This window comes from Leifsonia sp. NPDC058194 (genome assembly GCF_042883605.1).
In the GTDB taxonomy this organism is placed as follows: Bacteria; Actinomycetota; Actinomycetes; order Actinomycetales; family Microbacteriaceae; genus Leifsonia.
Map to the genome: position 1 here is coordinate 142,722 of NZ_JBHVVL010000001.1, position 55,749 is coordinate 198,470.

52 protein-coding genes are annotated in these 55,749 nt (G+C 70.9%); 22 read left to right on the forward strand and 30 right to left on the reverse strand.

Annotated elements, in window-relative coordinates:
- Window positions 1–138 precede the first annotated feature (138 nt).
- Genes ACFVU2_RS00625 through ACFVU2_RS00650 form a run of 6 tightly spaced genes read left to right on the forward strand, consistent with a single transcriptional unit; the run spans window position 139 to window position 6,783 of the window.
- Entirely contained in the window at window positions 139–1,122 is a 984-nt protein-coding gene (locus ACFVU2_RS00625) for an ABC transporter permease (protein WP_387869838.1), read from the forward strand.
- Between the two features lie 9 nt (window positions 1,123–1,131).
- The gene (locus ACFVU2_RS00630; protein WP_387869839.1) at window positions 1,132–2,112 is read left to right on the forward strand and encodes an ABC transporter permease; all 981 of its coding nucleotides are present in this window, start codon (window positions 1,132–1,134) and stop codon (window positions 2,110–2,112) included.
- Window positions 2,109–3,002 (forward strand): ABC transporter ATP-binding protein, encoded by an 894-nt coding sequence (locus tag ACFVU2_RS00635; protein WP_387869841.1) that lies wholly within the window; start codon window positions 2,109–2,111, stop codon window positions 3,000–3,002. The genes ACFVU2_RS00630 and ACFVU2_RS00635 overlap by 4 nt, the downstream gene beginning before the upstream one ends.
- Window positions 2,999–3,931, forward strand: coding sequence for an ABC transporter ATP-binding protein (locus ACFVU2_RS00640; protein ID WP_387869842.1), 933 nt, complete (start codon window positions 2,999–3,001; stop codon window positions 3,929–3,931). The genes ACFVU2_RS00635 and ACFVU2_RS00640 overlap by 4 nt, the downstream gene beginning before the upstream one ends.
- Before the next feature lie 60 nt (window positions 3,932–3,991).
- The gene (locus ACFVU2_RS00645) at window positions 3,992–5,416 is read left to right on the forward strand and encodes an anaerobic C4-dicarboxylate transporter family protein (protein WP_387869844.1); all 1,425 of its coding nucleotides are present in this window, start codon (window positions 3,992–3,994) and stop codon (window positions 5,414–5,416) included.
- A 38-nt stretch (window positions 5,417–5,454) separates the two neighbouring features.
- Window positions 5,455–6,783, forward strand: a complete 1,329-nt coding sequence (locus ACFVU2_RS00650) for a M20/M25/M40 family metallo-hydrolase (RefSeq protein WP_387869846.1) — start codon at window positions 5,455–5,457, stop codon at window positions 6,781–6,783.
- An 81-nt stretch (window positions 6,784–6,864) separates the two neighbouring features.
- Here the strand turns inward: ACFVU2_RS00650 and ACFVU2_RS00655 are convergent, their stop codons facing one another.
- The 10 genes from ACFVU2_RS00655 to ACFVU2_RS00700 form a co-directional block, all read right to left on the reverse strand.
- Complete coding sequence (locus ACFVU2_RS00655; RefSeq protein ID WP_387869848.1) at window positions 6,865–7,638, reverse strand: GntR family transcriptional regulator; 774 nt, start codon at window positions 7,636–7,638, stop codon at window positions 6,865–6,867.
- A 36-nt stretch (window positions 7,639–7,674) separates the two neighbouring features.
- Entirely contained in the window at window positions 7,675–8,673 is a 999-nt protein-coding gene (locus tag ACFVU2_RS00660) for an NAD-dependent epimerase/dehydratase family protein (RefSeq protein ID WP_387869849.1), read from the reverse strand.
- Window positions 8,670–9,458: a sugar phosphate isomerase/epimerase family protein gene (locus tag ACFVU2_RS00665; protein ID WP_387869851.1), complete on the reverse strand. Its 789-nt coding sequence runs from the start codon at window positions 9,456–9,458 to the stop codon at window positions 8,670–8,672. The genes ACFVU2_RS00660 and ACFVU2_RS00665 overlap by 4 nt, the downstream gene beginning before the upstream one ends.
- Window positions 9,455–10,123 carry a ThuA domain-containing protein gene (locus ACFVU2_RS00670; protein WP_387869852.1) on the reverse strand — a complete coding sequence of 223 codons (669 nt, stop codon included), beginning with the start codon at window positions 10,121–10,123 and terminating at the stop codon, window positions 9,455–9,457. Before ACFVU2_RS00670 ends, ACFVU2_RS00665 begins: the two co-directional genes overlap by 4 nt.
- Window positions 10,124–10,206: 83 nt before the next feature.
- Complete coding sequence (locus tag ACFVU2_RS00675) at window positions 10,207–11,865, reverse strand: ABC transporter substrate-binding protein (RefSeq protein WP_387869854.1); 1,659 nt, start codon at window positions 11,863–11,865, stop codon at window positions 10,207–10,209.
- Window positions 11,862–13,031: an ABC transporter ATP-binding protein gene (locus ACFVU2_RS00680; RefSeq protein WP_387869856.1), complete on the reverse strand. Its 1,170-nt coding sequence runs from the start codon at window positions 13,029–13,031 to the stop codon at window positions 11,862–11,864. The genes ACFVU2_RS00675 and ACFVU2_RS00680 overlap by 4 nt, the downstream gene beginning before the upstream one ends.
- Window positions 13,028–15,133: a dipeptide/oligopeptide/nickel ABC transporter permease/ATP-binding protein gene (locus ACFVU2_RS00685; protein WP_387869858.1), complete on the reverse strand. Its 2,106-nt coding sequence runs from the start codon at window positions 15,131–15,133 to the stop codon at window positions 13,028–13,030. Before ACFVU2_RS00685 ends, ACFVU2_RS00680 begins: the two co-directional genes overlap by 4 nt.
- Before the next feature lie 11 nt (window positions 15,134–15,144).
- On the reverse strand, window positions 15,145–16,119 hold the full coding sequence (locus ACFVU2_RS00690; protein ID WP_387869860.1) for an ABC transporter permease: 975 nt from the start codon (window positions 16,117–16,119) through the stop codon (window positions 15,145–15,147).
- Window positions 16,116–16,844 (reverse strand): ThuA domain-containing protein, encoded by a 729-nt coding sequence (locus ACFVU2_RS00695; protein ID WP_387869861.1) that lies wholly within the window; start codon window positions 16,842–16,844, stop codon window positions 16,116–16,118. The genes ACFVU2_RS00690 and ACFVU2_RS00695 overlap by 4 nt, the downstream gene beginning before the upstream one ends.
- Entirely contained in the window at window positions 16,841–17,920 is a 1,080-nt protein-coding gene (locus ACFVU2_RS00700) for a Gfo/Idh/MocA family protein (RefSeq protein ID WP_387869863.1), read from the reverse strand. Before ACFVU2_RS00700 ends, ACFVU2_RS00695 begins: the two co-directional genes overlap by 4 nt.
- Window positions 17,921–18,184: 264 nt before the next feature.
- Between ACFVU2_RS00700 and ACFVU2_RS00705 the strand changes: the two genes are divergently transcribed.
- Both ACFVU2_RS00705 and ACFVU2_RS00710 read left to right on the forward strand, forming a co-directional pair.
- Entirely contained in the window at window positions 18,185–19,174 is a 990-nt protein-coding gene (locus tag ACFVU2_RS00705; protein WP_387869865.1) for a zinc-binding dehydrogenase, read from the forward strand.
- Between the two features lie 202 nt (window positions 19,175–19,376).
- Entirely contained in the window at window positions 19,377–20,804 is a 1,428-nt protein-coding gene (locus tag ACFVU2_RS00710; RefSeq protein WP_387869866.1) for an APC family permease, read from the forward strand.
- Here the strand turns inward: ACFVU2_RS00710 and ACFVU2_RS00715 are convergent.
- Both ACFVU2_RS00715 and ACFVU2_RS00720 read right to left on the reverse strand, forming a co-directional pair.
- Window positions 20,801–22,429 carry an amidohydrolase gene (locus tag ACFVU2_RS00715; RefSeq protein WP_387869867.1) on the reverse strand — a complete coding sequence of 543 codons (1,629 nt, stop codon included), beginning with the start codon at window positions 22,427–22,429 and terminating at the stop codon, window positions 20,801–20,803. The two genes, ACFVU2_RS00710 and ACFVU2_RS00715, sit on opposite strands and share 4 nt — an antisense overlap.
- Window positions 22,426–23,856 (reverse strand): purine-cytosine permease family protein, encoded by a 1,431-nt coding sequence (locus ACFVU2_RS00720; RefSeq protein ID WP_387869869.1) that lies wholly within the window; start codon window positions 23,854–23,856, stop codon window positions 22,426–22,428. The genes ACFVU2_RS00715 and ACFVU2_RS00720 overlap by 4 nt, the downstream gene beginning before the upstream one ends.
- 84 nt (window positions 23,857–23,940) lie before the next feature.
- On the opposite strand from ACFVU2_RS00720, the gene ACFVU2_RS00725 reads away from it, so the two are divergent.
- Window positions 23,941–24,570 carry a TetR/AcrR family transcriptional regulator gene (locus ACFVU2_RS00725; protein WP_387869871.1) on the forward strand — a complete coding sequence of 210 codons (630 nt, stop codon included), beginning with the start codon at window positions 23,941–23,943 and terminating at the stop codon, window positions 24,568–24,570.
- Window positions 24,571–24,598: 28 nt separating this feature from the next.
- On the opposite strand, the gene ACFVU2_RS00730 is transcribed toward ACFVU2_RS00725, so the two are convergent.
- Window positions 24,599–26,344 carry a glycoside hydrolase family 9 protein gene (locus ACFVU2_RS00730; RefSeq protein WP_387869872.1) on the reverse strand — a complete coding sequence of 582 codons (1,746 nt, stop codon included), beginning with the start codon at window positions 26,342–26,344 and terminating at the stop codon, window positions 24,599–24,601.
- A 62-nt stretch (window positions 26,345–26,406) separates the two neighbouring features.
- On the reverse strand, window positions 26,407–27,849 hold the full coding sequence (locus ACFVU2_RS00735; protein ID WP_387869874.1) for an MFS transporter: 1,443 nt from the start codon (window positions 27,847–27,849) through the stop codon (window positions 26,407–26,409).
- Here ACFVU2_RS00735 and soxR point away from each other — a divergent pair.
- Entirely contained in the window at window positions 27,848–28,342 is a 495-nt protein-coding gene (soxR, locus tag ACFVU2_RS00740; RefSeq protein ID WP_387869876.1) for a redox-sensitive transcriptional activator SoxR, read from the forward strand. The two genes, ACFVU2_RS00735 and soxR, sit on opposite strands and share 2 nt — an antisense overlap.
- A gap of 34 nt (window positions 28,343–28,376) precedes the next feature.
- On the opposite strand, the gene ACFVU2_RS00745 is transcribed toward soxR, so the two are convergent.
- The 5 genes from ACFVU2_RS00745 to ACFVU2_RS00765 form a co-directional block, all read right to left on the reverse strand.
- Entirely contained in the window at window positions 28,377–29,360 is a 984-nt protein-coding gene (locus tag ACFVU2_RS00745) for a LacI family DNA-binding transcriptional regulator (RefSeq protein WP_387872371.1), read from the reverse strand.
- A 149-nt stretch (window positions 29,361–29,509) separates the two neighbouring features.
- Window positions 29,510–30,829 carry an APC family permease gene (locus ACFVU2_RS00750; RefSeq protein ID WP_387869878.1) on the reverse strand — a complete coding sequence of 440 codons (1,320 nt, stop codon included), beginning with the start codon at window positions 30,827–30,829 and terminating at the stop codon, window positions 29,510–29,512.
- Between the two features lie 40 nt (window positions 30,830–30,869).
- A complete protein-coding gene (locus ACFVU2_RS00755; protein ID WP_387869880.1) occupies window positions 30,870–32,981 on the reverse strand; it encodes an ArnT family glycosyltransferase in 2,112 nt (703 codons plus the stop codon).
- Between the two features lie 4 nt (window positions 32,982–32,985).
- A complete protein-coding gene (locus tag ACFVU2_RS00760) occupies window positions 32,986–34,236 on the reverse strand; it encodes a glycosyltransferase (protein WP_387869881.1) in 1,251 nt (416 codons plus the stop codon).
- A gap of 112 nt (window positions 34,237–34,348) precedes the next feature.
- Window positions 34,349–34,552 carry a cold-shock protein gene (locus ACFVU2_RS00765; protein ID WP_387869883.1) on the reverse strand — a complete coding sequence of 68 codons (204 nt, stop codon included), beginning with the start codon at window positions 34,550–34,552 and terminating at the stop codon, window positions 34,349–34,351.
- Window positions 34,553–34,644: 92 nt separating this feature from the next.
- Between ACFVU2_RS00765 and ACFVU2_RS00770 the strand changes: the two genes are divergently transcribed.
- The 3 genes from ACFVU2_RS00770 (at window position 34,645) to ACFVU2_RS00780 (ending at window position 35,664) form a co-directional block, all read left to right on the forward strand.
- Window positions 34,645–35,049, forward strand: coding sequence for an arsenate reductase ArsC (locus tag ACFVU2_RS00770; protein WP_387869884.1), 405 nt, complete (start codon window positions 34,645–34,647; stop codon window positions 35,047–35,049).
- A 101-nt stretch (window positions 35,050–35,150) separates the two neighbouring features.
- Entirely contained in the window at window positions 35,151–35,372 is a 222-nt protein-coding gene (locus tag ACFVU2_RS00775) for a hypothetical protein (RefSeq protein WP_387869886.1), read from the forward strand.
- An 85-nt stretch (window positions 35,373–35,457) separates the two neighbouring features.
- On the forward strand, window positions 35,458–35,664 hold the full coding sequence (locus tag ACFVU2_RS00780) for a hypothetical protein (RefSeq protein WP_021764467.1): 207 nt from the start codon (window positions 35,458–35,460) through the stop codon (window positions 35,662–35,664).
- Window positions 35,665–35,703: 39 nt separating this feature from the next.
- On the opposite strand, the gene ACFVU2_RS00785 is transcribed toward ACFVU2_RS00780, so the two are convergent.
- Both ACFVU2_RS00785 and ACFVU2_RS00790 read right to left on the reverse strand, forming a co-directional pair.
- Window positions 35,704–35,973 (reverse strand): hypothetical protein, encoded by a 270-nt coding sequence (locus tag ACFVU2_RS00785; protein WP_387869889.1) that lies wholly within the window; start codon window positions 35,971–35,973, stop codon window positions 35,704–35,706.
- 61 nt (window positions 35,974–36,034) lie between these two features.
- A complete protein-coding gene (locus ACFVU2_RS00790; RefSeq protein WP_387869891.1) occupies window positions 36,035–37,156 on the reverse strand; it encodes a glutamate--cysteine ligase in 1,122 nt (373 codons plus the stop codon).
- Window positions 37,157–37,277: 121 nt separating this feature from the next.
- Between ACFVU2_RS00790 and ACFVU2_RS00795 the strand changes: the two genes are divergently transcribed.
- Window positions 37,278–38,111, forward strand: a complete 834-nt coding sequence (locus ACFVU2_RS00795; RefSeq protein ID WP_387869892.1) for a hypothetical protein — start codon at window positions 37,278–37,280, stop codon at window positions 38,109–38,111.
- A gap of 7 nt (window positions 38,112–38,118) precedes the next feature.
- On the opposite strand, the gene ACFVU2_RS00800 is transcribed toward ACFVU2_RS00795, so the two are convergent.
- Window positions 38,119–39,210, reverse strand: a complete 1,092-nt coding sequence (locus ACFVU2_RS00800) for a DUF5937 family protein (protein ID WP_387869894.1) — start codon at window positions 39,208–39,210, stop codon at window positions 38,119–38,121.
- Window positions 39,211–39,310: 100 nt separating this feature from the next.
- On the opposite strand from ACFVU2_RS00800, the gene ACFVU2_RS00805 reads away from it, so the two are divergent.
- Window positions 39,311–39,523, forward strand: coding sequence for a hypothetical protein (locus ACFVU2_RS00805; RefSeq protein WP_387869895.1), 213 nt, complete (start codon window positions 39,311–39,313; stop codon window positions 39,521–39,523).
- Here ACFVU2_RS00805 and ACFVU2_RS00810 read toward each other — a convergent pair.
- The 3 genes from ACFVU2_RS00810 to ACFVU2_RS00820 all read right to left on the reverse strand — a co-directional run bounded on the left by ACFVU2_RS00810 (window position 39,513) and on the right by ACFVU2_RS00820 (window position 42,566).
- Window positions 39,513–39,929 (reverse strand): VOC family protein, encoded by a 417-nt coding sequence (locus ACFVU2_RS00810; protein WP_387869897.1) that lies wholly within the window; start codon window positions 39,927–39,929, stop codon window positions 39,513–39,515. The genes ACFVU2_RS00805 and ACFVU2_RS00810 overlap by 11 nt on opposite strands.
- Before the next feature lie 41 nt (window positions 39,930–39,970).
- Window positions 39,971–41,134, reverse strand: coding sequence for a cystathionine gamma-synthase (locus ACFVU2_RS00815; RefSeq protein ID WP_387869899.1), 1,164 nt, complete (start codon window positions 41,132–41,134; stop codon window positions 39,971–39,973).
- Window positions 41,135–41,201: 67 nt separating this feature from the next.
- Window positions 41,202–42,566 carry a cystathionine beta-synthase gene (locus ACFVU2_RS00820; protein WP_387869900.1) on the reverse strand — a complete coding sequence of 455 codons (1,365 nt, stop codon included), beginning with the start codon at window positions 42,564–42,566 and terminating at the stop codon, window positions 41,202–41,204.
- Between the two features lie 64 nt (window positions 42,567–42,630).
- Between ACFVU2_RS00820 and ACFVU2_RS00825 the strand changes: the two genes are divergently transcribed.
- Window positions 42,631–43,299: a metal-dependent transcriptional regulator gene (locus ACFVU2_RS00825; protein WP_387869902.1), complete on the forward strand. Its 669-nt coding sequence runs from the start codon at window positions 42,631–42,633 to the stop codon at window positions 43,297–43,299.
- 140 nt (window positions 43,300–43,439) lie between these two features.
- On the opposite strand, the gene ACFVU2_RS00830 is transcribed toward ACFVU2_RS00825, so the two are convergent.
- Window positions 43,440–44,681: an Nramp family divalent metal transporter gene (locus tag ACFVU2_RS00830; protein ID WP_387869904.1), complete on the reverse strand. Its 1,242-nt coding sequence runs from the start codon at window positions 44,679–44,681 to the stop codon at window positions 43,440–43,442.
- 179 nt (window positions 44,682–44,860) lie between these two features.
- Window positions 44,861–46,744, reverse strand: a complete 1,884-nt coding sequence (locus ACFVU2_RS00835; RefSeq protein WP_387872373.1) for an ABC transporter ATP-binding protein — start codon at window positions 46,742–46,744, stop codon at window positions 44,861–44,863.
- Window positions 46,745–46,961: 217 nt separating this feature from the next.
- On the opposite strand from ACFVU2_RS00835, the gene ACFVU2_RS00840 reads away from it, so the two are divergent.
- From ACFVU2_RS00840 to ACFVU2_RS00860, 5 genes are all read left to right on the forward strand, one after another.
- A complete protein-coding gene (locus ACFVU2_RS00840) occupies window positions 46,962–48,245 on the forward strand; it encodes an ABC transporter substrate-binding protein (RefSeq protein WP_387869906.1) in 1,284 nt (427 codons plus the stop codon).
- Window positions 48,246–48,330: 85 nt separating this feature from the next.
- The gene (locus ACFVU2_RS00845; RefSeq protein WP_387869908.1) at window positions 48,331–49,362 is read left to right on the forward strand and encodes a carbohydrate ABC transporter permease; all 1,032 of its coding nucleotides are present in this window, start codon (window positions 48,331–48,333) and stop codon (window positions 49,360–49,362) included.
- A complete protein-coding gene (locus ACFVU2_RS00850; protein WP_387869910.1) occupies window positions 49,362–50,276 on the forward strand; it encodes a carbohydrate ABC transporter permease in 915 nt (304 codons plus the stop codon). The genes ACFVU2_RS00845 and ACFVU2_RS00850 overlap by 1 nt, the downstream gene beginning before the upstream one ends.
- 4 nt (window positions 50,277–50,280) lie before the next feature.
- Window positions 50,281–50,520, forward strand: a complete 240-nt coding sequence (locus tag ACFVU2_RS00855) for a hypothetical protein (protein ID WP_387869911.1) — start codon at window positions 50,281–50,283, stop codon at window positions 50,518–50,520.
- 16 nt (window positions 50,521–50,536) lie between these two features.
- A complete protein-coding gene (locus tag ACFVU2_RS00860; protein WP_387869913.1) occupies window positions 50,537–51,571 on the forward strand; it encodes a LacI family DNA-binding transcriptional regulator in 1,035 nt (344 codons plus the stop codon).
- A gap of 150 nt (window positions 51,572–51,721) precedes the next feature.
- Here ACFVU2_RS00860 and ACFVU2_RS00865 read toward each other — a convergent pair whose 3' ends face one another.
- A complete protein-coding gene (locus ACFVU2_RS00865) occupies window positions 51,722–52,960 on the reverse strand; it encodes an MFS transporter (protein ID WP_387869914.1) in 1,239 nt (412 codons plus the stop codon).
- 64 nt (window positions 52,961–53,024) lie between these two features.
- Window positions 53,025–53,495 (reverse strand): MarR family winged helix-turn-helix transcriptional regulator, encoded by a 471-nt coding sequence (locus tag ACFVU2_RS00870; protein ID WP_387869916.1) that lies wholly within the window; start codon window positions 53,493–53,495, stop codon window positions 53,025–53,027.
- Window positions 53,496–53,589: 94 nt separating this feature from the next.
- Between ACFVU2_RS00870 and ACFVU2_RS00875 the strand changes: the two genes are divergently transcribed.
- A complete protein-coding gene (locus ACFVU2_RS00875; RefSeq protein WP_387869918.1) occupies window positions 53,590–55,044 on the forward strand; it encodes an amino acid permease in 1,455 nt (484 codons plus the stop codon).
- On the opposite strand, the gene ACFVU2_RS00880 is transcribed toward ACFVU2_RS00875, so the two are convergent.
- The gene (locus tag ACFVU2_RS00880; protein ID WP_387869920.1) at window positions 55,005–55,688 is read right to left on the reverse strand and encodes a class I SAM-dependent DNA methyltransferase; all 684 of its coding nucleotides are present in this window, start codon (window positions 55,686–55,688) and stop codon (window positions 55,005–55,007) included. The two genes, ACFVU2_RS00875 and ACFVU2_RS00880, sit on opposite strands and share 40 nt — an antisense overlap.
- Window positions 55,689–55,749 lie beyond the last annotated feature (61 nt).

The window sequence follows — 55,749 nt, forward strand, 5'->3', positions numbered from 1 at the left end:
GGGGCCCCCGCCTCCCCCGCCGAGGAAATCGCGCCTGTGCGGGGCTACCCGCATGGCCCCGGCGACCCCGGGCCGGCCGGGGGGGGGGGGCCCCCCGCCCCCGGCCGCCGCGCGCCCCGACCCGCCGGGACGCGAACAATGCGCTACTACGTCAACAAGATCGGCTTCTACCTGATCGCAGGCTGGATCGCGATCACCCTCAACTTCCTGCTGCCCCGGCTCGTCAAGGGCAGCCCGGTGGACGTCATCCTCGCCAAGACCCAGGGCGTCGCTCCGATGCCGCCCGAGGCGCGGCACGCCCTCGAGCTGCAGTTCGGCGTCTCGCACGACCCCTTGATCGTGCAGTACGGCCAGTACCTCCACAACATCTTCACCGGCAACTTCGGGCTCTCGGTGAGCTACTACCCCACCCCGGCGATCGACGTGGTCATGCAGGCCCTGCCGTGGACCGTCGGCCTGGTGGGCCTCGCCACCGTGATCAGCTACCTGATCGGCATCGTGTTCGGCTCCTGGCTCGGCTGGCGCCGGGGCACCTGGACCGACGGCCTCCTGCCGGCGTCGACCTTCTTCTCCGCGATCCCCTACTTCTGGCTCGCCCTCGTGCTGGTGTACGTCTTCGGCTCGATCCTGCACTGGTTCCCGGTCAGCGGAGGCTACGACCTCAACATCCCGCCCGGCTTCACCCCCGAGTTCATCGGCTCGGTGATCGTCTACGGGCTGCTCCCGGCCATCACGATCATCCTCGCCTCCGTCTCCGGCCAGCTGCTCGGCACCCGCAACATGATGGTGTCGACGATGGCGGAGGACTATGTGGTCACCGCCCGCGCCAAAGGGCTGCGCCCCACGCGCGTCTTCGGGTCGTACGCCATGCGCAACGCCCTGCTGCCCTCGGTGGCCGGCTTCGCGATGTCGCTCGGCTTCATCGTCAACGGCTCGGTCGTCACCGAGAGCGTCTTCGGGTACCCCGGTGTCGGGTTCACCCTGCTGACGGCCGTGCAGAACAACGACTACCCGCTGATGCAGGCGCTGTTCCTCATCATCACCCTCGCCGTGCTCGGCGCGAACCTCGTCGTGGACCTCGTCTACGGCTTCATCGACCCGCGCACCCGGCTGGCGAATTAGGAGAGCATCATGAGCTTCACGCAGCAAGAACTCGCGGACCCCGAGCTCTCGGGGTCCGAGCCCGACGCGGGGCCCCCGCGCACCGGCTTCTTCCGCGCCACCGGTCGCGCGACCGGTCGCCGCCGCACCTCCCGCGGCTGGAAGTTCTGGGTCGGGATCACGGTGTGCGCGTTCTTCGCGATCGTCGCGATCGTCGCGCCCTTCCTGGTCCCCAACCCGAACCAGTCGAGTCCGGTCGGCCTCCAGCCGCCGAGCGGCGACCACTGGTTCGGGACGACCAACATCGGCCAGGACGTGTTCGGCCAGGTCGTCGCCGGTACCACCGGCTCGGTCGTCATCGGCGTCGTGGCAGGGGCGATCACGGTCATCCTGTCGATGGTCTTCGGCGTCGGCGGAGCCTTCCTCGGCGGCTTCTGGGACAACGCGTCGTCGCTGGTCAGCAACGTCTTCCTCGTGATCCCCGGCCTGCCGCTGCTGATCATCGTCACCGACTACGTGGAGTCGCGCGACATCGTCGTCATCGCCGTGGTCATCGCGCTCGTCTCGTGGGCCGGCGCCGCGCGCGTGCTGCGGGCGCAGACGCTCTCCGTGCGCTCACGCGACTACGTCGATGCGGCCCGCGTCGCGAGCGAGTCCAACTGGCGCATCATGCTGCGCGAGATCCTGCCGAACCTCATGCCGATCATCGCCTCGCAGTTCGTCTTCGGGGCGCTGGGCGCCATCCTCGCGGAGGCGGGGCTGTCGTTCCTCGGCCTGGGCGCCCCCGGCGGCAAGAGCTGGGGAAGCATCCTCTTCTTCGCGCAGAACGCGCAGGCCATCACGCTCGGCGCCTGGTGGTGGTTCGTGCCGCCGGGGCTCTGCATCGCGATCCTCGGCGCCGCGCTGGGTCTCATCAACTTCTCCATCGACGAGCGCATCAACCCGCGCCTGCGCACGGCCGCCATCGCCAAGCGCTCCCGTTCGTCCCGCCCGAAGGGGGCCACCGCATGAGCGAGCCGTTGCTGAGCATCCGCGACCTCACCGTCGACTACGCCACCGACCGCCCGGTGCGGGCCGTCGACGGGGTCTCGCTCGACATCCACCCCGGCGAGATCGTCGGCCTGGCCGGCGAGTCCGGCTGCGGCAAGTCGACCCTCGCCTACACGATCACCCGCCTGCTCCAGGCGCCGGCCGAGATCAGCGGCGGCTCCATCGAATGGCGGCGGGAGGACGGCGGGACGACCGACATCCTCGGGCTCGGCGGTCGTGAACTGCGGGCCTTCCGCTGGCAGGAGATCTCGATGGTCTTCCAGGGCGCCATGAACGCCCTCAACCCCGTGCACCGCATCGGCCCGCAGATCGAGGACGTCTTCCTCGACCACCGCGCCGGCCTGAACCGGGCCGAGCGGCGGGAGCGCGCGGCGGAGCTGCTGCGCACCGTGGGCATCCCGGTCGACCGGCTCCGCAGTTACCCGCACGAGCTGAGCGGCGGGATGCGCCAGCGCGTCATGATCGCCATGGCCCTCGCCCTGCGGCCCCGCCTGATCATCATGGACGAGCCGACCACCGCCCTCGACGTGGTGGTGCAGCGCAACATCCTGGAAGAGATCGACCGGCTGCGCAGCGAGTTCGGATTCGCCGTGCTCTTCATCACGCACGACCTCGGGCTGCTGCTGGAGATCAGCGACCGGGTCGGGGTCATGCTCTCGGGGCGGCTGGTCGAGGAGAACACCCCGGAGGCGCTGCTGGCCGGCGCCGGCCACGACTACACCCGGCACCTGCTGAGCTCGTTCCCCAGTCTGCGCGGCGACACCCCGATCACCGGCACCCGCTACGTCGACCGGGGTGCCGGCACGTCCGCGCCCGATGCCGGCGCCGCACGAGAGGAGGCTCGCGCGTGACCACGCTCGAAGCCCTGCACCTGAGCAAGAACTACCAGATCCGCGGCACCGGTCTCCGCGGCGCGACCCTGCGCGCGGTCGACGACGTCTCGCTGCTCGTGCGGCCCGGCGAGTCGGTCGCGCTGGTCGGCGAGTCCGGGAGCGGCAAGTCCACCATCGCCAAGATGCTCATCCGCCTGGTCGAGCCGACCGCCGGGGACGTCACCCTCGACGGCGAGCGCCTCGGTCAGGGTCGCCGGGCGACGAAGGCGTACCGCAAGCGGGTGCAGATGGTGTTCCAGGACCCGTTCTCGTCGCTCAACCCGTCGCTGCCGATCCGGCACCAGCTCGTGCGGCCGCTGCGCATCCACGGCATCGTCCGCACCAAGGCCGAGGAGGAGCGCGAGCTGCACCGCCTGCTCGACTCGGTGAACCTCGGCCCCGCAGCGGAGATCCTCGCCAAGTACCCGCACGAGCTCTCGGGCGGCCAGCGGCAGCGCATCGCCATCGCCCGCGCGCTCGCTCCCCGCCCGGAGGTGCTCATCGCCGACGAACCCGTCTCGATGCTCGACGTCTCCATCCGCCTCGAGATCCTGCAGCTACTCGACGACCTCAAGCGCGAACGCAACCTCGCCGTGCTCTACATCACCCACGACCTCGCGACCGCCCGCCACTTCTCGACCCAGATCGTGGTGATGCGGCACGGCCGGGTGGTCGAACGCGGTCCCTCGAGCGCGGTCATCCTCGACCCCGTCCACCCCTACACGCAGCTGCTGGTGCGCGCCGCCCCGGACCCGCATTCCGAGCCCTTCGTCATCGACCCGGAGCGCCACCTGCAGTCGACCGACGTGCTGGTCACCGAGACCGACCCCGGCCCCGCCGACGGGCGGCACTGGGCACGGGCGTGGGCGGAGGATGCGGCGGTGCAGGAGTTGCTGGCGGGGGTCTGAGCGCAGGGGCTTCACACCGCGCCTCCCGTCGGGCATGCTGTCGCCGAGGGGGAGGTCGCCATGGAAGTCGTTCTCGTCATCCTGCAGGCATGCGTCGTCATCGGCGCGATCGTGCTCGGCGTGCGCGTCGGCGGGATCGGGCTCGGGCTGTGGGGGGTGGTCGGCACCGCCATCCTGGTATTCGTCTTCCGGCTGCCGCCCGGGTCGCCGCCGGTGGACGCGTTCTTCATCATCATCGCGGTCATCACGGCGTCGAGCGCGATGCAGGCGGCGGGCGGCATCGACTTCCTGGTGTCGATCGCGTCACGCATCATCCAGCGCAATCCGCGGAGGCTGACCTACGTCGCGCCGCTGGTCGCGTTCGTCTTCACGGTGCTGTCGGGGACGTCGAACATCTTCTTCGCGCTCATCCCGGTGATCTACGAGACGGCGTACCGCAACGGTCAGCGCCCGGAGCGCGCGCTCGCGGCCTCCACCGTCACCTCCGGCCTCGGCATCACGGCGAGCCCGGTCTCGGCGGCGATGGCCGCGTACCTCGTCCTGGTCGAGTCGAAAGGCTTCGGCCTGCCGCAGGTGCTGCTCGTGACGGTGCCCTCGGCGATCATCGCGTGCCTGGTCACGTCGTTCGTGCAGCAGCGCATCGGCAAGGAGCTGGTGGTCGATCCTGTCTTCCGCGAACGGGTGGAGAAGGGCACGGTCGAGGTGCCGGAGTCGCTGGAGGCGAGCTTCGCGCAGTCGCAGGGCAGCGCATCGGCATCCGGTTCCGGCACGACGAAGACCACGCGCACGAAGACCTCGGGCGCCACGCCGATCGAGCACACCGTGCCCGAAGGCGGCAAGACCGCTGCCTGGATCTTCATCGTCGGAACACTCCTGGTCGTCGCGCTCGGCCTCTTTCCCGCCCTGCGCCCGGCCTTCCCCGACGCGAACGGCGACCTGCAGCCGATCGGCATGTCCCCGGTGATCGAGATGGTGATGTTCACGGTCGCCCTGGTCATCATCCTGGTGCGCAAGGTGAAGCCGTCCCTGGTCGTCGAGCAGCCCCTCCTGCGCTCGGGCTACGTCGCGGCGGTCGCGCTCTTCGGCATCGCGTGGATGGCCGACACCTTCATCTCCGCCAACCAGAAGACCATCATCGAACCGCTCGGCCAGCTGATCACCGCCCAGCCGCTGCTGCTCGCCGTCGCGCTGTTCCTGGTCGCCGGTCTGACGACGAGCCAGTCGGCGACGACCAACACGCTCATCCCGATCGCGCTGGCCGCCGGCCTCGCCCCGGGGGTCATCACGGCCATGTGGCCCTCCCTGATCGGCGTGTGGCTGTTCCCCGCTAACGGCTCCCAGATCGCCGCGGTCGAGACGGACCGCACGGGATCGACCCGGCTCACGCCCGTCCCGATCTGGCACTCGTTCACCATCCCGATGCTGGTGTCGTGGGTCTCCGTCGTCCTGTCGGGCCTTCTCATCCAGCTCGTCGTCCCCTCCTGAGAACCGCACCACCGCACCGAACCTGTAAGGAGCACCCCGTGTCCGAAGCCGAATCCCTCATGCCCGACGTCCTCGATCGGCTGGACGCGCTGGTGCGCATCCCCTCGATCGCCTTCCCGGGCTTCGACGCCGAGCCGGTGCATCGCATGGGCGAAGCGGTGGTGCAGCTGTTCGAGGCGGCCGGAGCGGACGGCGTGCGCCTCCTGGACGTCCCCGGAGGCTACCCCTGCGTCTACGCCGACCTGGCAGGGCCGGAGGGGTCGCCGACCGTGCTGCTCTACGCGCACTACGACGTGCAGCCCGCCCCCGCGAGCCAGGGCTGGAGCTCCGAGCCGTTCGAGCCGACCCGCAAGGACGACGGCCGCATCTACGGCCGCGGCGCCGCCGACGACAAGTCGGGGCTCGTGATCCACTACGGCACCCTCCGGCTGCTCGGGCCCGACCGGCCCTGCCGGGTGAAGATCCTCGTCGAGGGCGAGGAGGAGACCATCTCGCACCTGGAGGAGTTCGTCGAGGCGAACCCCGACCTGTTCGCCGCCGACGCGTTCGTCATCGCCGACCTCGGCCCCCAGGAGGCCGGCCGCCCGGCGCTCACCACGGCCCTCCGCGGCGACGTCGCCTGCACCATCACCGCGCGCACGCTCGCCAACCCGGTCCACTCGGGCGAGTTCGGCGGAGCGGCACCGGACGCCATGACCGCGATGATCCGCATCCTCGACACCCTGCACGACGAGCACGGCGACACCGTCGTCCCCGGTGTCGATGCGGGCGCCTGGGCCGGCGCCGACATGGACGAGGCCGCGTACCGCGCCGGCTCGGCCATCCTGCCCGGCGTCGACTACCTCGGCACCGGCTCGCTCTCCGACCGCATCTGGGCGAAGCCGTCGGTCACGGTGCTCGGGATGGACCTCCCGAACACGGCGGAGGCCTCCAACGTCCTGTTGCCCTCGGTGACCGCGAAGCTGTCCATGCGCATCGTCCCGGGCTCCGACGGCGACGCGCAGCTGGAGGCCCTGATGGCGCACCTGCGGTCGCAGCGGCCGTGGAACTGCGAGGTCGAGGTCGAGAAGGTCAAGGTGGGGCACGCCTTCCGCGTCGACGAGTCGCACCCGGCGATCACCTCGGCGATGGATGCGCTCGGCCAGGCGTTCGGCGTTCCGGCGGAGTCGATCGGCGCCGGCGGGTCCATCCCTCTCGTCGCGTCGCTCAAGAAGGTCTCCCCGGGTGCAGCGATCGTGCTCTGGGGCGCGGAGGACACGGCTCAGTCGCGCATCCACGCCTCGGACGAGTCGGTCGACCCGGAGGAGATCCGGCGGATGATCGACGCCCAGACCCTCTTCATCCGCGAGTTCGCGCGCGCGGTCTGAGCCGATCCGTGCGAACATTCGTGCCGAATGTCGCGTTTGGCGTGGGCTAACGCGACATTCGGCACGAATGTCGGACGGAGATCAGCGCGTGCGGGCGAAGTTCGTGCGCAAGCGGTAGCGCTCGCCGGCGTACGTGATGGTCGAGACGAAGAGGGGATGCTCCCGCTCGTCGACGGCCACCTGACGCATCACGAGCACCGGCTTGCCGATCTCGAGCCCGAGGTGCTCGGCGACGGCCGCGGTGGTCTCGCGGGCCTCGATCGTCGCGTCCGCGCGCAGGGGCTCGACCCCGGCCTCGGCGAGCGCCTGGTAGAACGACGCCGTCGCGAAGTCGACCGACTCGAGCGACGGCGCGAGCGCCGCCGGCATGCGCGTCACGTCGACCGCGATGGGCACGTCGTCGAGCAGGCGCACGCGCTCCAGGTGGAAGAGCGGGGTCCCCGGGGCGACGCCCAGCTCCTCCGCTTCGTCGAGGGTCGCCGGCTTGGCCTCGGCGCGCAGCACGCGGGAGGTCGCGGCAAGGCCCATCCGGGTGGCCGTCTCGGTGAACGACTCGAGGCTGTTCGGGAAGTCCTTGCCGACGGCCGGCGTCTGGGCGACGTACCAGCCGCGGCCGTGGGAGGCGCTGAGCACGCCGTCCTCGACCAGCTGGCTGAGCGCCTTGCGCAGCGTCACGCGCGAGATCGAGAGCTGCTGGCACAGCTCGCGCTCCGGTGGCAGCCGCATGCCGGGTTTCAGCACGCCGGTGGCGATCTCGTTGTTGATCAGGTTGATGACCTGGATCCACAGGGGCTCGGGATAATCGGGGCGGATGGCGGCGACCGCGTTACCCCCGAGCGTCTCCGGCTGCGTCACAGTGGCTATCCTCCCCTTGCCGATCGCGTGCCTCATTCATACCACTCGGGACCGGTCGGAGCGTGCAGCGAGGCGGTCGAACGCCGCGGCCAGCTCGTCGTCAATGCCGCGGGCCTCCGCGTGCGCGTCGTGGTGCCGCACGATCCGGCGCGCCCCTTCGGCGAACGACACCTGCGGGGCGAACCCGGGGACGAGCCGCCGCAGCTTCGTCGTGTCGAACAGCATCGTGTGCCGGAAGTCGTGCTCGAGCACCTCGTCCCAGCCCGGGATCTCCTCCGCGATCGTCTGACTCGACCGGTGCACCAGCAACGGCTCGAGGGCCCCGGCGGCGCGGGCGAGCTCGAGGTGGATCTGGTCCCAGGTGAGCGCATCGCCGCTGACGACGTTCACACTCTCCCCGATCGCATGCCCCTCGCCGAGCAGGGGCACGAACGCGCGGGCGAAGTCGCTGGAGTGCATGAGGGTCCACAGGGAGGTGCCGTCGCCGTGCACGACGACGGGCGCGCCCGAGCGCATCCGCTCGACCGCCGTCCAGCCGGACAGCAGTGGGACGGTGGTCTCGTCGTAGGTGTGGAACGGCCGCACGATCGTGAGCGGGAAGCCGTGCTCGCGGTACGCCTCCTCGAGCAGCAGCTCGCACGCGATCTTGTCCCGTGCATACCCGAAGACCGGCTGGCGGCGCGGGCTCGACTCGGTGATCGGCAGGAGCGGGACCGGCCGGCCGAAGACCGAGCAGGTCGAGATGAGCACGTACTGTCCGGTGCGCCCGCCGAAGTACTCGACGTGGCCGTCCAGATCGGCCGGGGTGAACGCGACCCAGTTGACGACGGCGTCCCAGCGCTCGTCGCCGAGCAGGGCGGCCAGCGCCGCCGGGTCGCGCACGTCGCCGTTGAGCACGCGTGCGCCCTCCGGCACCGGCCGGCGTGGGGCGGACCGGGTGACGATCGTGAGCTCGGCGCCCGAGGCGACCGCCTCGTGCGCGGCGGCCGAGCCGATCATCCCGTTGCCGCCGAGGAAGAGGATGCGCCCGCTCATGCGGTCCTCCCGTCGGAGAGGCCGGAGCCGACCAGGTGACGGTACGACTCCGCCAGGGCGTCGAACGTGTCGACGTCGAGCCGCTCCAGCTCGACGATGTGCCAGCGCAGGCCGGACGGCGCGGTCAGGATGCGCTGCCAGTCCATCGCGCCGGCGCCGATCGGCACCATCACGTCGTCCTCGTAGCTCACGGCGGGGCCGTCCTTGATGTGGACGAGCCGCGCCCGATCGCCGAGCCGCGTCAGCACCTCCGCGGGGTCGGCGCCGCCCATCCGCGCCCAGTAGGCGTCGAGCTCGATCACGACGCGTGGATCGAGCAGCTCCAGCAGGAGGTCGTACGCCTGCCGTCCGTCGAACGCGTTCGCGAACTCGGCGAAGTGGTTGTGGTAGCCGATCGTGAGCCCGCGCGCAGCGGCCCGCTCTGCGGCCTCGTTCACCCGCGACACCCCGGCGGCGACGGCCCCGGGCGAGTCGAACTCCTCCCGCTCCATCGACCAGACCAGCGTGTCAGCGCCCAGCGCCTGGGCGGTGTCCAGGATGCGATCGGCGCCCTCCCCGGCGGGGAACGGCGTGTGGGCGCTGGTGATCGGGAGTCCCGCGGCGTCGGCGGCGGCGCGCACCCGCTCCGGGCCGTACTGCTCGACCAGCCCGTAGGTCTCGACCCCGAGGTAGCCGATCTCCGCGACGCGCGCGAACGTCCCTTCGAGGTCCGCCCGGGCCTGCTCGAGGATGGTGTAGCCCATGACCGCGATCGGCGCGGTCGTGCGCACGGCGGCCGCGCTCACAGGGCGCCCGCCGTCCACTGCAGGGCGCGCCGCACCAGCTCGCGCACCGGGGGCTCGCCCCAGGCGCGCAGGTCGTGGCCGAGGGCCAGGTACACGACCCGGCCGGCCCCGACCTCCCTGGCGTACATCACCGGGATCACGACGCCGTCGGCGCGGTGCCGCTGCGCGAGCACCTGCACATCGTCGTCGGCGAGCTCGAACTCGTAGTACTCGTCGAACAGGTCGAAGTCGTCGACGCCTGCGGTGATCGGATGCTCGCCCACGATCTCGACGGTGTGCCGGCCCTCGTGGTGTCCGGGGCCGTGCGAGAGGTACCGGTTGCCGAGCAGGTCGAACATCGCCCGGTCCGCCGGGTCGAGCCCGTCCCCCTCCCAGCCGAGGATGTTGGCGCCGTGGATGCCGACGAGGCCCTTGCCGTCGGCGACGGCCGCGGCGAGCGCCTCCTGCTGTGCGGTCGGGAACTGCCCGCCCGAGGTGTACAGCAGGTAGGTGTCGGCCCCGGCGGTCTCGGGCCGGGCGTCGACGAAGCGGTTCATGCCCATCCCGCGGCGGGTCACGAGGCCCGCCTCGATGCCCAGCTGCTGGTACACCTGCGAGGCGGTGAGGAGGTCGTGGTGGATGTCGTCGCCGTTCACGACGACGAGTGCTGATCTGTTGCGGCTCATCTCGTCTTCTCGTTGTCGGTGCCCGCGGGCGGGCCGGTCGTCCCGGCCCGCCCGCAGACGTCGGAGCTGGTGCTCCCGATGGGTCAGGAGACCGGCTTCAGCTTCAGCGCCACCACCGGGTTGGGGTAGGGCGCGAAGTACGGGTCCTTCTCGCTGGGCCAGCCGGTGACCTTCGCGCTGCTCCAGTCGCCGTAATTGCCCCAGTAGAACATCACGATCATCGGCAGCTGGTCGATCCAGATGCCCTGCAGCTTCTCGAGGATGCTCGCGCGCTCCTCGTCGGTGGTCGCCAGCGGGTACTGCGCGAACAGCTCCTTCGCGACCGGGTCGTTGAAGCGCTCGATGTTCTCGAACGTCGGCGTCGCCTGCCCCAGGGGGTAGTACTTGTTCGGGTTCATCATCGAGTCGTAGATGTTGAACGCGCGGGGCGCCGGGCCGACCGGGTAGCCGATCGTGGACTGGAAGGTGCCGTCGGCGGTGATCTTGTTGATGTCGTTCACCGACGTGGTGTCGATGTCGAGCTTGATCCCGATGTCCTTCAGCTGCGAGACCAGCACCTGGGCGCGGGCCGCGATGTCGGTGTACGAGGCGGGGAAGCTGACCGAGAACTCGACCTTCTTGCCGTCCTTCTCGTAGAACCCGTCCGACCCCTTGGTGTAGCCGGCGTCGGTCAGCTGCTTCTCGGCGGCCGGCTTGTCCTGCTTGAAGTCGAGACCCTTGTACTTCGCGGCGACCTCGCTCTCGAAGGCCGGCATCGGCAGGCCGGTCTGGCTGGTGGCCGGTGGCGAGTCGGTGGCCGCGCCGACCTGGGCGCGGTCGACGCCGAGGCTGATGGCGCGGCGCACGGCGATGTCGCTGAGCGGCCACTTCTCCAGGTTCGGGATCAGGCCGTCCGAGCCCACGACGGGCGCCCAGTAGTGGTTGTCCTTGCTCTTGGAGAGGTAGGTCTTCTCGGCGTCGGCGATGTAGGTGCCCGACCAGTCGGCCTGGCCCTGGACGAGCGCGTTGGTCTGGCCCTGGTTGTCCTTGTAGGGGATGAACCGGATGCCGCCGATCTTGGCCGGGTCCTGCCAGTAGTCCTTGTTCGTCTTGAGCACGAAGCTCTGCGGCGAGAAGGTGTCGAGGATGAACGGGCCGGTACCGACCGGGGTCTTGTCGACGTACGTGGTGGGGTCGCCCACCTTCGACCAGATGTGCTTCGACACGATCGCGGCGCCGACCAGCGAGGTGAACTTCGTCTCGGACGGCGAGGCGAAGGTCATGACCACGGTGTCGGCGTCGGGCGCGGTGATGGTGTCGAAGTCGACGCCGCCGACGTTGAGGGCGGGGTACTTCTTGAGCATCTCGTAGGTGAAGACGACGTCGTCGGCCGAGAACTTCTGGCCATCGGTCCACTTGACGCCGGTCTGCAGGTGCAGGGTGAGCGTCTTGTTCTCGTTCGACCACTCCCACGACTTGGCGAGCCACGGGATGTCCTTGCCGATGTCCACGTTGTTGATCTGCACGAGGGGCTCGTAGATGAAGCCGCCGGCGCCCTGGTTCGTGTAGGTGGCGCCCTGCGCGGTGTTCGGCAGGTACGGGTTGAAGGACTGCGTGAGGCTGTCGGACTGACTCGCCACGTTGAGGATCAGTCCGTCGCCCGAACTCGAACCGTTCGACGAGCAGGCGGCGAGCGGTACGACGAGTGAGGCGGCGAGCGTCGCGCCGATGACGGCACGGCGCACGGACCTTCTGCGATTCATTGCTGGTCTCCCTTGGTTTCGGTTGGTGCTGGAGCGTCTGAGGGGGCCGCGTGGGGCCCGGTGGTGATGCGGCGTCCGGCCGGGCGCACGGGTCCGAGCCCGTACGCGACCGCGTTCTCGGCGCGCTTGGCCGTCGCCTCTGCGTCGTCCGCGTAGAGCCAGCACTTCGCCCACTGGCCGTCGTCGAGGGCGAAGGCGGCCGGGGCCTCGGTGCGGCAGCGGTCCATGGCGAACGGGCAGCGCGGGTGGAACCGGCAGCCGGCCGGCGGGTCGATCAGGCTCGGCGGCTGCCCGATGTCGCGCGGGCGTTCGTCGTCCGGCCGCGACGGGTCGGGCGCGGAGGCGATGAGCAGCTGCGTGTACGGGTGGGCGGCCTTCTGGGTGACGGTCTCGCTGGGCCCCGCCTCCACCAGCTGGCCGGCGTACATCACGCTGGTGTCCTCGGCGAAGTAGCGGGCGGAGGCGATGTCGTGCGTCACGTACAGCAGGGCGACCCCGCGCTCCTCCACCAGCCGGCGCAGCAGGTTCAGCACGCCCAGGCGGATGGACACGTCGAGGCTCGACACCGGCTCGTCCGCGAGGAACACGTCGGGGTTCGCCGCCAGCGCCCGTGCGATCGAGATGCGCTGCAGCTGACCTCCCGAGAGCTCGTGGGGGAACTTCTCCGTGAACTGCCGCGCGGGGCGCAGGCTCACCTGCCCGAGCAGGTCGTCGATGATCGCGGTCTGCTCCTTCGCCGACGTCTTCGGGTGGTGGATGCGCACCGCGCGGGTCAGCGTGCGCGCGATCGTCGCGACCGGGTTGAAGGAGCCGAACGGGTCCTGCAGGATCAGCTGCACCCGGCTGACGTGCTCGCGCAGCGACCGGCCGCCCTTCACCCGCACCGTCTGCCCGCGGTAACGGATCTCGCCGCTGGTGACCGGATGAAGCTGGGCGAGCAGGCGGGCGAAGGTGGACTTACCGGAGCCGGACTCCCCCACCAGGGCCATGATGCGTCCGGCGTGCAGCGCGAGCGACACGTCGTCGGCGGCGTGCACGACGCGCTTGGGACCGCGTGCGAACAGGCTGCCGCGCGTCGGGAAGTGCTTGGTGACGTGCAGGGCCTCCAGCACCGGGACGTCGGAGCGCTCGGGCGCCGGGGCGGGCGAGGTCTCGATCGTCGTCATCGGGCGTCCTCCATCTCGACGGCGTCGACGCCGTCCTCGTTCGGGCGGTCGGCAGCGGGGCGGTCGGAAGCGGAGCGGTCGGCAGCGGTTCCGTCGCCCTCGTAGAGCAGACAGGCGGCCTCGGCCTGCCGCCATTCGGCGGGACCGGAGAGCTTCAGCAGCTCGGGGACGACCTCGTGGCAGCGGTCGAAGGCGAGCGGGCAGCGCTCCGCGAACGCGCATCCGGCGGGCAGACGGCGGAGGTCCGGAGGCGATCCGGGGATGCCGGCCAGCTCGCGCTTCGGGCCCGAGAGGGTCGGGAACGACCCGAGCAGGCCCTGGCTGTACGGGTGTCGCGGGTTGCGGTAGAACTCGTCGGCGTCGGCGAGCTCGACCACCCGGCCCGCGTACATCACGGCGATGGTGTCCGAGAGCTCGATGAGCAGGGACAGGTCGTGGGTGATGAAGACGACGGCGAAGCCGAGGCGGTCCTTCAGCTCGATGATCTTCTCGATGATCTGGCGCTGGATGACCACGTCGAGGGCGGTCGTCGGCTCGTCCATCACGATGATCTCGGGGTCGAGGGCGAGGCCGACCGCGATCATGGCGCGCTGGCGCATGCCGCCCGACAGCTCGTGCGGGTAGGCGTTCACCCGGTCGGTCTGGATGCCGACGAGGCCGAGCAGCTCGACGACCCGCGCCGCACGATCGGCCGGCGACATCCCCGGCCGGTGGGCGCGGAGCACGTCGTCGATCTGCGCCCCGACGGTGAGCACGGGGTTGAGCGCGTGCATCGCCGACTGGAAGACGATCGACAGCTCCTCCCAGCGGAAGTCGCGCAGGTCGTTGTCGCCCATCGCGAGGATGTCGGTGACGGAGCCGTCCGGGTTCGTGTACAGCATCCGGCCGCTGGTGATCTGCGCCGGTGGCTTGTGCAGCCGGGTGATGGCGTACGCGAGGGTGGATTTGCCCGAGCCGGACTCCCCCGCGATCCCGAGCACCTCCCCGCGCCGCAGTGCGAGCGACACGTCGTTGACCGCAGGGGTGACGGACGACTCCCCGATGTAGTCCACGTGCAGGTTCTCGACCCGCAGGATCACGTCGCTCGTCGCCGGGTCGAAGGGGCGGTGGGCCGGCCGCTCGCCGCGCACCCGGGCGGGGCGCCGCACGATCTTGGCCCGCTGGGCGCGCGCCTGCGCCTTCTGTGCCTTCTTGGTGCCGATCCCCGCCTGCCGCAGTCGCGGGTTGATGAATTCGTCGATCCCGAAGTTCACGAGCGAGAGCCCGGTTCCGAGCAATGCGATCGCGAGGCCGGCCGGCACGAACCACCACCAGGCTCCGGTGAGCATCGCGCTCGACACCTGCGCCCAGTAGAGGATGGTGCCCCACGACCACTCGGTGACGTTCGTGAGCCCGAGGAACGCCAGGCTGGCCTGGGTCAGGATGGCGCCCGTGACGGTGCCGAGGAAGCTGGCCGCGATCACCGCGATCTGGTTCGGGAAGATGTCGCGGAAGATGATGCTGGAGGTGCGCTCGCCGGTCGCCCGCGCCGCCTCCACGAAGTCGCGTTTGCGCAAGGACAGGGTCTGCGCCCGAAGCACCCTCGCTCCCCACGCCCATCCCGTGATCGAGATGACCAGGATGATGCCGAGCGAGCCCGACTTCGGCAGGTAGGAGGCGAGGATGACCGTCAGCGGCAGAGCCGGGATGACCAGGAAGACGTTCGCCAGCAGGGACAGCAGTTCGTCCGGGAGGCCGCCGAGATAGCCGGCGGCAAGGCCGACGATCACCGACAGCACGGTGGCGACGATCGCGGCACCGACACCGACCAGCAGCGAGATCTGCGTGCCGTAGAGCATCTGGGAGAAGACGTCCTGCCCGGTCTGGGTGGTGCCGAGCCAGTGCTCCGGGCTCGGCGGCGCGAGCGTCTGCTTGCTGACGGCCGACGGGTCGAACGGGGCGATCCAGGGTCCGATGATCGCGAGCACGCAGAACACGGCGACGATGACGACGCCGGTGAGGGTCCACGGGCGGCGGAACGCGCGCATCCAGGCGAAGCGCGAGGTGGGGGTGTCCGTCTCGCCGGACTCCGCCTCGGCGATGGTGGCGGTGGTGATGGCCATGGGATTCGCTCTCAGCTCTCTCGGGTGCGGGGGTCGAGGAAGACGTACATGAGGTCGGCGAGCATGTTCGCGATCAGCACGGTGATGGTGATGACCAGGAAGATGCCCTGCATGAGCGGGTAGTCCTGCGCCTGCGCCGCCTTGAAGAGCACGGTGCCGATCCCGGGGTAGTTGAAGACCACCTCGGTCACGATCGAGCCGCCGACCACGAAGCCGAGCGACATCGCGAAGCTCGAGAACGACGGCAGGATGGCGTTCCGCGCGGCGTAGGTGACCATCACGCGACGCTTGGACAGGCCCTTCGCCTCGGCGAGCCGCACGTAGTCCTCGCTGAGGGTGGTGACCATCATGTTGCGCATCCCGATCAGCCAGCCGCCGATGGAGGCGACGACGATCGTGAGCGCGGGAAGGATCGCGTAGTAGACGGCACTGCCGATGAATCCGAAGTTCCAGCCGATCGTCTCCGTCACCGCGTAGCCGCCCGAGAGCGGGAACCAGTGCAGGATGATCGAGAAGATCAGCACCACGCAGATCGCGAACCAGAAGTAGGGGATGCTCGACAGCAGCGTCGTGACCGGGATGAGGCCGTCCAGCCAGCTGCCCCGCCTCCAGCCGACGATCATCCCGAGGCCGGTGCCGATCACGAAGCCGAGCACGGTGCAGACGGTGATCAGCACCAGCGTCCAGCCGATGCTGGTCGCCAGCACGTCGGCGACCGGCGTCGGGTAATACGCATACGAGATGCCGAAGTTGCCGCTGAACAGGTTCTTCCAGTAGTCGAGGTACTGCTGCCAGAGGCTCGCGTCGCTCTGGCCGAACAGCACGCGCAACGCCTCGATCGCCTGCGGCGACAGCTTGCCGTGGAACTTGGCGATGAGCGCATCGGCGGGGCTGCCGGGCATGATGCGCGGGAGGAGGAAGTTGAGGCTGATCGCCGCCCAGGCGGTGATCAGATAGAAGACGGCTCGTCTCAGGAGCACTCTCATAGCAGGACGCGATCCTCGGTCTCGGTCGGACGGGTGGGGGCGGATGCCGGCTCGGCGAGCCAGCGGGCGGCGCCGGCCACGAGGGCGCGGACGCCCCCGGAGGCCCACGCGCGCAGATCGTGGCCGAACTGCAGGTAGCAGACGCGGCCGCGGCCGTAGCGGTGCGCGGTCACGAGCGGTTCGCGGCCGTACGGGGCGTCGCGCCAGGCGAGCACCTCCGCGCCGGGTCGCACCTGCAGCCGGTAGTGCTCGTGCGCCAGGTCGAAGGGGGCGACGCCGTCGGTCACCGGGTGCGCGGCGAGATGCACCCGGTAGCGGCTCTCGTGCGGCTGCGGGCCGTGGTCGAGGTAGCGCGCGCCGATCAGGGCGGCCAGGGCGTCGTCCTCGGCGGGTCCGTCGTCGAAGTAGGCGGTGGAGTGCACGGCGAGGAGCCCGGCGCCGGCGGCGACCGCCTCCCGCAGCCCCTCCCGCTCGCGCGCGCCGAGATCCCCGGCCGCGCGGTACAGGGCGATCACCGCGTCGCCCGGCCGGTCGTCGCTGCCGAGCGTGCCGCAGCCGATGCGCACGCGCGTCGCGAGGCCTTCGGCGGCGAGGAGGCCCTGCAGCTCGACGCCCGCGCCGAAGAGGTCCTCGTAGACGTCGTCCCCGGTCAGCACGACCGTGGCGGTCGCGGTGCCGGCGGGCGTGGTGGCGGGCGCGGTCGCCGACGTGGCGGCCGGCGTCACCACGTCGACCTCAGCTCGCCGACCGGGGACCAGAGGCCTGCGGCGACCCCGGAGATCAGCGCGTTGTCGCGCGACTCGAGGGGCAGCGTCACCCGGCCGCGGGAACGGGCGCTCTCGTAGGCGGCGAAGACGATCTCGGCGCCGGCGAGCGCGTGCCGGGCGGCGAGCACCGGCTCCGTTCCGTGGTCGAGAGCGTCGACCAGGTCGGCGACGGCCTCCGCCGTGCAGGCGAAGATCGCCGGGTCGATGCCGTGGTCCCAGCCGGCCGGGTCGCTCGCATACGGCGATGCGAAGCGCACGCCCTCCGCGCCGAAGCGCTGCACGACGGCCTCCTGGCCGTTGACGACGATGCGGCCGCGCGTGCCCTGCAGGATGAGGCCCAGGTTGTTCTCCCGGTTGAGCACCGGCGTCGACGGCTCCCGCCCGGTCGAGATCGTGGCGCGCACCCCGTCGTCCCAGGCGAGCTGAGTGATGGACGACGTCTCGACGAAGACTCCGTACACGTAGCGGTTGGTGCTCACGTCGGCCTGGGCGAGCACCCACTCGACCGGGCGGTCGTGGCGGTAGAAGAGCGCCAGGTCGACGATGTGGCTGCCCCAGTCGAACAGGTTGGGGCAGTATCCCTCGATGCTGACGAGCTCGCCGATTATCCCCTCGTCGAGCTGGGCGCGGGCGAAGCGGTGCACCGGCTCGAACCGGCGCTGGAGGTTGACCGTCAGCTGCACTCCGGCCGAGGCTGCGGCCTCCGTCATCGCCACGGCGTCGCCGTAGGTGAGGGCGAACGGCTTCTCGCAGTGGATGGCGCGCGCGCCTGCCGCGATCGCCGCCTCGACGACCGCGCGGCGGTGCTGCGGCGGCGTGCACACGCTCACGAGGTCGGGGCGCAGCTCCTGGAGCATGGCCGTCGGGTCCGCGAAGGCCGACGGGATGTCCAGCTCGGCCGCGAGTCCCTCGGCCACCGCGCGATCGAGGTCGGCGACACCCACGAGCCGAACCCGCTCGTCGGCGCGGTAGGCGCTGGCGTGGACCCGGCCCTGTCCGCCGGCGGCGACCACGGCCGCGGTATACGTCTGCACCACACACTCTCCTTTGAAATGCGCCGTCCGGGGCCGAATCGGCACCCGGGCGGGTGAACCGAACGGTATCCCAGATCAATACCACCCGATGCCAGACTAAGACGAAAAGTGAACGGTAACAAGAGCTGAACCGATGATTCACACGATCGAAACATCAGGATCGGCACGAGCATGAGCAGCACGGCCGGGACAACGCTTACCACTGCGGGTCGAATGTGTTGTCCACCTAAAACCACAATCGACCACACGGACTACACTGACCGCATGCTGATCAGCCGCGTCGTCTCCGCCCGCACCTCCCGCGTCGAGGAGGTCCCCACCCCCGAGCCCGGGCCCGGCCAGGTACTCGTCGAGATCCTCGCCAGCGGAGTCTGCACCTCCGACCTCACCCCCTGGCTCACCGGCCCGGCGGCCGATGCCGACCCGATCGCCCTCGGTCATGAGATCACGGGACGTGTCGTCGCCGTCGGCCCGGGTGCGTCGCGCTGGCGCGAGGGCGAGCTCGTCACCGGGCTCGGCGGCCCGGGGTTCGCGACGCATGCCGTGCTCGACGCGGACCTCCTGCTGCCGGTGCCCGCCGGCGTCGAGCCCGCGCACGCGATCGGCGAGCCCATCGCCACGCTCGAGGAGGCGGTCTCACGCACCCCCATCCATGCCGGCTCCCGCGTGGCCGTCGTCGGTCTCGGCTTCATGGGACTCGGGCTGCTGCAGCTCGCCCGCACCCGCGCGCCCGGCACCCTCATCGGCGTCGACCCCAACCCCGAGGCGCGCGAGCGCGCCCTCGCCCTGGGCGCCCACGTCGCCCTCCACCCCGACGAGGTCGCCGCGTTCGTCGCCGCGGATGGCTCGGCGGGCGGCTCGGCGGGCGGCGCGGCGGGCGGCTCGGTCCCCGGCTCCGCCGACCCGCGCGCCGACGTGGTGCTGGAGGCGACGGGAGTCACCCCCGGCCTCGCCACCGCCTCCCCCCTCGTGCGCCCCTTCGGCACCCTCTGCGTCGTCGGCTACCACCACGCCGGCACCGCACCCTTCGACATGGAGCTCTGGTACAAGGGCGCCACGATCGTGAACGGCTTCTGCCCCGACCACCCGCGCGTCATGCGCGCGATGAGCGACGCGCTGGACCACGTCGCGAGTCGGCGGTTCACCTTCGCCCCGCTCGTCACCCACCGATTCGGCCTCGACGACGTGGATGCGGCCTACACCCTCATGGCCGACCGCGCCCCCGGCTTCGTCAAGGCCGTCATCGAGCCCTGACCACCCCTCCCGCTCCCACCTCCCCGCGCGATTCGTGCCGAATGTGGGGAATAGGGGCGGCATTCGCGACATTCGGCACGAATCGCTGGCGGGTCGCGGGGGCGGGTGCAGCGCACGAGGCCTGCGAAAGTTGCTATTTACCAATGGCGGACCAAAGCTGTACATTCCCGGGTAAACGCTTTCCACACCGAAAGGGCATCCCGTGACCACCACACCTGGAACCGCGAGCACCGTCGCTCCGGCCGGTCCGCGCCTCAAGCGCAGCCTCGGCACCCCGTCCCTCCTGCTGTTCGGCCTGGCGTACATGCTGCCGCTGGCCGTCTTCACCACCTACGGTCTCGTGACCGAGACCACCGGCGGCCACCTCGCCGGCGCGTATCTCGTGACGACCATCGCGATGCTCTTCACCGCGGGCAGCTACGCGAGCATGGTCCGCGCCTATCCGGTCGCCGGCTCCGCGTACACCTACACGCAGCGCACCTTCGGCCGGCATCTCGGGTTCCTCACGGGATGGACGCTGCTGCTCGACTACCTCGCGCTCCCCCTCCTGAACTACCTCGTCATCGGCATCTACCTGAACGCGGCGTTCCCCGCCGTCCCCGCCTGGGTCTTCGTGGTGGCGTCGGTGGTGCTCGTCACGGTGCTCAACGTCATCGGGATCACCCTGGTCACCTCGGCCAACCTCGCTCTCGTCGGCGTGCAGATCGTCTTCATCGTGGTGTTCGTGGTGACCGGTCTCTCCTACCTCTCGGGCGCCTCCTCGCTGCCGAACCTGCTCGATCCGTTCTTCTCCGCGGGCACCCCGCTGAGCGGTATCGCTGCGGGCGCGGCCATCCTGGCCCTCGCGTTCCTGGGCTTCGACGCGGTGTCGACGCTGTCGGAGGAGGCGAAGGACGCCCGCAAGAGCATCCCGCGCGCGATCATCCTCTGCACCCTCGCCGGAGGGCTGCTCTTCATCGTCACGGCCTACGTCGCCGGGCTCGTCTTCCCGGATTACGCACACTTCACCGACACCGACTCGGCCCCTCTGGACGTGATGACGCGTATCGGCGGCAGCGCCCTGTTCACGTTCTTCACCGCCGCCTACATCGCCGGCAGCTTCGCGTCGGCGATGACCTCGCAGGCGAGCGTGGCGCGCATCCTCTTCGCCATGGGTCGCGACGGTCAGCTGCCGAGGCGGGTCTTCGCGGCTGTGCACGCCCGGTTCAAGACCCCGTGGCTCGCCGTCCTCGTGGTCGGTGTCGTCGGGCTGGTCGGCGCGCTCGTGCTCCCCCTCGACGTCGCGGCGTCGGTCATCTCGTTCGGCGCGCTCGTCGCCTTCAGCTTCGTGAACCTCGCCGTTATCAAGCACTACATCATCGACGGCAAGGAGCGCGGAGCCCGGGCGATGGCCGCCCACCTGGTCGCGCCTCTCATCGGGTTCGCGCTGACCGTCTGGCTGTGGACGAGCCTCTCCGGCACCACCTTCGTCGCCGGCGCGATCTGGGTGGCGGTCGGCGTGGTCATCCTCGCGATCGTCACCGGGGGCTTCCGCCGCAAGCCCCCGGTGATGGACTTCTCCGAGGAGGATCCCGCGCCGCTGCTGGAGGCCGCCCCCGCGGAGGCCGCCCCCGCGGATCCCGCCCGCTAGGCGCTGTAGGCGCTCCGGCCGCCGACGATCGTCTCGACGACCCGCGCCCGGAGCAGGGAGGACGCACCGCCCGCGAACACGTCGGCGTCGAGCACGGCGACGTCGGCCGCGAACCCCGGTGCGATCCTCCCCCGCCACTCGCCGTCGCCGACGGAGGCCGCGGCGTCGCGGGTGGCGTGGCCGACGGCCCGCTCCAGGGGCAGCGCGTACTGGGGCTGCTTCGCCGGCACCGACGGGTCGAGCGCGGAGGCGCGCGTCGACGCGACGTACATGTTGGCGAGAGCCTGGTGCGGGGCGGTGGGCGCGTCGGTCGAGAAGGCGAGCAGCGCGCCCGCGTCCTCGTACTCGGGCCACGGGAAGGCACGGTCGACGCGGTCGTCGCCGAGCATCTCGACCCAGTTGTCGAAGATCGCCGGGTCGGAGTGGACCGGCTGCATGGACGCCGTGACGCCGAGGCGGGCCATCCGCTCCGCCGTGCCGGGCGCCGCGTACTCGAGGTGCTCGATCCGGTGCCGGCGGGGGCGATCGCCGTTCTCGGCGACCGCGTGCTCGATGGCGTCCAGGGCGATGGTGCTCGCGTAGTCGCCGATCGCGTGCTGGGCGATCTGGAGTCCCGCCGCATCCGCCGCCGCGACGACAGGCTTCAAGCGTTCGAGCGGCCAGATCGGATCGGCGTTCGTGCCGTTCGCGTAGGGGTGTCGCATCGCGGCGGTGCACGCGTCGATCACCCCGTCGAGGATGAGCTTGATCCCGACCACGCGCAGCCACGCGGTGGACGGCTCGGCGGCGAGCCGGACGGCGCGCTCGACCTGGGCGAGGTTGGCCGCGTCGTCGCCGGTGTTGGCGACGAGCCAGTGCGCGGCGACGCGGATCGGCAGCTCGCCGCCACGGCGGTCCTGCGCCCGCTTCAGCGCGGCCAGGGCGAACTCGTCCATCGCCATGTCGACGACGCCGGTGACGCCGGTCGCCAGGTAGGCCTCGATGGCCCGCTCGGCCTGGGCGTCGCGGTCGGCGTCGGTGGTGGCGGCGTCGCGCTGACCCCAGGCGTACTCGGTCGCCGCCGTCTCGAGCAGCAGTCCGGTCGGCTCGCCGTCCGCGTCGCGCACGATCTCGCCGCCGATCGGGTCGGGGGTGTCCCGGGTGATGCCGAGCTCCGCCAGTGCCGCCGTGTTCACCCAGCACGAGTGGTAGTCGTTGGCGTCGAGGTAGACGGGGATGTCGGGGAGGGCGGCGTCGATCATCGCTGCGGTCGGCGCCCCTCCCGGCACCGCGTCGAACAGCCAGCCGCGGCCGCGCAGCACCGTCGCGTCCGGGTCGGCTGCGCGGGCCTCCTGCAGCAGGCTCAGGATGTCGTCCAGCGTCCGCGCGTCGGTGAGGTACACCTGCCCGAGCGCCGCGCCCATCATCAGCAGGTGGGTGTGCGCGTCCGTGAAGCCCGGCAGCACGAGGCGGCCGTCGAGGTCCACGACGTGGTCGGCGGAGGGCGGCGCGTCGCCCTCCGTGCCGACCCAGACGATGCGGTCGCCGGAGACGGCGAAGGAGGTCGCCCACTGCCGCTCCGGGTCGGTGTCGGCCGTGAAGACGCGGCCGTCGCGGTACAAGGTGGTCGTGGTCGGGTCGGTCACAGCCGGCCCTCCTTTCCGAGTCGAGTGCGGCTGAGGAGAAGATACGCGACGGCGGCGACGATCATCCCGACCGGAACCGAGAGGTCGACGTGCCCGAGCGCGGCCGCGATGGCGCCGGTCCAGACGTCGGTCGCGAGGCAGAGGGCGGTCGCGAGGCCGCCGAGCAGCAGGGCCGCGATGCCGGGGACGCCCCAGCCTCCCGAGTACCAGAAGCGGCTCCCGCGGGAGTCGTCGAAGAGCTCGGCGCCGTCGTAGACGTACCGGCGGCGCAGCACGTCGACGACGAAGATCGCCATCGCCGGCCCCGACACGATCACGAGGAGCTGCAGGAGGATGTTGGCGGCCTCGAGCAGGCTCGATGAGAGCACGAGGTAGACCGTGAGCGCAGTGCCCACGGCGCCGACGATGATCGCCGAGGGGATGCGGCGCAGCCGGAAGCCGATCGCCTGTAGGGCCATGCTCGACGTGTAGGTCGTCATCGCGTTGAGGGCGATCGTGTTCACGATGACGCCGATGACGAGGAGCGGGCCGACCCAGCCGGGGAGCAGATCGAACAGCGCGACGTCGATGCCGGCGTCGAACGCCCCCGCCTTCAGCCCGGTGGCCAGCAGCACGCCGACACTCGTGAACACGATGAACGGCAGGGCGCCGCCGAACGCGGTGGCGGCGGCGATGTGCGACGGCTTGGTCGAGCGCGGCAGGTAGCGGGCGATGTCGGGGCTGTTGATGAACGACAGCGGCGTGGAAGCCAGGATGGTGAAGCCGATCGAGATCGCCGACCACAGCTGTCCGCCGCTCAGCGCCTGCGGAGCGGTGTACCCCCAGTCGACCGTCGGCAGGATGAACGCCGTCACCAGCAGGAAGATGGCGAACAGCACGACCGCCATGATCGGGTAGATCCGCAGGATCAGCCCGTGCCCGAAGATCGCGACCGCGATCGTCACCGCCGACACCACGATCGTCACGCCGATCGGCACCCACACCGGGTCGTCGAGCCCGATCCGGCGCAGCAGGTCGGCCCCCATGAAGGACGACGCGAGCCAGGTGAGCGACAGGAACACGGCGCCGATGAACCAGCCGACGAACGCGACGAAGAGCTTGTTGCCGAGCACGCCGTACATCGCGCGCGTCACGACGGAGCCCGACGTGCCGGCGGCCGGACCGCTGCCGGCGATGATCCCGGGGAACACCCAGAGCAGCGACGAGGCGAGGATCACGGCGATGGCCTGCCAGATCTCCAGGCCGAGGAGGATCAGCGTCGCCCCGACGGTGAAGTTGAGGATGCTCACCCCGGGCGCCGCCCACACGAAGAAGAGGTCCCGGGCCCGGCCGTGCCGCTCGGCGTCGCCGATGACCTCGATCCCCCGTGTCTCCGGCGCCGTGGAGGCGTCCACGAACTCCTCTGCGCCGATCCGTTCTGCGGACATATCGTCTCTCTCCCGACTCAGCATCTTTGCTGTTGGTCACGTGCCCAATAACCTGTTGGTCAGTCATTCAATAGCATGGAGGTCATGGAGTCAAGCACACCGTCGTCCCGCTCCCGCAAGCCGCCGGAGGAACGGCGCGAGGAGATCCTCTCCGAGGCCGCGTCCATCGCCCTCGAGCAGGGCCTCGAGCGCATCACGCTGCGGGCCGTGGCGACGCGGCTCGGCGTGCGGCCCGGCCTCATCTCGCACTACTTCCCCGCCGCCGAAGACCTCGTCGAGGAGGCCTTCGTGCGCGCGGCGACGATCGAGCGCGAGCGGTTCTTCCCCGAGGACGGAACGCCCGTCGAGCGTCTGGCGCACTTCGTGGACCACATCGACAGCGGAGCCTCCCTACCGCTGGCCCGGCTCTGGCTGAACGCGCGCCACCTCTCCCGCTTCACTCCGTCGCTGGAGGCGACCTTGCGGGAGCAGGACGAGCTCGACCGCGCTCAGCTGGCGTCGATCGTCGCCGCGGGCGTCGCCGCCGGCCAGTTCGCCGAGGTGGACCCCGAGGCGGCGAGCATCCGCCTCCTCATCGCGGTGGACGGCAGCGGCTCCTACGTCAACAGCACCGGAGACCTCAGTCACCCGGCTCAGGCGCGGTTCGTCGCCGACGTCGCCGAATGGACCCTGGGCCTCGCGCCGGGCACCTTGGATCGGACGGTCGGCCGCTAGACCGCCCGCGACTCAGGCCTCCCGACGCTCACGCAGCGCAGACGGCGAGCAGGAACCAGCCGGAGTGCGGGATCCACTGCTCGGCCCAGCGCCATTCCTCGCCGTCGGGAGCGGCGGCCGGGAGGAAGGCGATCGACTCCTCGTCCGTCCAGCCGGAGGTGATCCCGTTGACGATCCCGCCCGGCGTGTTCTGGTACACGCCCGAGTACTCGACGCCGTTCCGGCCCCGCCCCTGGAGCATGCAGGCGTCGAACGGGTTGAGACCGCCGACCCAGGCCACGGCGTCGGCGTGCAGCCGCCGCAGCCGATCGCGGGTCGGTCCGTCGCAGGCGGGCAGACGGGCCGCGACGGCCGCAGCGTAGGCGAGGGAGGCGAGCCCCGCGTTCTCGCCCTGCCACCAGTAGCCGGTCTCGTTCTCGTGGGGGAAGAAGAAGGCGTCGAGCGGCTCGCCGCCGAACGGCTGGACCCGTTGCCGCGGATAACCGAAGGCGTTCGGCACGGCGTCCGTGCGGGCGAGGATCCCGCGCAGGATGGCGAGTGCCGCGTCTTCCGCGCGCGTCGCGTCGTCGCCGGCTGTGGCGTCCGCCTCCCCCTCCCGGAACACCTCCGCCCAGCGCAGCAATGCGACCGCCGGGAGCCCCGGCTCGGCCGCGTGGAAGAACGGCCGGCCCTCCGCATCGCCGACGAGCCACGCTCCCGTTCCCCCCGCCTCCCCCGGCCGCACCCGCGCCGCCAGCGACGCCGCGCGCTCGCGGCCGGCACGCTCGAACCGTTCCGCATCGGCGCCCCGCTCGCGGGCGGCGTGCAGCAGCTCCGCCGCCGCGAGCAGAGCGCAGTAGTCGTCGATGATCGATTCCTCGCCGTCGAACAGGTAGGCGCGGTTGTGCTCCTGCAGGTGGTCGAAGCCGCGTTCCGCCGCGGCGATGTACGCGGCGCGGCCGGCCTCCCCCTCGTCATCCGCGGTCGCGGCCAGCGCGAGGGCGGCGATCGCGAGGCCGCCGCCGTGACGGTAGGCGGCCTGCCAGCGCTGCGTGCGCACGCTGTCCTGCAGCGGCGCCGTGATGACGCGCTCCTCGAGCTGCTTGGTCAGGGCGTCGAAGATCCCCGTGTAGAAGTAGCCCTCGGGATCCTGGAACCGGGTGAGGAAGTCCGCGCCGAACAGCCCCTCGTCGCGCAGCCGGGGGTACTGGCTCGTCAGGAAGCCGGGGTGCGCGCCGCGCAGCTCGCGACCGGCGGTGAGCAGCGCCCAGGCGCAGAGCGGGATCTGCTGCGGGCTCATCATGCGCGTGTAGGTCAGATGGCTGAGGAACTTGCTGTAGTCGCCGGAGGCGTCGAGCCAGCCGCCGCGCGCATCCACCGTGCGGCCGGAGGCGTCGTAGTAGAACCGGGCGGCGGCGTCTTTCCGCTCGATCTCACCGCTCGACCGCTGGGCGCGGAACATCGCCGTGATGTCGGAGACGACGAGCGACGGCAGGCGATCCGGGCCGACGGTGAACGGCGTGGAGCGGGTCGCGGTCCCGTCGACGTCGGCCAGGAGCCGGTAGCGGCCCGGCTCCGTGAGCTCCGGGAAGTCGACGCGGGTGTACGCGGCCTCTCCCCAGCGACCGACGCGCGCGGTCGCGCCGACCGACACGCGCACCGCGACCTCGGCGCCGTCCTCGCGTTCCAGCCGCACGTCCGCGACGCGCTCCCCGACCACGACCGCCGCCTTGGGCGACCCGGTGTCGTAGCCCAGCTGGCTCACCAGCACGGCGGGTCCCGTGATCGTCTCCACCGCAGCCTCCAGACAACTTGCGTACCACTAGTACCAAAACGATACCAGTGATGCACGGCCCGTCAGCGACGGATGATGCGAGGCCCGACCAGCCAGGCCAGCACGCACAGCACGCCGGTGAAGGCGAACGCCCCGGCGAAGGGCGCCGCGCCTCCCGCCGCGCCTCCCAGGGCGGCGAAGACGATGGCGGTCGCGGCCAGCGAGATCGCCGAGCCGATCGAGTCGGCGATCGAGAGGGCCGAGCTGTTGAAGCCCTGGTCCTCGCGCGTCGAGTACTGCAGGGTCAGCACGCCCAACCGCGGGTAGAGGAACCCCATCCCCGCCCCGGCGAACGCCCAGCCGACGACGACCACGGGCGGTGGGAGGTGGAAGACGGCCGTCGCGATCAGCGACCCGACCGCGATCGACAGGCCGAGCGCGCCGAGCCACACCACGGTGCGGTTCCGCAGGCCCTCGAACCGGCCCTGCGCCCAGGATGCCGCCGCCCAGCTGAGCCCGGCCGCCGTCAGCGCGAGACCGGCGAGCGCCGCGGACAGCCCGTACTGCGTCACGAGCAGCAGCGGCACGTACACCTCTGCCGCGAAGAACGTCCCGGCGACGAGGGCGCGGGTCAGGATGACGCTCGGGAGGCCTCGCGCCGCCCGCAGGGCACGCTTCGGCAGCAGGGGGCGGATGGCGAGGACGGCCACGACCGCAGCGATCGGCGGGAGGATCCACTGGACCGGGCCGCTCGCCTCGGCCGACAGTGTCAGGACCAGCACGGCCGCAGCCACGAGCACCGCCCAGCCGATGCGGCCGAGGTCGCGCGGCGGCACGGCGTCTCCGTCCGCCGGCCCGTGCACGCCGCGCATCGCGGGCACGACCATCAGCATGGCGAGAACGACCAGCCCCACGACGCCGAGGAACACCCAGCGCCAGCCCACGCTCTCGGCCAGCAGACCCGCAATGAGCGGTCCGATCAGGGAGGGCACCACCCACGCGGCGGCGAATCCGGCGAAGATGCGCGGATGCAGCCGTGGCGGATAGACGCGGGCGACGATCACGTAGAGCGAGACGGTCAGCGCGCCGCCGCCCAGGCCGTGGATGAGCCGGCCGGCGACGAAGACGGGCATGAGCTGCGCGGTCCCCGCCACCAGCAGGCCGATCGCGAAGAACACCACCGAGGCGAAGAGCGCGGAGCGCGGGTTGCCGCGGTCCGACCAGGCGCCCGCGATCACCATGCCGACCACGCTCACCGCAAGCGGCCCCGCGAAGGCGAAGGCGTAGAGCGAGGCGCCGTCGAGCTCACGGCTCACGGTCGGCATGATCGTCGTCACGGCGAGCGCCTCGAACGCCGCGAGCATGATCAGCAGGCACATGCCGATGCTGACCCAGCGATACGGGCCGCTGAGCACACCGCCCGGCGGAGAGCGGTCGGCGGGCGACTCGTCCGGTGCAGGAGGGGCGGCGGGCGCCGCGGGGGTCGGGGCGCCGACGGCGTCGGCGTCGAGGTCGCGGGAAGTCATGTCCCCGAGCCTAGAACCTCAACTATGGTTGAGGTCAATGACCCCGGCGGAACCCATCCTGAGCGTGGGCGACGTCGCTGCCCGCAGCGGCGTCGCCGTCTCCACCCTGCACTTCTACGAACGGCAGGGTCTCATCGCCAGCGAGCGCACCGCAGGCAATCAGCGCCGGTACCGTCGCGACGTGCTGCGGCGCATCGCCTTCGTGCGCGTCTCGCAGCGGGTCGGAGTGCCGCTGGCGGACATCCGCACCGCCCTCGACTCGCTCCCGGAAGGGCGGACGCCGACCAAGAAGGACTGGGCTCGGCTCTCGGGCCTCTGGCGCGCGGAGCTCGACTCCCGCATCCGCGACCTGCAGCACCTGCGCGACGACCTGACCGGGTGCATGGGCTGCGGCTGCCTCAGCCTGCGCACGTGCGCGCTGCAGAATCCCTCGGACGCGCTCGGCGCGGAGGGCGCGGGCCCGCGTCGATGGGTCGACGACTCGGACGTCTGAGGCCGCCGCGCCTCCGCGCCGCCGGTCCGACGGCTCAGCGCGGACGAGCGGTGGAGGCCCGCACGATCAGATCCGGGAGGATGCTCTCGGCGCTCGGCTCCGACCCGCCCTCGATCTCGGCGACGAGCCGCTCGACGCTGCCCCGGCCTAGGGCGGTGAAGTCCTGCAGGACCGTCGTGAGAGGCGGCCAGTAGTGCGCCGCTTCGGGGATGTCGTCGAAGCCGACCACGCTGAGGTCGTCGGGGATGCTCCGGCCCAGCTCGTGGGCGGCGTGGTAGACGCCGAGCGCCATCTGGTCGTTCGAGGTGAAGACGGCCGTGACGCTGCGGTCCGCCAGCAGCTGCAGTGCGGCGCGGTAGCCGAACTCGGCCGTCCAGTCGCCGTGCGGCACGACCGGGGCCGCGAGCCCGGCAGCCGCCAGCTCCTGCTCGTAGCCCGCGCGCCGCGCCTGCGCCTCGAACCACGCCTGCGGACCGGCGAGGTGGGCGATCGTGCGGTGCCCGAGTTCGATCAGATGCCGGGTCGCCGCGCGTGCCCCCGCGACCTGGTCCACCGACAGCTCGCGGTCGATGCTCGCGCTGCCGCTCTGCAGGGTGAGATAGGGCACGCGGAGTCGCGCGGCGGCGATCTGCTCGAGCACGACCTCCTGCGGCGCGATCACGATGATGCCTTCGACCGCCTGTGCGAGCAGGTGGTCGAGGCCCGCTTCGATGCCGGCGGGCGTCAGATCGGCCAGCTGGGCGACGGCGATGTAGTAGCCCGCCTCGCGTCCCGCGTCCTGGATCGCGTTGATGCTCGACACCGGCCCGTAGAGCGCCGCGGCCGAGGTCGACAGCACGCCGATCGTGCGCGACCGGGCCGTGACCAGCGCCCGTGCGGCGCGGTTCGGCCGGTAGTCGAGCTCGTCCATCGCGCGCTGCACGCGTTCGCGCGTCGCGTCCCGGATGCTGGCGTGCCCGTTGATGACGCGCGAGACCGTCTGATGCGAGACACCGGCGAGCGCGGCCACGTCGCGCATGCTCGATGCGCGCGGCGGATGCGCACGGCCCGCCGTCCCCTCGGCGTGCTCGTCTGCCGTCACGGCGTCCCCCTTCGGATGCGCGCCGTCCACCCGGCGCGGGATCCCCTCATTATGCGTTACGACGGGACCGGCGGCGGAAGCGGTCGTCACGCGCCGCGTCGGGCGGGCGCCGCTCGGCGGCTGCGGGAGGCCAGAGCACCGACGACCACGGCGACGATCGCGACGCCGGCGGGGAACACCAGATGCCATCCCGCCAGCACGAGCAGGCCGGCGGCGAACACGCACGAGAGCACGGCCATCCACCAGCCCACCGACCAGCGCGGCAGCAGCACGACGGCCGCGGCGACGCCGAGCCCGTAGACGGCCGCGGCGATGCTGGTGTGCACCAGGATGAACGGCTGCAGGTCGCCGCTGGCGAGCACGACGACCGAGTAGGCGGCCATCACGACCGCCGAGAGCAGGAGGCCGCGTCGCGCGACCGCGCCGTTCTCGACGCCGCGGCCGAACCAGCGGGGCAGGTCGCCGTCGCGCCCCATCGCGGCGCCGAGCTTCGAGAACGCCGCGAGGTAGGCGTTGAACACACCGGTGACGACGATCGCCGCGATCACCGCGACCACGGCCCCTCCCCCGGCGCCGGTCGAGACGGTGACCAGGTCGAGCAGCGGGACCTCGCTCGTCGACGCGGCGTCGCCCAGCACCAGCACGGTGACGGTCTGGATCGCCAGGTAGGCGGCGGAGACGATCACGAGTGCCAGGGCGGTGGCGCGCGGGATGTCACGTCGCGGGTTCCGGAACTCGCCACCGATGCCGGCGACGGCCTCCCATCCCGCGAACGCCCAGATGTAGAGGCTCATCGCCAGCCCGACGCCGCCCCACCCGTGCGGGAGGAGCGGCTGCAGGTGGGCGGTGTCGCCGTGCGGCGCCGCCGCCGCGAGCACGAAGACGAGCACCGCCACCAGGGCGCCCGACAGTACGAGCTGGACCGAGGCGGTGAACCGCACGCCGAACGCGGAGACCCCCAGCGGCACGATCATCAGCGCCACCGCGATCAGGACGGTGCTCACCGTGTCTCCACCGACCACGGCGACGACGTACCGGGCGGTCATGAGGGCGGCGATCGGGGCCCCGATGGGCGTGCCGAAGAAGAACCAGTACGAGACGATGCGGGCGGCGGTCGGACCGAACGCACGCCGGGCGAACGTCGCGACGCCTCCGGCATCGGGATGCCGCCGGGCGAGAGCGGCGAAGGTGGCCGCGAGCGGCACCGAGACGAGGGCGAGCGCGGTTACCGCGAGGATGGCCCCCGGCCCTGCGACGGAGGCCGCGAGGGCGGGGAGCACCAGGATGCCGGTCCCGAGCACCGCTGCGACATACAGAGCGGTGCCTCCGGCCACTCCGAGGCGGCCGTGCGGGGGTGCGGCCGGGCCGGCCGCGGGCGCGCGCGTGAGTGGGGGCCCGTCCGTCATGTCTCCATGATGGCCCGGGCCCCCGACAGTCACGATCCGGTCACTCGGTGAGGTCGTACACCGTCACTCCGTCGACCGTCTTCGCGGTGTAGTTCTGCTCCACCCAGCTCGAGATCTCGCTGGAGGCGCTGCTGCCGCCGTTCGACTGCCCCACCCCGCCGGCGATGAAGTAGTGGATCTTGCCGGCGGCGACGTACTGCTCGAACTGCGCCAGTGTGGGCGACGGGTCCGAGCCGTTGAAGCCTCCGATCGGCATGACCGCCTCTTGCGTCGCGAGCTGATAGCCGGCCGCCGAGTTGGAGCCGATCGCAGCGGCGACCCATGTGTACGAGGAGGCGTCGGCCTTCAGCATGGCCGAGAGCTCGGACCCGACACTGCTGGAGGAGAGCAGCGAGCCGCCCCCGCCTCCCGCGCCGCCCGGAGCGGTCTGCGTGCCGGTGCCTCCCGTGGTCGTGCCCCCGGTCGTGCCGCCCGTGGTGCCGCCGGTGGTCCCACCGGTCGTGCCGCCCTGGGTCTGGCCGCCGAAGCCGTTCGGCGGCGTGCCGCCCTGACCGCCAGGGCCGCCCTGACCGCCCTGGCCGCCGAAGCCGCGGCCCGCGCCGCCGCCCGGGCCGCCCATCGAGCCGGCCACCGTCGGCCCGGCCGTGACGATCGAGCCGGTGTGCCCGGTCGTGACGGTCTGGATCGTGTAGGCGAACGGTGCGAGCAGCCCCGCGACGAGCGTGGTCGCGATGGTCGCCGTGCGCAGCGCACGGCCGCGCTGCGGCAGCAGGAGGAGGGCGGCGGCGATGACCGAGAGCACCACCACGACGACCTTGAGCCACGGGAGCCAGTCGGTCGCGCGGTCCAGCAGCACCCAGGCCCAGACTCCCGTGCCGAGCATCACCACGGCGGAGAGGATCCGCACCCAGAGCCGATCGCGGGCTCCCCACGCGGCGGCGGCGCCGATGCCGACGACTCCGGCCAGGGCCGGGGCGAGGGCGACGGTGTAGTAGGCGTGGAAGATGCCGGCCATGAAGCTGAAGGCGACCGCGGTCACCACGAGCCAGCCGCCGAAGAGCAGCAGCGTGGCGCGACGGGCGTCCGTCCGCGCCATGCGACGGCCGAGCACCAGAGCGAGCACGAACAGCACGAGCGCCGCCGGGAGCAACCAGGTGATCTGGCCCCCGATCTCGCCGTCGAACAGGCGGGTGATTCCGGTGGCGCCCCACATCCCGCCGCCGGTCGTGGCGCCGCCGCCTCCGGTGACGCTCCCCGTCTCGTTGCCCGTGAGGCGACCGAGCCCGTTGTATCCGAAGGTCAGCTCGAGGAAGCTGTTGGTCTGCGAGCCGCCGATGTAGGGCCGCCAGGAGGCCGGCACGAGCTCGACGATCGCGACCCACCAGCCGGCCGCGACGATCACCGCGCCGAGGGCGGCGAAGAGGTGCCCGAACCGCTTCCTCCACGAGATCGGAGCCGCGGCGAGGTAGACGCCGGCCAGTACCGGGAGGATGAGGAAGGCCTGCAGCTGCTTGGTGAGGAAGCCGAAGCCGATCGCGACGCCGGCCCAGACGACCCAGCGCATCCGGCCCGACTCGATGCCGCGCAGCGTCAGGTACGTCGCGAGGGTGAGGAGCAGCACGAGCAGCGCGTCGGGGTTGTTGAACCGGAACATCAAGGCGGCGACCGGCGTGATCGCCAGGACACCGCCGGCGAGCAGTGCCGTGCGGGCGGTGAAGTGGCGGCGGACCGTCGCGTAGACGAGTCCGACGGTCGCGACCCCCATCAGCGCCTCGGGAACCAGGATGCTCCACGAGCTCAGACCGAAGATGCGCACCGAGAGGGCCATGATCCACAGACTCGCCGGCGGCTTGTCGACCGTGATCGAGTTGGCCGCGTCGCTCGAGCCGTAGAAGAAGGCCTCCCAGTTGACCGATCCCGCCTGCACGGCGGCCGAGTAGAACGAGTTGGCCCAGCCGCTGGCCGCCAGGTCCCACACATAGAGCAGGAGCGTGACGCCCAGCAGGCCGAGCAGTGCCGGACGCTCCCAGGCCGCGGCGTCCTCCCGCCCGCGGACGAACCGCCGGAGAGCGCTGCGCATGCGGCCTGGAGGGGCCTCGGTCGCGGGGATCGCCGCCACGGGCGTGGAGGCGGTGGTCGTCGTGGTGGTCATGATGTCACTCGCTTTCGCTGGTGGTGAGGGAGAGGGGCCGGGCGGCGGGATGCGTCGCCGGCGGGGCGGGTGCGCGGCGGGAGGCCCGGAAGACCCAGAGCCGAAGGAGCACGAACCGCACGAGCGTGGCGACGAGGTTCGCCACGGTGAGCACCACCAGTTCGAGCCGTGCGGAGGCATCGGGCACGAACGCGTGCAGCCCGAGGAGGGAGCCGCTCGTCAGCACCCAGGCGATGCCGAAGACGATGAGTCCCTGGAACTGGTGGCGCACCATCCCGGGCCCGCTCACCCCGAAGGTGAAGCGCCGGTTGGCCCAGGTGTTCGCCACGGCCGTGATCAGCAGCGCCGCGAAGTTCGCGACCTGCGGGACGACCACCGCCTGGAGCAGCAGGTAGAGCAGCGCGTACGCGACGGTCGACAGCACACCGACGACGCCGAAGCGGACGACCTGCCCGAAGAAGCTCGGCTGCCGGGGAGGGGCGAACGGACGGCGCCCCAGTTCGGCGTAGATCGACTCGACCGGGATGCGGCCGCGCGCGATGCTCGTGCCGACGCGCACCATCCCCTTGACGTCCTCGACGGCGGTGCTCACGATGTCGACCGAGCTCTGCGGATCGTCGACCCAGTCGACCGGGATCTCGTGGATGCGCAGCCCCGAGCGTTCGGCGAGGATCAGCAGCTCGGTGTCGAAGAACCAGGCGTCGTCCTCGACGAACGGCAGGAGCCGCTCGGCGACGTCCTTCCTGATCGCCTTGAAACCGCACTGGGCATCGCTGAATCCGACCGACATCGTGCGCCGCAGCAGCAGGTTGTAGCTGCGGGAGATGAACTCCCGCTTGCCGCCGCGCGTCACGCGGGAGGTGCGGCCGAGCCGTGTGCCGATCGCGAGGTCGGAATGCCCCGAGAGCAGAGGGGCGACCAGTGGCGGCAGGGCGGCGAGATCGGTGGAGAGATCCTCGTCCAGATAGACGAGCACCTCGGCTTCGGAGGCGCCCCACACGTGTTTCAGCGCGCGACCGCGCCCCTTCAGCGTGAGGTGCACCGCGACGACACCGCTCAGCTCGGCGGCGAGCCGGTCCGCGATGGCGGACGTCTCGTCGGTGCTGGCGTTGTCCGCGATGGTGATCCGCCAGGTCTGCTCGACGGCGTCGGTCAGATAGGCGTGGAGACGGCGGATGGACGACTCGAGCGTCGCCTGCTCGTTGTACACGGGCACGGCGATGTCGAGCGAGAGGGTGGCGGGTTCGTACGACATGCGCACAACCCTCGCGCCGTTACTTCGCCGTGACCTTTCGCGCGCCTATGCGTGGTTCATGCGTTGTCTGCGGGGTTGCTATGCCTCGCAGACCGACTCTCGAGCGGTCGCGTCAGGAGGGTCGGATGTTCGACGCCTGGAGGCCCTTCGGGCCCTGCGTCACCTCGTACTCGACGCGCTGGTTCTCGGTGAGGTTGCGGTAGCCATCGCCGGCGATCTCGCTGAAATGGGCGAAGACGTCGGGCGAGCCGTCGTCCGGGGCGATGAACCCGAACCCCTTCTCCGAGTTGAACCATTTGACGGTGCCAGTTGCCATCGTTCTCTGCCTTCTCTTCTGCACGGGTCACGGGAACGACCCACGGCCAGTGTCCCCCAAGCGCGGCTGAAACGCGAGTATTCTGCTTGTTCGTGACCTCCCGCATCCCGACCGTCCTGTTCGTCTGCGTGCACAACGCCGGACGCTCCCAGATGGCAGCCGGCTACGTCCGCAATCTCGCGGGCGACCGGGTGCGCGTGCTCTCGGGCGGCTCGGAGCCCGCCGCCGGCCTGAACCCCGCCGCCGTCGCGGTCATGGCCGAGGAGGGCATCGACATCGCACGCGAGGTGCCGTCGATCCTCGAGACGGAGCAGGTGCGCGACTCCGACGTGGTGATCACGATGGGCTGCGGCGACGCCTGCCCGATCTTCCCGGGCAAGCGCTACGAGGACTGGGAGCTGGAGGATCCGGCCGGCCGGGATCCCGAATCCGTCCGGCGCATCCGTGACGACATCCGCGGACGCGTCGAGGGGCTGCTGCGCTCGCTCGAGGTCTGAACGCCCGGCAGCGGCAGCCCCTTCCCACGGCGCCCGCCGACGCCTACCATCCAAGCCAGCGGCGGTCGCCCGATGCGTCGCTGGGCGACAGGAGGCCGGCGATGACCGACGCGGAGGAGCAGCTCCCCGAGACGCCCTCGGGAGAGCCGATCGACGTGGATGCGATCGCCGAGGGCGGCGGACGCGGGCCATACGACGCCGACGGTTTCGTCGAGCCCGAGCACGACGAGACGGCGGACGACGAGACGGCGGACGACGACGAGGCGGTGCGCGACGAGGAGTTCGACGGCGTGGACCTGAACCGAGACGATCCGTACGACTGACGTTCATCCGGCACCCCTTGTCCCCCGGCCGTGTACCCCGCTAGGGTCGAGCCAAGCAAGCTGCACGTTCGGGGAGGGGTGCCGCGTGACGACCTATGAGACGCCGATCGGTAATGCGCCGAAGGCAGGGCAGGACATCCATCTCGTCCGGTGGGTTCATCGGGCGGACGGGTGGAGCAGCGAGACGCTGCTGTGCACCTACCTGGCCGGCACTCCGCACGACTGGATCGTGGAGTCCCGCGGCCAGCGCGTGGAGCTGCCGCGCGAGGAATGGGCGCAGTTCGCCTTCTGACCGTCCCGGTCGACGCGTCTGCGGCTGCGCCGCAGGGCGTCAGAGTCCTGCGTGCGCCGCGAGGTAGTCGACCGCCGCGCGCCAGTCGACCGAGGGGATGCCCTCGCCGGCCTCTTCTTCGCCGGGCACGCGCGCCACGAACGTCGGCCACGGTTCGCCGTCCGGATGCTCCTCTTCGACGAGCCCCAGGTAGTCGCCGCCGTAGTAGACCTCCCACGCCGCCATCGAGGTCGGGCTGTACATGAGGGTCAGCGGCAGGGAGCCGTAGGTGTAGACGGCGTGCTGGTGCGCGAGCTGCTTCTCCGTCATGTTCGGCAGGATAGGCGTCTTCCCTCCGAGGCGGAAGGGACGATCGCCGTGCCGGCCGCGCTCAGGCGACGTCCCGGTCATCGCCGTCGTCGTCTTGAGATTCCTCGTGGGTGGCGGCGACCGCGGCGGCGACCACGTCGCGCATCCGGCCGCGACGGGCGAAGGCCGCGCGCTGCCGGCCCGCGCCCCCTCCGGTGCGGACGATCCGGGCGAGCCCCCGCCTCACCAGGGCGAGGTCCCCTGTTCGCTCCAGCGCGGGCGTGGTGTGCGCCAGCAGCGCGGCCAGCGCGTCCGCGGCCGAGCCGGCGAGGCCGGTACCGGGATGCGGGAGCCGCCCGCTCACACCGGTGAGGGCCGCCTGCCATTCGGCGAGCCGCAGCGCCGCCGACGGCAAGGGGATCGGAGGCTCCCCGGCACGCCACTGCGCCGCCGCCGTCTCGACGAGCGCGCGGACGAGGGCCGCCAGGACGACCGTGTCGCGCGCATCCAGGCAGACGTCGGCCACCCGCACCTCGATCGTGGGCTGCTTGTGCGAGAGCCGGGCATCCAGGTAGAGCATCCCCTTGTCGAGGATCACCCCGGTGTCGACCAGCAGCCGTTCGAACCGGTCATACGCCTCCACCGATCCGAACACGTCGGTCGGACCGGCGCTCTGCCACTGGTGCCAGACGACGAACCGGTAACTGGCGTGGCCGGTGTCGACGCCACCGGCGTACGGCGAGTTCGTCGTGAGCGCGAGCAGTACCGGCAGCCACACGCGGATGCGGTCCAGCACCGCGACGCCCTCCTCGCGCGACGCGATGCCGACGTGCACGTGGCACCCGCAGACCAGCGTTCCGCGGGCCGTCACTCCGTAGCGCTGCATCATCTGCTCGTACCGGTCGTCCGTCGTCGCGTGCGGGCGCATCCGCAGGGGCGACATGGCGAGCGCGGCGGCGCGTGCTCCGTGCGGCCGGGCGAGCCGGTCGGCGAGCTCGCGCCCGGCGACGATGTCGGCGAGGAGCGCGGTCATCGTCTCGCACGGCCTGGTCTGGGTCTCGATCATCTCCTGCTGGATCTCGGCGCTCACGGCGGGGCCGCCGCCGGCGTCCGGGGCGTCCGCCAGGGCGAGGGGCGCCACCGGCGACGCGGCCCCGCGCGCGTCGACCAGCAGGAGCTCCTCCTCGACCCCGACCGTCCTCACGGCACCACTATGCGCACTGGTCTCGGACGGCGGCAATCCCTTGACGATGTGAATCGGCCGTGTGCGTCGATGGGTCCGGCAGGTCGTGACGCGAGGGCGCCCGGACCCTAGACTCGGCGGCATGACGGCTCCCGACGCATCCGCTCTCACCGCCCTCTGGAGCTCCGCCGTCGCCGGGGATCCGGCCCGCGTCGAACGGGCGCTCGGCGAGAACAGCCGGCTGCCCGGCCCCCGTGCCGACCTGGAGCTCGCCGGGAGGTTCGCCGATGTCGTCGCAGCGTCACCCGAGCGCGACGGACCGGCAGTGCTGGCGCTGCTCGACGGCTGGCTGGCACATCCGCCGCGTCTCGCCGCCGACCTGCCGGAGCCGCAGCGCGAGTACGTCGCCGCCTGCGCCGCCCTCGCCGCAGGAGCCCTCGGCGGGGTGTCCCTGCTGAGCGGTGCGGCGGTCGACCAACGCTGGCGGGTGCGCGAGATGGCCGCGACCGGGATGCAGCGCATCCTCGATCGGGACTGGCCGGGCGGCCTGCGGGAGGTCCGGCGGTGGCTGCACGGGGACGACGCGACGGCTCTGTCCGACCGGGCCTTGTCCGCGCGGGCGTTGTCCGCCCGGGCCGCGGTCGCGGCCGTCGCCGAGCCGCGGCTGCTCACGCAGGCTCCCCACGGCGCGGAGGCCTGCACGGTGGTCGGCGATGCGATCGACCTGCTGCTCTCCGTCGCCGCCGGCGACCGCCGGGATCCGGACGTCCGGGTGCTCCGCCAGGCCCTCGGCTACGCCGTCAGCGTCGTGGCGGCCGCGGCCCCCGACGAGGGCATCCCGCTCCTCGAGCGCCTCGCCACCTCGGCCGATGCGGACGCCCGGTGGATCGCCCGCGAGAACCTGAAGAAGGCGCGGCTGACCAGACTGGGTACGGCATTGGACGTGGCGCGCGAAGCGTCGGCGCTGACCACCTGACGCCGCCTCAGCGCAGCAGCGCCTCCACCATGTCCCGGCCCAGGCGGGCCGCGGCGACGATGTCGAAGACGTAGACGACGTAGCGCCCGTCGCGGGTCGTCGTCACGAATCCCGCCTCCTTCAGGATCGCGAGGTGCCGCGACACCTCGGGGGCGCTCATCCCCCAGGCCTCGGCGAGATCGGCGGTGGTGTGCGGGCCGCGGATCAGGCTCCGAGCGAGGCGGAGCCGCACCGGGTTGTCGAGCGCGTGGAGGCGCTGCTCGATCACGTCGACGGAGGTCGGCGAGGCGGGCGCGGCGCCTCCCGCGACCGGATACTGGATGACCGGACGCCACCCGGGAGCATGGACGACGAGCAGATGCGGATGGCCGAGCACGCTCGGCAGGAACGTCACGCCGCGCTCGTCGGCGGCCGTCGCGTCGTCCTGCAGCTTGTCGACGACGATGCGGGCGCCGTCGTCGGCCACCGTCACTGCCGGCGACACCGTGTCGACCAGGCGTCGCAACCCGGAGGTGGCGAGCACGTCGTGCTTGAGACGTGCGTCGGCGGCGAGACGAGGCTGGAGCTGCCGCCACGCATCGGCGAAGAACGCGGCCTCGCAGTCCTCCAGCAGCCGGCGGATCATCGCGCGGGCACGGGGCGGGTCCCCCAGCACGTAGTCGACGAAGCCGATCTGACGGGGCCCGCGGGCGAGTGCCCGCTCGCGGGCGAGGTCCCGGGCCGCCGCGTCGACCAGCGGCGACCCCAGCTCGCGGTGGAGCGGCACCGTCCCGCAGCTGCTCGTGAGGAGCGCCGCCGACACCCAGGTCTCGTCGTCGAGCGCGTCCACCGCGTCCAGCTCGTCGGCGAGCGCCGCCCCCGGTTCGGCGGGCAGCAGCATGTCCGCCCGCGACGTGCGCCAGAGGAAGTCGGCGTCGATCAGGCGCTCGAGCAGTTCGGGCTCGACGGATGCGGAGACGGACGACACCCAGCCTCCCTGCGCCGGGTGGTGGGCCGGCTCCACGAGCAGGTGCACCGCCGACCCGAGCTCGGCCAGCGGGGACGGGGCGAACCGGTACCGCTCGGCCGGCACCCGGCTGACGTCGATCGAAACGCTCATGCCGTCATCCTCGCAAGGATCGGTCCGCCCGGGAGCGCGGATTGACGAAGATCGTCAATCGGAGCGCGTGCCGGCTCCGTTCTCGGCGAAGGTGGGCGCCATGACCATCAAAGAGCTCCGCATCCCGCACCCCGGCCCGCTGCTCCCGCGGGGGCTGCACCGACTGTTCGAGACCGTCCTCCGCAGGCACCGGGCGTGGATGCGGTCCGCGCCGATCCGCGCCGCCGCGCTCCGCCGCCGGCTCGACGACGCGGACGCTGCACGCATCGCGGCCGAGCGGGCCCGGCTCTTCGCGGGCGTGTTCAGACCGTGACGGTCCCGTCGTCGGCCAGCGCCCATCCGGGGTTGAACGCCACCTCCCAGACATGCCCGTCCGGGTCGGCGAAGTAGCCGGAGTAGCCTCCCCAGTCCGTGCGCTCGGCGGGCTTCAGGATGCGTCCGCCGGCGGCCTCCGCCTGCGCGAGCACGGCATCCACGCCATCCACGGTTCGCTGGTTGCACGCGAGGGCGATGCCGCTGAACGCGCCGTCGACCGGAGTGCGGGCGTCCGCCGCCAGCTCGCTGCGCGACCACAGCGCGAACGCCATGCCGGGCAGCTGGTAGAAGACGACGCCCTCCGGAGCGCTGGCGGGACGCCAGCCGAGGCCGTCCTCGTAGAAGGCGCGCGCCCGCGCGAGGTCGTCCACGCCGAGGGTCACGAGGCTGAGTCGCTGGTCCATTCCGCGACCCTACCCCCTGGCCCCTGCCCCGTGGATTGGAGTCAGCGGGTCAGCGCCTGGTCGATGTCGCCGAGCAGGTCGTCCAGGTCCTCGATGCCGACCGAGAGCCGGATGACGTTGTCCGGCACCTCGAGCTCGGTGCCGCGCACGGACGCGTGGGTCATCTCCGACGGGTAGCCGATGAGCGACTCCACACCGCCGAGCGACTCCGCCAGCTGGAAGACGCGCGTCGACTCGGCGAAGGTGCGGGCCGCCGCGGCGCCGCCGCTGAGCGCGACGGAGATCATGCCGCCGAACCCGCTCATCTGCCGCGCCGCCAGATCGTGGCCCGGGTGACCCGGGAGCCCCGGGTAGTAGACGGCGTCGATGCCCGCGCGGCCGACGAGCGCCTCCGCGATCGCCTGCGCGTTGGCGGTGTGCCGCTGCATGCGCACGTCCAGGGTCTTGATGCCGCGCACGGTCAGCCACGCGTCCATCGGAGCCGAGACGGCACCGGCGGCGAACTGGATGAACTGGACCTTCTCGGCCAGCTCCTCGTCGGCGAAGACCACGGCGCCGCCGATCACGTCGGAGTGACCGCCCAGGTACTTCGTCGTCGAGTGCACCACCACGTCCGCGCCGAACGAGAGCGGCTGCTGCAGAGCCGGGGAGGCGAACGTGTTGTCCACGACGACGAGCGCGCCGGCCGCGTGGCCGAGTTCGACGAGCGCGGCCAGGTCGCTGATCTTCATGAGCGGGTTGCTGGGCGTCTCGATCCAGAGGATGCGGGTGCGCTCCGTGGTCAGCGCGGCGCGGACGGCATCGAGGTCCGTGAGGTCGACGGTGGTGTTGCCGATGCCCCAGGCCCGGTGGATGCGGTTGATCAGACGGTGGGTGCCGCCGTAGACGTCGTTGCCGAGCACGACGTGGTCGCCCGGAGCGAGCACGGCGCGCAGCAGGGCGTCCTCCGCGGCGAGGCCCGAGGCGAACGAGAGGGCGCTCACGCCGCCCTCGAGCGAGGCGAGCAGGGTCTCCAGCGACGTACGGGTCGGGTTGCCTCCGCGGCCGTACTCGTAGCCGTTGCGCAGACCCCCGATGCCGTCCTGCACGAAGGTCGACGTCTGGTAGATCGGCGGGATGATCGCGCCGGTCGTCGGGTCGAACTCCTGGCCCACGTGGATGGCGCGGGTGGCGAAGCCCTGGTTCTGATCGTGCTCGGCGGTCATGGCGGTGTCTTTCGTGTCGGTTCGTCGATGTCGGAGCGGGGGCGCGGGGCGGAGGGCCCCGGCGGGGTCAGTCGCTGAGGTAGTTGAGCAGGTCCTGCCGGGTCAGCACGGCGAGCGGCTTGCCGTCCTCGGTCACCAGCAGGGCGTTGGCGGTGCCGAGCGCGGCACGCGCCGCCGTCACCGGCTCGTTCACGCCGATCAGCGGCAGCGGGTCGCCGGTGTGCTTGGCCACCGGGTCGCTCATGGCCGCGCGTCCGCTGAACACGGCGTCGACCAACGAGGTCTCGTCGAGCGCACCGGCGACCTCGCCCATCACGACCGGCGGCTCCGCGGTCAGCACCGGCAGCTGCGACACCCCGTACTTGTTCATGATCTGGATGGCGTCGCGCACCGTCTCCGCCGGGTGCGTATGCACGAGGTCCGGGAGGTCGCCGCGCTTGGACTTGATGACGTCCTGCACGGTCGACTCGTCCGGCACCTCGCTGAAGCCGTAGGACTGCATCCACTTGTCGTTGAAGATCTTGGCCAGGTAGCCGCGACCGCCGTCCGGGAGGATGACGACCATGATGTCGTCGGCGGTGAGGCTCTTCGCCGCACGCAGCGCGGCCACGACTGCCATGCCGCTGGACCCGCCGACGAGGATGCCCTCCTCGCGGGCCAGGCGGCGCGTCATGTGGAACGACTCGGCGTCGGTGACCGGGATGACCTCGTCGACCACGGTCGGGTCGTAGGCGGTCGGCCAGAAGTCCTCGCCGACGCCCTCGACGAGGTACGGCCGGCCGGTTCCTCCGGAGTAGACGGACCCTTCCGGGTCGGCGCCGATGATGCGCACGGCCCCGTCGGACACCTCCTTGAGGTAGCGGCCGGTGCCCGAGATGGTGCCCCCGGTGCCGACGCCGGCGACGAAGTGCGTCACCCGGCCGTCGGTGTCGCGCCAGATCTCGGGACCCGTGGTCTCGTAGTGGCTGCGCGGGCCGTTCGGGTTGGCGTACTGGTTCGGCTTGAACGCACCCGGGATCTCGGCCGTCAGCCGGTCGGAGACCGAGTAGTAGGAGTCGGGATGCTCCGGCGGCACCGACGTCGGCGTCACCACGATCTCCGCCCCGTAGGCGGTCAGCACGTTGCGCTTGTCCTCGCCCACCTTGTCGGGCAGCACGAACACGCACCGGTAGCCGCGCTGCTGGGCGATGAGCGCCAGGCCCACGCCGGTGTTGCCGCTCGTCGGCTCCACGATCGTCCCGCCGGGCTTCAGATGCCCGTCGCGCTCGGCCGCGTCGATGATGCGGCTCGCGATGCGGTCCTTGGACGAGCCTCCGGGGTTCAGGTACTCGAGTTTGACGAGCACCGTCGCCGCGATCCCCTCGGTCAGCCGGTTGAGCTTCACGAGCGGGGTGTCGCCGACCAGGTCTGTGATGGTCTCTGCGTACTTCACGGGGACAACGGTAACAGCGCGCGGCCGGGGGATGGCTCCTGTTACAGCCCGTAGACTCTCGTGCATGCCCGTGTCCGATCTCTCGCCCGTGGCGCAGGACTACCTGAAGTTCATCTGGTCCGCCACCGAGTGGGAAGGCGACCCGGTCACGGTCAAGCAGCTCTCCGAGCGGATGGGCGTGCGCGCGGCGACCGTCTCCGACGGCATCCGCCGGCTGACCGAGCAGGGGCTGCTGGCCCACGAGCCGTACGGGGGCATCGAGCTCACCGACGACGGCCGGCGGCACGCGGTCGCGATGGTCCGCCGTCACCGCCTCATCGAGACCTTCCTGGTGGAGCAGCTCGGCTACGGCTGGGACGAGGTGCACGACGAGGCGGAGGTGCTCGAGCACGCCGTCTCGGACGACCTGGTCGAGCGCATCGACCGCCGCCTCGGGTTCCCGGCCCGCGACCCGCACGGCGACCCCATCCCGACAGCGGACGGACAGCCCCGCCGCCCCGACGCGGTCCCGCTGCTGTCGGCGCCGACCGGAGTGGAGGTCGTCGTCGCACGCATCTCGGACGCCGACCCCGCCATCCTGCGCTACCTCGGCGAGCTGCGCATCGGTCTCGACACGGCGCTGACCGTGGACGAGCACCGGGAGTTCGCCGGCGACGTCACCGTGCGCACGGCGGAGTCCACGATCGTGCTGGGCGCGACCGCCGCCGCCGCGGTCTGGGTCGTCACCGCCTGATCCGCTTCGCGCCGCGCTGGCGGAAGTACCGGAGGACATCCCGACCGGCACGCCGAGCCGGCGCAGGCAACGGAGGACATCCAGCCTGGTTTCTCCCCGTTTCTCCTCCGCTGGCCACGCACGCGCGGCGTGTCGTGGTCTCAGCCCCCGGTCACGGTCAGCACCACCAGCGCGAGGTTGAGCACGACGACCAGCCCGGCCACCACGCCCCCGGCCAGCCGCACCCAGAGCCGGTCCACCCGCTCGCCCATGACCTCCCGTGAGCCGGTCAGCCGCAGCAGCGGGATCATCGCGAAGGGGATGCCGAGGCTCAGGAACACCTGCGAGAGCACGAGTGCCCAGGTCGGGTCGACGCCGAGCGCGAGGATGATCACGGCCGGGATGAGGGTGACGATCCGCCGGGCCAGCAGCGGGACGCGCACCCTCAGCAGGCCGCCCATGATCGTCGCGCCCGCGTAGCTGCCGACCGAGGTGGAGGCGAGACCCGACGCGAGCAGACCGATCGCGAAGACGACGCCGACGACCGGTCCGAGCGCGGAGGAGATCGCGGCGTGCGCCCCCTCGATCGTGTCCGTCCCGGCGACCCCGCGCAGTGACGCGGCGGCGACGAGCAGCATGGCGATGTTCACTGCGCCGGCCAGGATCAGCGCGAGCACGACATCCAGCCGAGTGGCCCGCAGCAGCGTGCGCACCCGGCCCGCGTCCGCCGAGACGCCGTGGCGGTCGCGGGCGAGCGCCGAATGCAGGTAGATCGCGTGGGGCATCACGGTCGCGCCCAGCATGCTCGCCGCGAGCAGCACGGTGGGCGCACCGTCGAAGCGCGGCACCAGGCCGCCCGCCGCCGCGCCCCAGTCGACCGGGCTGACGAACATCCCGGCCAGGAACCCAACCGCGATCACGCCCAGCAGGCCCAGGATGACGGCCTCGAACGGTCGCTGTCCCCGGCGCGATTGGATGCCGAGGATGCCGATCGACACCGCTCCCACGATCACTCCGCCGACCGGGAGCGGGAGACCGAAGAGGAGGTTGAGGGCGATCGCACCGCCGATCACCTCGGCGATGTCGGTCGCGGCGGCCACCAGCTCGGCCTGCACCCAGAACGCCCGGCGTGCTCCGGTGCCGAGCCGGGCGCCCAGCAGTTCCGGGAGGCTCTTGCCCGTCACGATGCCGAGCTTCGCCGACTGGTACTGCACGAAGACCGCGATGGCGTTGGCGGCGACCAGGACCCAGACGAGCAGGTAGCCGTAGCGCGCGCCCGCGGTGAGGTTGGCGGCGACGTTGCCCGGGTCGACGTAGGCGATGGCGGCGACGAACGCGGGCCCGAGCAGGAACAGCAGCCGGGCGCGGGAGCCGGTGCTGCGCTCCGCCGTCGTGACCGCCATCTACGCCCTCCCGAACTCAAGTGTTAGCCCAGGCTAACACTCACGCCGCCAGCGCTCCGACCCATTCACCCCACCCGGCAACTCCGGAGATATACCGGGCCCCGGCCGGATTCGCCGGAGTTCCGGCGAACTGAGCGGCGTGGCGCAGAGAATCTCCGGAATTGCCGCAGCAGGCCGCCTCATGCCTCCGGGCTGAGCGACCCTTCGATCTGCTCGCGGTACAGCTTCGTGTAGACCCCGCCGGCCTCCAGCAGCTCGCGGTGCGTACCGCGTTCGACGACCTGTCCGTGGTCAACGACGAAGATCACGTCGGCCGCCACGATGGTCGAGAGCCGGTGGGCGATCGCGATGGTGGTGCGTCCGCGGGAGGCGGTGTCGAGCGCCTGCTGCACCACGCGCTCCGAGATGGTGTCGAGGGCGCTGGTGGCCTCGTCGAGGATGAGCACCTCCGGGTCCTTGAGCAGTACGCGGGCGATCGCGATGCGCTGCTTCTCCCCGCCCGAGAGACGGTAGCCGCGCTCTCCGACGATGGTCGCGTACCCGTCGGGGAAGCTCACGATGGTGTCGTGGATGTTCGCGAGGCGGGCGGCCGCCTCCAGCTCCTCGGCGGTGGCATCGGGTCGGGCGTAGCGGAGGTTCTCGGCGATGCTCGCGTGGAACAGGTAGGTCTCCTGGCTGACCACGCCGATGTGCGAGACGAGCGATTCTTGCTGCAGTTCGCGGATGTCCGCGCCGCCGAAGAGGATGCGCCCGCCTGTCGCGTCGTAGAAGCGCGGGATCAGGTACGACACCGTCGTCTTTCCGGCGCCGCTCGGCCCGACGAAGGCGGCGAACTCGCCGGAGCGGATGGTGAACGACACGTCGTCGAGCGTGTTCCGCTCCCCCTCGCGCGCGTCGGGGTAGCGGAAGACGACGTGGTCGAACTCGATCCGTCCGAGGTCGCGCTCGGGGTCGACGGGCACGGCGTCCGGGAGGTCGGCGATCGCGGGCTTCAGATCCAGGTACTCGAAGATGCGGGCGAAGAGCGCACCGGAGGTCTGCAGGTCGAGCGCGACCCGCATGAGCGCCAGCAGCGGGAACAGCAGACGCGCCTGCACGGTGGTGAACGCGACGATCGTGCCCGCGGTGATGTCCGTCGCCCCGCCGAGGATGAGCCAGCCCGAGACCACGTAGACGATCGCGGGGATCGACGACAGGAAGATGTTGACCATGGCGAAGAACCACTGGCCGCTCATCGCCTGCGAGACCTGCAGGCGGATCTGGTTCTCGTTCTCGTCGGAGTAGCGCTGCACCTCCGCACCCTGCCGGTTGAAGCTCTTCGAGAGCAGGATGCCCGAGACGCTCAGCGTCTCCTGCGTGATCGCCGTCATGTCCGAGAGCGACTCCTGCGTGCGCGTGGCGATGCGGGCGCGCACCTGCCCGACGCGTCGCTGCGCGATCACCAGGATCGGCATGAGCACCACGGCCACGATCGTCAGCTGCCAGTTGAGCAGGAGCATCGCGACCAGCGCCGCGATCACCGTCACCGTGTTGCCCAGGATGCTCGACATCGTGTTGGTGAGCACGCTGGCCACCCCGCCGACGTCGTTCTGCAGCCGGGACTGGATGATGCCGGTTTTGGTCTTCGTGAAGAAGCTCAGCTCCATCGACTGGAGGTGCGAGAACAGCCGGACGCGCAGCGCCCCCATGACCTTGTTGCCGACGGAGGCCGTGAGGTAGGTCTGCCAGACGCCGAGGAGGGACGAGCCGACGAAGACCACGATCATCGCGACCACGATCTCGATCAGCACGGGCATATTCGGCCCGGCCTTCGGGAAGAGCCCGTCGTCGAAGGCGCGCTGCGTGAGCAGCGGCGGGATGACCGAGAGCGCCGCTCCGATGAGCACGAGCACCATCGTGACGATGATGGCGGTCCGGTGCGGTGCGAACAGGGTGACGATCCGCCGGAACAGGTGCGGTATCTTCGGCGCCGTCGCGTTGAGGGCCTTCTGCGCCTCGGCATCGCCGCCGCTGACGCGCGATCGCATCCCGCCGCCTCCGCCGCCCATGCCCATTCCGCGCATCCCGCTCACGGTGTCAGCCTAAGCCCGCCGCCCGACCTGCCCGTCCCCACTGGATATGACCGGTCCCACGAGACGCCGTCCCCCGCCCGAGGGTGGAACACCGTGACGGAACCGTGATGCAAGCGCTTGACGTAAACGCTTGCATCGGTCGGAGCCGCGGGGGTACGGTGTCGGCGGGCGCACCCGCGCTCGCACCAAGAGCTCAATGAGGAGTGAAATGAAAGCAGCACGTCTCTCCGTGGTCGCGGGCGTCGCCCTGGTCGGCCTCGCACTGGCCGGTTGCACAGGTAGCGGATCCGGGGGCAGCAGCGGCGGCGACGCCTCGCAGAACCTCACGGGCAAAGGTCCGATCACCTACGTGCAGGGCAAGGACAACTCGAACGTCGTCCGCCCGCTGATCGAGAAGTGGAACGCCGCGCACCCCGACGAGAAGGTCACCTTCAAGGAGCAGACCGATCAGGCGGACCAGCAGCACGACGACCTGGTGCAGCACTTCCAGGCGAAGGACGCCAACTACGACGTCGTGGACGTCGACGTGGTCTGGACGGGTGAGTTCGCCGCGAAGGGCTGGCTGCAGCCCCTGACCGGTGACTTCAAGATGGACAACTCGGCTCTGCTCGCACCGACCGTGAAGGCCGGCACCTACAACGGCACGCAGTACGCGGCGCCGCAGACCTCCGACGGCGGCATCCTGTACTACCGCAAGGATCTCGTGCCGACCCCGCCGAAGACGTGGGACGACATGCTCAAGGACTGCGACATCGCCAAGGCGAACGGCATCGGCTGCTACGCCGGTCAGTTCGCGCAGTACGAGGGCCTGACGGTGAACGTGGCCGAGGCGATCAACACCAACGGCGGCACCATCGTCGGCGACGACGGCAAGACCGTGACGGTGGACAGCAAGGAGGCCAACGCTGGTCTCTCGCGTCTGGTCGACGGGTTCAAGAACGGCCAGATCCCTGCTGAGGCGATCACCTACCAGGAGGAGCAGGGCCGGCAGGCGTTCGAGGCCGGCAAGCTGCTGTTCCTGCGCAACTGGCCGTACGTGTACAACCTGGCCAAGACGGACGGCTCCTCGACGGTGAAGGACACCTTCGGTGTCGCGCCGCTGCCGGGTGTCACCGCCGACAAGCCGGGCGTGTCCAGCCTGGGCGGTCACAACGCCGCCATCAGTGTGTACTCCAAGCACAAGGCGACCGCGTTCGAGTTCCTCAAGTTCCTGCAGAGCGAAGAGACGCAGAAGTTCTTCGTCACGCAGGGATCGCTGGCACCGGTCCTGTCGTCGCTGTACGACGACGCCGACCTGAACACCCAGCTGCCGTACCTGACCACCCTGAAGACGTCGATCGAGAACGCAGTGCCGCGCCCCGTCTCGCCGTTCTACCCGGCCATCACCAAGGCCGTTCAGGACAACTCCTACGCCGCCCTCAAGGGCGACAAGACGGTCGACCAGGCGCTGAAGGACATGGCGTCGGCGATCCAGACCGCCAGCCAGGGCTGACCCGGCCGGTCTACCGGTCACCGGGCGGCGGGATCCTTCCCGCCGCCCGGTCCCACACTCTTCTGCCACTTCACCGGAGGCACACATGTCAGCGTCGAACGTCGTCGCCCCCCCATCCACCACCAATGGCAAGCCGCCGGTCCGGGCCGGCATCAAGCAGAACAGGCGCCAGCAGAGCCGCTGGGCGTTCTATCTGATCATCCCCACGCTCATCCTCCTGGCCGTCGTCATCGGCTACCCGGTCGTCAGCGCGATCGTCATGTCGTTCCAGAAGGACGCCGGGCTCGACCCCGCGACCGGTCTGTTCGTGCAGGGCGGCTTCGCCGGTTTCCAGAACTACGCCCACTGGCTGTTCCAGCAGTGCATGGGCCCGGACGGCTCGACCATCGCCTGCCCGCCCGGCAACCTCGGATCCACCTTCTGGAACGCGGTCTTCGTCACCTTCTTCTTCACGGTGACGACCGTCATCCTCGAGACCGTCCTCGGCCTCTGGTTCGCCCTGATCATGAACCGCGCCTTCCGCGGCCGCGGCCTCGTGCGCGCAGCCATCCTCATCCCGTGGGCCATTCCGACCGCCGTCACCGCGAAGCTGTGGTTCTTCATCTTCTCGGTCGCCGGCATCGCCAACGCCATCCTCGGGGCGCACATCCTCTGGACGAGCGACGAATGGGCGTCCCGGTTCGCGGTGATCATCGCCGACACCTGGAAGACCACGCCGTTCATGGCGCTACTGATCCTGGCGGGCCTGCAGCTCATCCCCGAAGACGTCTACGAGGCGGCGAAGATGGACGGCGCCTCGACCATGCAGCGCTTCTGGCGGGTCACGATGCCCCTGCTCAAGCCTGCACTCATGGTCGCGATCCTGTTCCGCGTGCTCGACGCGCTCCGCATCTACGACCTGCCGGCCATCCTCACCGGCGGTGGAGGAGGTACGGGCCATGCCACCACGACCTTGTCGATCCTCGTGATCGATCAGATCAGACAGGGCTTCAACAGCGCCGCCGCCCTCTCGACCATCACGTTCATCATCATCTTCCTGGTCGCCTTCATCTTCGTCCGAATACTCGGGACGAATGTCGTGAAAACCCAGGAAGCCCAGCAGAAGGGAGCGAAGTGATGACCGCAGTCGCCGGCCCGGCCACCGCCACCGCGGAGGCCAACGCCCTCCCCCGCACCGACACGAAGAGACGAGGCAAGGCCCGTCGCCGCAACGCCGGCGTCCGCACCGGCGTTCAGGCGATCGTCATCGTCCTGTGGTGTCTGCTGCCCTTCTACTGGATGGTCGTCACCTCGTTCCGGGATGTCGGCTACACGTTCGACACGACGCCCTGGTTCACGCACTTCACGTGGGACAACTACACGACGGCGTTCTCGACCAACCTGGGCAACCACCTCGGTCAGGCGCTGCTGAACTCGCTGATCATCGGCGCCTGCGTCACCGTGGTGTCCCTGATCTTCGGCATCTTCGCGTCCTACGCCCTGGCCCGTCTGGACTTCCGGTTCAAGGGCATCGTGCTCGGCATCATCCTCGCCGCCTCGATGTTCCCGGGCGTCGCGCTGATCACGCCGCTGTTCCAGCTGTTCACATCGATCGGCTGGATGGGCACCTACCAGGCGCTGATCATCCCGCAGATCTCCTTCGCACTGCCGCTGACGGTCTACACGCTCTCGTCGTTCTTCCGCGAGATGCCCTGGGATCTGGAGGAGGCGGCCCGGATCGACGGGTGCACGCAGGCGCAGGCGTTCCGCAAGATCATCCTGCCGCTGGCGGCCCCGGCCGTCTTCACGACCGCGATCCTGGCGTTCATCTCGTCGTGGAACGAGTTCCTGATCTCCAGCCAGCTGTCCAGCGACGCGACCCAGCCGGTCACGGTGGCCATCGCCTCCTTCACCGGCAGCCAGCCGCACCAGGAGCCGTACACCGCCGTGATGGCAGCCGGTACGATCGTGACCGTCCCGCTCATCATCCTGGTGCTGATCTTCCAGCGCCGGATCGTCGCGGGGCTCACCGCCGGCGGAGTGAAGGGCTGAGCAGATGCGCTGGAGCGATCCGCGGGAGGCCGTCGACGTCGGCATCGGCTTCGTCGGGTTCTTCGCGTTCGCGTTCTTCGTCATCACGCTGGTCTGCGAGCTGACGGGACAGCCCGCGCTGATCTGGGCGCTCGTGACCCTGGTCCTCGTCCTGCTCCTCGTCGCACTCTGGCAGGCGCGTCGCCGCATCCTGGCGGCGCGCCTCAGAGTGCAGCAGGAGCAGGCCGCCTCCGAGCAGCTCTGAGCCGCCGACGATGCGGATGCCCGGGATCGAGGAGGTCGCGCGCGCGACGGGCGTCTCGACGGCGACCGTGTCGCGGGCGTTGCGCGGGCTCCCCAACGTCTCGGACACGACGCGCGCCGCGGTCCGCCGCGCCGCCGACGAGCTCGGGTACGTCGCCTCCTCCAGCGCCTCCGGTCTGGCCAGCGGCCGCACCTTGGCGCTGGGTGTCGTCGTCCCGTCGGTCAGCCGCTGGTTCTACACACAGGTGATGGAGGGGGTCGACTCCGAGCTGCGCTCGGCGAGCTACGACATGATCCTGTTCAACCTGGGCGGCCACCGCGGCGACCGTGAGCGGGTGTTCCATCGCAGCATCCTGCGCAAGCGCACCGACGCCCTGCTCGCGCTCTGCCTCGACTTCACCGTGGAGGAGCGCGAGCAGCTGGCCTCGCTCGGTCATCCCACCATCGTCGTCGGCGGGCCCGTCAAAGGGCTGCGGAGCGTGGGGATCGACGAGCGGACGACGGCCAGGCGGGCGACCGAGCACCTCATCGGCCTCGGCCACACCGAGATCGCGCATCTCGGCGGGGAGGACGAGGAGGGCCTCAACAGCCAGGTCCCCGCCGGCCGTCTGCGCGGCTTCACCATCGCCATGCGCGCCGCCGGCCTGCCGGTGCGGCAGGAGTGGATCGTGCCGGGCGGGTTCGCCCTGCCGGCCGCCCGCGCCGCCATGAACCGGCTGCTCGACCGGCCCGGCCCCCGGCCGACCGCGGTCTTCGCTGGCTCGGACGAGATGGCGTTCGGGGCGATCCTCGCGGCGGGCGATCACGGTCTCAGCGTGCCCGGCGACCTCTCGGTGATCGGGATCGACGACCACGATTTCTCCGCCTCGTTCGGGCTGACGACGATGGCGCAGAGCCCCTTCGAGCAGGGTTCCGCCGCGGCCCGCATCCTGCTCGACGAGCTGGCCGGCGGGGACCCCCGCCGCGGGTCGGTGCGCTCCCCCGTCACCTTGATCGTCCGATCCTCGACGGCTCCGCCGCGCGGCGTGTACCGAGCAGCCCCGTCCATCTGAAAGAATGTTTCTGCGCCGCTGCTGCGGATCGCGCCTTTCGGGTAGGCACGATCGAGTGGCAGAGGTTGTTCGCGGCGGGCTTTCCTAGGCCTGAACGCGAGAAGGGCCGCCCTGACTAGGACAGGGCGGCCCTTCGTATTCGTGCGAGGTTCAGTCGGCGTCGGCGAGTGCCAGCACTTCGGCTTCCTGCTGCGCGGACTCCCGCGGCGCGTCGACGCGGCGCAGGTGCTTGTGGCCGATCATCACGAGCGCGACGGCGATGAGCACCGAGACGGCACCGGCGAAGAACGGCGTGGCCGGGCTGATCGTGTCGGCCAGGAGGGTGGCGGCGGGCGGCGCGATGGCGCCGCCGAGGAACCGCACTCCGGAGTAGGCGCTCGAGGCCACCGAGCGGGGCAGGTCCGTCGCCTCCATCACGCACTCGGTGAGCACGGTGTTCAGGATTCCGAGGAGCAGACCGCCAATGATCACGCACACGATGAGCGCGGCGAGCGACGAGATGAACAGCCCAGCTGCCAGCAGGTCGATCGCGAGGAGCGGCATCACGATCCAGAGCACCCGGGTGCGCGGGAGCCGCGAGGTCAGCAACGGCGCGACCCAGACCGACGTGACGGCGAGGGACACGCCCCAGCCGAAGAAGATCAGTCCGAGGGTGATGGCGTCTTCGACGCCCAGCGGCACGAGGGCGAACGGAGTGTAGGCGAGCAGCACGAAGAAGCCGATGTTGTAGAACAGCGCGGCCGCGGCGAGGAAGCCGAGGGCGGGCTTCGCGAGGGCACGGAACGGCGCGGAGAGCTTCGTCGGGACCGGCTTCTCGGGGTTCTTCTTCAGCATGACGACGATGGCGATGAAGCCGAGTGCCATGAGAGTGGCCGTGCCGAAGAACGGTCCGCGCCAGCTCCAGCTGCCGAGCAGCCCGCCGAGCAGAGGGCCGATGGCGATGCCGAGGCCCAGCGCCGCCTCGTACAGGATGATCGCGGCGGAGGTGCCTCCCGAGGCGGCCCCGACGATGGTCGCGAGTGCCGTGGAGATGAAGAGCGCGTTTCCGAGGCCCCAGCCGGCACGGAAGCCGATGATCGACTCCACGTTCTGCGAGAGCCCGGCGGCGAGAGCGAACGCCACGATGAGGGCGAGCCCGATGAGGAGGGTGCGCTTGGCGCCGATCCGGCTCGAGATCCAGCTGGTGAAGAACATCGCCAGGCCCGTGATGAGCAGGTAGCTCGTGAAGAGCATCTCCGTCTCGGTCGGCGTCGCCTCGAGGCTCTTGGCGATCGCCGGGAGGATCGGGTCGACCAGTCCGATGCCCATGAAGGCGATGACGGAGGCGAAGGCGACGGCCCACACTGCGGTGGGCTGCTTGAGGATGTTGTCTGGCTTGTCGTGGGACATCGAGGGTGGACGGCTCCTGGCGTTCGGTGGTGCGGAGGTGGTGCGGAAGGGAGGTGCGGCGCGGTCAGCGCACGGCGGCGAGCGCGGCGGAGGTCGCGGTCGAGAGCTCGACGCGGGAGGCGATGAGCTCGACGGTGCAGCGCATGGCCGCCAGCTCGTCGTCGCTGAGGTCGGCGAACATCGGCACCAGCGCGGCGGAGAGCTCGTCGCGCCAGGCCTGGAGCGCGTCCGCGCCCTTGACCGTGAGGGCGATCTGCCAGGCGCGGGCGTCATCGGTGTCGGCGATGCGCTTGACCCATTCGGATTCGACGAGCGTGCGCACCAGCTTGGTCATCGTCGGCTGCGAGACCCGGCTGTGCGAAGCGAGCTCGCCGAGGCGCAGCGGGCCGGAGGTCTGCAGCACGCTCAGCGTGCGCCAGATGGCCGGCGACTCGGTGCTGCCGGTCACGCGGGCGGCGAGACGGGTGAGACGATGGCTGGCGACGACCAGATCGCCGAGCGTGCTTCTCAGTTCTTCGGTGCTGTTCTCGGGCATGAGAACCATTTTATATAGCTAGCCTATATAAATCAAGCGAATGCATCTATTACGTGCGGCTGATATACGGCATCTATGATGCTTCAATCGGAGCATGCGACGAAGCACACCTCCCGAGCCGCCTCGGACTGCCGACGCGGGCTACCAGCGCGAGCTCAAGCCGCGACACATCCAGATGATCGCCATCGGCGGTGCGATCGGCACCGGCTTGTTCCTGGGCGCAGGAGGCCGGCTCGCGTCGGCGGGCCCGTCCCTCGTGATCGCCTACGCGGTCTGCGGCCTCGCCGCGTTCCTCATCCTCCGCGCGCTGGGCGAGCTGGTGCTGCGACGGCCGGACTCGGGGTCGTTCGTGAGCTACGCCCGCGAGTTCCTCGGCGAGAAGGCCGGGTTCGTGACCGGATGGATGTACTGGATGTACTGGGCGATGATCGGCGTCGTCGACGCGACCGCCGTCGCCGTCTATCTGCGGTTCTTCGGTGCCTACCTGCCGTTCTTCGCCGAGGTGCCGCAGTGGGTGTGGGCTCTCTCGGCGCTCGTGCTGGTGCTCGGCCTCAACCTGCTCTCGGTGAAGGTGTTCGGAGAGCTCGAGTTCTGGTTCGCCCTCATCAAGGTCGCTGCGCTCGTCGTCTTCCTGGTGATCGGCATCCTGTTCGTGGTGCTCGGCACCCCGGTCGCCGGACACACCCCGGGGTTCGCCCTCCTGGCCGAGAGCGGCGGGATGTTCCCGCACGGTCTCGTCCCTCTCGTCCTGGTCGTGCAGGGCGTCGTGTTCGCGTACGGCGCGATCGAGCTCGTCGGCACGGCGGCCGGCGAGACCGCCGATCCCGAGCGGACCATGCCGCGCGCGATCAACTCCGTCATCCTGCGCATCGCGCTCTTCTACGTCGGCTCCGTGCTCCTGCTCGCCCTGCTCCTGCCTTCGAGCGCGTACTCCGCCGACGAGAGCCCGTTCGTCACCTTCTTCGCCTCGATCGGCGTCCAGGGCGCCGACGTGGTGATGAATCTCGTGGTGCTGACCGCCGCGCTCTCGTCGCTCAACGCCGGCTTCTACTCGACCGGCCGGATCGCCCGCTCCCTCGCCGAGCGCGGTGCGGCACCCGCGTTCGCCACGCGGATGAACCGCTCCGGCGTGCCCTACGGGGGCATCGTCATCACCGGCGCTGTCGCCCTGCTCGGCGTCGTCCTGAACGTGCTCCTGCCGGATCAGGCGTTCGAGATCGGCATCAACCTCACCTCGGTCGGCCTTCTGACCGCCTGGACCGTCATCGTGCTGTGCCAGTTGGCGCTGTACCGCCGCTGGCAGCGCGGCGAGGAGGAGCGACCGTCGTTCCGGATGCCCGGCTCGCCCTGGACCGGCTACGTCGCCCTCGCGTTCCTCGGCACCGTGGGCGTGCTCATCGTCCTCGACTACCCGACCGGTACGTTCACCGTCGGCGCGGCGCTGGTGATCGTGGTCCCCCTGCTGATCGGCGGATGGTTCGTGGTGCGACGCCGGGTCGCAGCATTCGCTCAGCGGGAGGCCGACGAGGCGGCGGCCGCGCCGCGCTGAGCGATCAGGTACGCCTGCCGCGACTTCTCGGGCGCGACCGGCTCGCGCCGCACCTCTCCCACGACGGCGAAACCGGCCGAGGCGAGGCGGCGGCGCACCCGGTCGGGCGACTGCCGCCGGGTGCGCAGGTCGATGTCGTGGCCATACGCGTGGGTCAGGTGCACGACGTCCTCGTCCCCGCCGGTGCTCACCTGGAACGCGAGCAGCAGCCGTCCTCCGGGTCGCACCACGCGCGCGAACTCGCGGAAGGCGGCGTCCTGCTCCTCCTGGGGGATGTGGATGATCGAGTACCAGGCGAGTGCGCCGGCCAGCTCCCCGTCCGCGAACGGCAGCTCGAGCATCGAACCGACCGTGAACCGGAGGCCGGGATGCTCGCGCCGGGCGACCTCCACCATCCCGGGCGAGAGGTCCAGTCCCGCGACGTCGAGCCCGAGCGCGGCCAGGTGGCCCGCGACGCGACCGGGGCCGCAGCCGAGATCGGCGACCGGTCCACCGCCGTCCGCGATCACCTGTTCGGCGAAGAGGCCGAGCACCGCCCGGTCGAACAGGTTGGTCCGCAGATCGTCGCGCAACAGATCGGCGTAGTCCCGCGCGACCGTGTCGTAGGCGAGGCGTGTCGCTCGGGAGTCCGCTGAACCGCTCATGCCGGAAGCCTAAGCGCGCACGACGCACCGGCGCCCCCGGGCCGGAGGTTCCGGCCCGGGG

Excerpts from the sequence above, each read along its gene's own strand:
- ACFVU2_RS00795 (WP_387869892.1), top strand. The coding sequence starts at position 37,278 with ATGACGGCTCCCGACGCATCCGCTCTCACCGCCCTCTGGAGCTCCGCC.
- ACFVU2_RS00720 (WP_387869869.1), bottom strand. The coding sequence starts at position 23,856 with ATGTCCGCAGAACGGATCGGCGCAGAGGAGTTCGTGGACGCCTCCACG.
- ACFVU2_RS00670 (WP_387869852.1), bottom strand. The coding sequence starts at position 10,123 with ATGAGCCGCAACAGATCAGCACTCGTCGTCGTGAACGGCGACGACATC.
- ACFVU2_RS00685 (WP_387869858.1), bottom strand. The coding sequence starts at position 15,133 with ATGGCCATCACCACCGCCACCATCGCCGAGGCGGAGTCCGGCGAGACG.
- ACFVU2_RS00775 (WP_387869886.1), top strand. The coding sequence starts at position 35,151 with ATGACCGACGCGGAGGAGCAGCTCCCCGAGACGCCCTCGGGAGAGCCG.
- ACFVU2_RS00830 (WP_387869904.1), bottom strand. The coding sequence starts at position 44,681 with ATGGCGGTCACGACGGCGGAGCGCAGCACCGGCTCCCGCGCCCGGCTG.
- ACFVU2_RS00630 (WP_387869839.1), top strand. The coding sequence starts at position 1,132 with ATGAGCTTCACGCAGCAAGAACTCGCGGACCCCGAGCTCTCGGGGTCC.
- ACFVU2_RS00735 (WP_387869874.1), bottom strand. The coding sequence starts at position 27,849 with ATGACTTCCCGCGACCTCGACGCCGACGCCGTCGGCGCCCCGACCCCC.
- ACFVU2_RS00635 (WP_387869841.1), top strand. The coding sequence starts at position 2,109 with ATGAGCGAGCCGTTGCTGAGCATCCGCGACCTCACCGTCGACTACGCC.
- ACFVU2_RS00840 (WP_387869906.1), top strand. The coding sequence starts at position 46,962 with ATGAAAGCAGCACGTCTCTCCGTGGTCGCGGGCGTCGCCCTGGTCGGC.
- ACFVU2_RS00690 (WP_387869860.1), bottom strand. The coding sequence starts at position 16,119 with ATGAGAGTGCTCCTGAGACGAGCCGTCTTCTATCTGATCACCGCCTGG.
- ACFVU2_RS00880 (WP_387869920.1), bottom strand. The coding sequence starts at position 55,688 with ATGAGCGGTTCAGCGGACTCCCGAGCGACACGCCTCGCCTACGACACG.
- ACFVU2_RS00760 (WP_387869881.1), bottom strand. The coding sequence starts at position 34,236 with ATGTCGTACGAACCCGCCACCCTCTCGCTCGACATCGCCGTGCCCGTG.
- ACFVU2_RS00645 (WP_387869844.1), top strand. The coding sequence starts at position 3,992 with ATGGAAGTCGTTCTCGTCATCCTGCAGGCATGCGTCGTCATCGGCGCG.
- ACFVU2_RS00810 (WP_387869897.1), bottom strand. The coding sequence starts at position 39,929 with ATGGACCAGCGACTCAGCCTCGTGACCCTCGGCGTGGACGACCTCGCG.
- ACFVU2_RS00660 (WP_387869849.1), bottom strand. The coding sequence starts at position 8,673 with ATGAGCGGGCGCATCCTCTTCCTCGGCGGCAACGGGATGATCGGCTCG.
- ACFVU2_RS00845 (WP_387869908.1), top strand. The coding sequence starts at position 48,331 with ATGTCAGCGTCGAACGTCGTCGCCCCCCCATCCACCACCAATGGCAAG.
- ACFVU2_RS00825 (WP_387869902.1), top strand. The coding sequence starts at position 42,631 with ATGCCCGTGTCCGATCTCTCGCCCGTGGCGCAGGACTACCTGAAGTTC.
- ACFVU2_RS00875 (WP_387869918.1), top strand. The coding sequence starts at position 53,590 with ATGCGACGAAGCACACCTCCCGAGCCGCCTCGGACTGCCGACGCGGGC.
- ACFVU2_RS00855 (WP_387869911.1), top strand. The coding sequence starts at position 50,281 with ATGCGCTGGAGCGATCCGCGGGAGGCCGTCGACGTCGGCATCGGCTTC.
- ACFVU2_RS00870 (WP_387869916.1), bottom strand. The coding sequence starts at position 53,495 with ATGCCCGAGAACAGCACCGAAGAACTGAGAAGCACGCTCGGCGATCTG.
- ACFVU2_RS00750 (WP_387869878.1), bottom strand. The coding sequence starts at position 30,829 with ATGACGGACGGGCCCCCACTCACGCGCGCGCCCGCGGCCGGCCCGGCC.
- ACFVU2_RS00625 (WP_387869838.1), top strand. The coding sequence starts at position 139 with ATGCGCTACTACGTCAACAAGATCGGCTTCTACCTGATCGCAGGCTGG.
- ACFVU2_RS00785 (WP_387869889.1), bottom strand. The coding sequence starts at position 35,973 with ATGACGGAGAAGCAGCTCGCGCACCAGCACGCCGTCTACACCTACGGC.
- ACFVU2_RS00745 (WP_387872371.1), bottom strand. The coding sequence starts at position 29,360 with ATGCGCGACGTGGCCGCGCTCGCCGGTGTCTCGCATCAGACGGTCTCG.
- ACFVU2_RS00680 (WP_387869856.1), bottom strand. The coding sequence starts at position 13,031 with ATGACGACGATCGAGACCTCGCCCGCCCCGGCGCCCGAGCGCTCCGAC.
- ACFVU2_RS00815 (WP_387869899.1), bottom strand. The coding sequence starts at position 41,134 with ATGACCGCCGAGCACGATCAGAACCAGGGCTTCGCCACCCGCGCCATC.
- ACFVU2_RS00675 (WP_387869854.1), bottom strand. The coding sequence starts at position 11,865 with ATGAATCGCAGAAGGTCCGTGCGCCGTGCCGTCATCGGCGCGACGCTC.
- ACFVU2_RS00705 (WP_387869865.1), top strand. The coding sequence starts at position 18,185 with ATGCTGATCAGCCGCGTCGTCTCCGCCCGCACCTCCCGCGTCGAGGAG.
- ACFVU2_RS00860 (WP_387869913.1), top strand. The coding sequence starts at position 50,537 with ATGCCCGGGATCGAGGAGGTCGCGCGCGCGACGGGCGTCTCGACGGCG.
- ACFVU2_RS00850 (WP_387869910.1), top strand. The coding sequence starts at position 49,362 with ATGACCGCAGTCGCCGGCCCGGCCACCGCCACCGCGGAGGCCAACGCC.
- ACFVU2_RS00865 (WP_387869914.1), bottom strand. The coding sequence starts at position 52,960 with ATGTCCCACGACAAGCCAGACAACATCCTCAAGCAGCCCACCGCAGTG.
- ACFVU2_RS00725 (WP_387869871.1), top strand. The coding sequence starts at position 23,941 with ATGGAGTCAAGCACACCGTCGTCCCGCTCCCGCAAGCCGCCGGAGGAA.
- ACFVU2_RS00805 (WP_387869895.1), top strand. The coding sequence starts at position 39,311 with ATGACCATCAAAGAGCTCCGCATCCCGCACCCCGGCCCGCTGCTCCCG.
- ACFVU2_RS00835 (WP_387872373.1), bottom strand. The coding sequence starts at position 46,744 with ATGCGCGGAATGGGCATGGGCGGCGGAGGCGGCGGGATGCGATCGCGC.
- ACFVU2_RS00755 (WP_387869880.1), bottom strand. The coding sequence starts at position 32,981 with ATGACCACCACGACGACCACCGCCTCCACGCCCGTGGCGGCGATCCCC.
- ACFVU2_RS00765 (WP_387869883.1), bottom strand. The coding sequence starts at position 34,552 with ATGGCAACTGGCACCGTCAAATGGTTCAACTCGGAGAAGGGGTTCGGG.
- ACFVU2_RS00800 (WP_387869894.1), bottom strand. The coding sequence starts at position 39,210 with ATGAGCGTTTCGATCGACGTCAGCCGGGTGCCGGCCGAGCGGTACCGG.
- soxR (WP_387869876.1), top strand. The coding sequence starts at position 27,848 with ATGTCCCCGAGCCTAGAACCTCAACTATGGTTGAGGTCAATGACCCCG.